Source organism: Acidovorax cavernicola, assembly GCF_003581445.1.
This window is the reverse complement of sequence record NZ_QXMN01000046.1, coordinates 1-50,265: the sequence shown is the minus strand read 5'-3', so window position 1 is coordinate 50,265 and position 50,265 is coordinate 1. Positions and strand designations below refer to the sequence as shown.

The 50,265-nt window shown below is 68.0% G+C and carries 42 protein-coding genes, 1 pseudogene and 1 riboswitch; of the genes and pseudogenes, 28 read left to right on the top strand and 15 right to left on the bottom strand.

Features of this window, described 5'->3' with window-relative positions:
* Positions 1-12: 12 nt before the first annotated feature.
* The 4 genes from D3H34_RS26215 to D3H34_RS26200 are packed head-to-tail and all read left to right on the top strand — an operon-like array spanning position 13 to position 3,014.
* Positions 13-987, top strand: a complete 975-nt coding sequence (locus D3H34_RS26215) for a KpsF/GutQ family sugar-phosphate isomerase (RefSeq protein WP_119557217.1) — start codon at positions 13-15, stop codon at positions 985-987.
* On the top strand, positions 987-1,535 hold the full coding sequence (locus D3H34_RS26210; protein WP_119557215.1) for a KdsC family phosphatase: 549 nt from the start codon (positions 987-989) through the stop codon (positions 1,533-1,535). The genes D3H34_RS26215 and D3H34_RS26210 overlap by 1 nt, the downstream gene beginning before the upstream one ends.
* The gene (gene lptC, locus D3H34_RS26205; RefSeq protein WP_167481279.1) at positions 1,532-2,182 is read left to right on the top strand and encodes an LPS export ABC transporter periplasmic protein LptC; all 651 of its coding nucleotides are present in this window, start codon (positions 1,532-1,534) and stop codon (positions 2,180-2,182) included. Before D3H34_RS26210 ends, lptC begins: the two co-directional genes overlap by 4 nt.
* A 46-nt stretch (positions 2,183-2,228) precedes the next feature.
* Positions 2,229-3,014, top strand: coding sequence for an SDR family oxidoreductase (locus D3H34_RS26200; protein ID WP_119557213.1), 786 nt, complete (start codon positions 2,229-2,231; stop codon positions 3,012-3,014).
* 95 nt (positions 3,015-3,109) lie between these two features.
* Here the strand turns inward: D3H34_RS26200 and rbp are convergent.
* Positions 3,110-3,412: pseudogene (rbp, locus tag D3H34_RS26195) on the bottom strand (RNA-binding regulator); the annotation flags it as partial.
* 259 nt (positions 3,413-3,671) lie between these two features.
* Positions 3,672-3,858: riboswitch (yybP-ykoY riboswitch) on the top strand.
* A gap of 9 nt (positions 3,859-3,867) precedes the next feature.
* Here rbp and D3H34_RS26190 point away from each other — a divergent pair.
* The 4 genes from D3H34_RS26190 (at position 3,868) to D3H34_RS26175 (ending at position 7,005) form a co-directional block, all read left to right on the top strand.
* Entirely contained in the window at positions 3,868-4,431 is a 564-nt protein-coding gene (locus D3H34_RS26190) for a TMEM165/GDT1 family protein (protein WP_119557211.1), read from the top strand.
* Positions 4,432-4,658: 227 nt separating this feature from the next.
* Positions 4,659-5,816 (top strand): homoserine O-succinyltransferase MetX, encoded by a 1,158-nt coding sequence (metX, locus tag D3H34_RS26185; protein ID WP_119557209.1) that lies wholly within the window; start codon positions 4,659-4,661, stop codon positions 5,814-5,816.
* Entirely contained in the window at positions 5,813-6,400 is a 588-nt protein-coding gene (gene metW / locus D3H34_RS26180) for a methionine biosynthesis protein MetW (RefSeq protein WP_119557207.1), read from the top strand. The genes metX and metW overlap by 4 nt, the downstream gene beginning before the upstream one ends.
* 17 nt (positions 6,401-6,417) lie before the next feature.
* Positions 6,418-7,005: an IMPACT family protein gene (locus D3H34_RS26175; RefSeq protein ID WP_119557205.1), complete on the top strand. Its 588-nt coding sequence runs from the start codon at positions 6,418-6,420 to the stop codon at positions 7,003-7,005.
* Here D3H34_RS26175 and D3H34_RS26170 read toward each other — a convergent pair.
* On the bottom strand, positions 6,950-7,882 hold the full coding sequence (locus D3H34_RS26170; protein WP_119557203.1) for an ion transporter: 933 nt from the start codon (positions 7,880-7,882) through the stop codon (positions 6,950-6,952). The genes D3H34_RS26175 and D3H34_RS26170 overlap by 56 nt on opposite strands.
* A gap of 112 nt (positions 7,883-7,994) precedes the next feature.
* Here D3H34_RS26170 and D3H34_RS26165 point away from each other — a divergent pair, with 112 nt between their 5' ends.
* Positions 7,995-8,495: a bactofilin family protein gene (locus D3H34_RS26165; RefSeq protein ID WP_056574949.1), complete on the top strand. Its 501-nt coding sequence runs from the start codon at positions 7,995-7,997 to the stop codon at positions 8,493-8,495.
* 33 nt (positions 8,496-8,528) lie between these two features.
* Here the strand turns inward: D3H34_RS26165 and D3H34_RS26160 are convergent, their stop codons facing one another.
* A complete protein-coding gene (locus D3H34_RS26160; RefSeq protein ID WP_119557227.1) occupies positions 8,529-9,311 on the bottom strand; it encodes a DUF72 domain-containing protein in 783 nt (260 codons plus the stop codon).
* Between the two features lie 90 nt (positions 9,312-9,401).
* On the opposite strand from D3H34_RS26160, the gene D3H34_RS26155 reads away from it, so the two are divergent.
* Both D3H34_RS26155 and D3H34_RS26150 read left to right on the top strand, forming a co-directional pair.
* The gene (locus tag D3H34_RS26155; RefSeq protein ID WP_119557201.1) at positions 9,402-10,913 is read left to right on the top strand and encodes a M20 family metallopeptidase; all 1,512 of its coding nucleotides are present in this window, start codon (positions 9,402-9,404) and stop codon (positions 10,911-10,913) included.
* Between the two features lie 73 nt (positions 10,914-10,986).
* Entirely contained in the window at positions 10,987-11,859 is an 873-nt protein-coding gene (locus D3H34_RS26150) for an alpha/beta hydrolase (RefSeq protein ID WP_119557199.1), read from the top strand.
* A 17-nt stretch (positions 11,860-11,876) separates the two neighbouring features.
* Here the strand turns inward: D3H34_RS26150 and D3H34_RS26145 are convergent, their stop codons facing one another.
* From D3H34_RS26145 to D3H34_RS26125, 5 genes are all read right to left on the bottom strand, one after another.
* Positions 11,877-13,055 carry an MFS transporter gene (locus D3H34_RS26145; RefSeq protein ID WP_119557197.1) on the bottom strand — a complete coding sequence of 393 codons (1,179 nt, stop codon included), beginning with the start codon at positions 13,053-13,055 and terminating at the stop codon, positions 11,877-11,879.
* A gap of 105 nt (positions 13,056-13,160) precedes the next feature.
* A complete protein-coding gene (locus tag D3H34_RS26140; RefSeq protein WP_119557195.1) occupies positions 13,161-13,625 on the bottom strand; it encodes a YidB family protein in 465 nt (154 codons plus the stop codon).
* A gap of 100 nt (positions 13,626-13,725) precedes the next feature.
* A complete protein-coding gene (locus D3H34_RS26135) occupies positions 13,726-15,081 on the bottom strand; it encodes a M20/M25/M40 family metallo-hydrolase (RefSeq protein ID WP_119557193.1) in 1,356 nt (451 codons plus the stop codon).
* A 104-nt stretch (positions 15,082-15,185) separates the two neighbouring features.
* A complete protein-coding gene (locus D3H34_RS26130; protein WP_119557191.1) occupies positions 15,186-15,917 on the bottom strand; it encodes a 16S rRNA (uracil(1498)-N(3))-methyltransferase in 732 nt (243 codons plus the stop codon).
* A 79-nt stretch (positions 15,918-15,996) separates the two neighbouring features.
* Complete coding sequence (locus tag D3H34_RS26125; protein WP_119557189.1) at positions 15,997-17,091, bottom strand: aminoglycoside phosphotransferase family protein; 1,095 nt, start codon at positions 17,089-17,091, stop codon at positions 15,997-15,999.
* A 133-nt stretch (positions 17,092-17,224) separates the two neighbouring features.
* Here D3H34_RS26125 and D3H34_RS26120 point away from each other — a divergent pair, with 133 nt between their 5' ends.
* The 3 genes from D3H34_RS26120 to rsmA are packed head-to-tail and all read left to right on the top strand — an operon-like array spanning position 17,225 to position 22,027.
* Entirely contained in the window at positions 17,225-19,819 is a 2,595-nt protein-coding gene (locus tag D3H34_RS26120; RefSeq protein ID WP_119557187.1) for an LPS-assembly protein LptD, read from the top strand.
* A 19-nt stretch (positions 19,820-19,838) separates the two neighbouring features.
* Positions 19,839-21,242 (top strand): peptidylprolyl isomerase, encoded by a 1,404-nt coding sequence (locus D3H34_RS26115; protein WP_119557185.1) that lies wholly within the window; start codon positions 19,839-19,841, stop codon positions 21,240-21,242.
* A 20-nt stretch (positions 21,243-21,262) separates the two neighbouring features.
* Positions 21,263-22,027, top strand: a complete 765-nt coding sequence (rsmA, locus tag D3H34_RS26110; protein ID WP_119557183.1) for a 16S rRNA (adenine(1518)-N(6)/adenine(1519)-N(6))-dimethyltransferase RsmA — start codon at positions 21,263-21,265, stop codon at positions 22,025-22,027.
* 374 nt (positions 22,028-22,401) lie between these two features.
* Here rsmA and D3H34_RS26105 read toward each other — a convergent pair whose 3' ends face one another.
* From D3H34_RS26105 to D3H34_RS26095, 3 genes are all read right to left on the bottom strand, one after another.
* Complete coding sequence (locus tag D3H34_RS26105) at positions 22,402-22,827, bottom strand: barstar family protein (protein WP_095747788.1); 426 nt, start codon at positions 22,825-22,827, stop codon at positions 22,402-22,404.
* Positions 22,828-22,877: 50 nt separating this feature from the next.
* Positions 22,878-23,291 (bottom strand): guanyl-specific ribonuclease, encoded by a 414-nt coding sequence (locus D3H34_RS26100; RefSeq protein WP_099794219.1) that lies wholly within the window; start codon positions 23,289-23,291, stop codon positions 22,878-22,880.
* Positions 23,292-23,471: 180 nt separating this feature from the next.
* The gene (locus tag D3H34_RS26095) at positions 23,472-25,820 is read right to left on the bottom strand and encodes an NADP-dependent malic enzyme (protein ID WP_119557181.1); all 2,349 of its coding nucleotides are present in this window, start codon (positions 25,818-25,820) and stop codon (positions 23,472-23,474) included.
* Positions 25,821-25,996: 176 nt separating this feature from the next.
* On the opposite strand from D3H34_RS26095, the gene D3H34_RS26090 reads away from it, so the two are divergent.
* The 14 genes from D3H34_RS26090 to D3H34_RS26025 all read left to right on the top strand — a co-directional run bounded on the left by D3H34_RS26090 (position 25,997) and on the right by D3H34_RS26025 (position 46,687).
* Positions 25,997-27,049: an SPFH domain-containing protein gene (locus tag D3H34_RS26090; protein ID WP_119557179.1), complete on the top strand. Its 1,053-nt coding sequence runs from the start codon at positions 25,997-25,999 to the stop codon at positions 27,047-27,049.
* A 153-nt stretch (positions 27,050-27,202) separates the two neighbouring features.
* Positions 27,203-28,684 (top strand): DUF4178 domain-containing protein, encoded by a 1,482-nt coding sequence (locus D3H34_RS26085; RefSeq protein ID WP_119557177.1) that lies wholly within the window; start codon positions 27,203-27,205, stop codon positions 28,682-28,684.
* A 63-nt stretch (positions 28,685-28,747) separates the two neighbouring features.
* The gene (locus D3H34_RS26080) at positions 28,748-28,966 is read left to right on the top strand and encodes a DUF350 domain-containing protein (protein WP_119557175.1); all 219 of its coding nucleotides are present in this window, start codon (positions 28,748-28,750) and stop codon (positions 28,964-28,966) included.
* On the top strand, positions 28,963-30,603 hold the full coding sequence (locus D3H34_RS26075; protein ID WP_205736812.1) for a polyamine aminopropyltransferase: 1,641 nt from the start codon (positions 28,963-28,965) through the stop codon (positions 30,601-30,603). Before D3H34_RS26080 ends, D3H34_RS26075 begins: the two co-directional genes overlap by 4 nt.
* Before the next feature lie 117 nt (positions 30,604-30,720).
* A complete protein-coding gene (locus tag D3H34_RS26070) occupies positions 30,721-32,334 on the top strand; it encodes an FAD-dependent oxidoreductase (protein WP_119557173.1) in 1,614 nt (537 codons plus the stop codon).
* Positions 32,331-33,449, top strand: a complete 1,119-nt coding sequence (locus D3H34_RS26065; protein ID WP_119557171.1) for a saccharopine dehydrogenase family protein — start codon at positions 32,331-32,333, stop codon at positions 33,447-33,449. Before D3H34_RS26070 ends, D3H34_RS26065 begins: the two co-directional genes overlap by 4 nt.
* Positions 33,446-33,823, top strand: a complete 378-nt coding sequence (locus D3H34_RS26060) for a DoxX-like family protein (RefSeq protein ID WP_119557169.1) — start codon at positions 33,446-33,448, stop codon at positions 33,821-33,823. Before D3H34_RS26065 ends, D3H34_RS26060 begins: the two co-directional genes overlap by 4 nt.
* On the top strand, positions 33,820-34,296 hold the full coding sequence (locus D3H34_RS26055; RefSeq protein WP_119557167.1) for a DUF2269 family protein: 477 nt from the start codon (positions 33,820-33,822) through the stop codon (positions 34,294-34,296). The genes D3H34_RS26060 and D3H34_RS26055 overlap by 4 nt, the downstream gene beginning before the upstream one ends.
* Before the next feature lie 129 nt (positions 34,297-34,425).
* Positions 34,426-40,443 carry an alpha-2-macroglobulin family protein gene (locus D3H34_RS26050; RefSeq protein ID WP_119557165.1) on the top strand — a complete coding sequence of 2,006 codons (6,018 nt, stop codon included), beginning with the start codon at positions 34,426-34,428 and terminating at the stop codon, positions 40,441-40,443.
* Between the two features lie 20 nt (positions 40,444-40,463).
* Positions 40,464-42,785, top strand: coding sequence for a penicillin-binding protein 1C (gene pbpC, locus D3H34_RS26045; protein ID WP_167481278.1), 2,322 nt, complete (start codon positions 40,464-40,466; stop codon positions 42,783-42,785).
* Between the two features lie 76 nt (positions 42,786-42,861).
* Positions 42,862-44,214, top strand: coding sequence for an esterase-like activity of phytase family protein (locus D3H34_RS26040; protein ID WP_119557162.1), 1,353 nt, complete (start codon positions 42,862-42,864; stop codon positions 44,212-44,214).
* Between the two features lie 162 nt (positions 44,215-44,376).
* Complete coding sequence (locus D3H34_RS26035) at positions 44,377-44,685, top strand: DUF3649 domain-containing protein (RefSeq protein WP_434057714.1); 309 nt, start codon at positions 44,377-44,379, stop codon at positions 44,683-44,685.
* Entirely contained in the window at positions 44,682-46,343 is a 1,662-nt protein-coding gene (locus D3H34_RS26030) for a PepSY-associated TM helix domain-containing protein (protein WP_119557160.1), read from the top strand. The genes D3H34_RS26035 and D3H34_RS26030 overlap by 4 nt, the downstream gene beginning before the upstream one ends.
* A complete protein-coding gene (locus D3H34_RS26025; protein WP_119557158.1) occupies positions 46,343-46,687 on the top strand; it encodes a DUF3325 domain-containing protein in 345 nt (114 codons plus the stop codon). The genes D3H34_RS26030 and D3H34_RS26025 overlap by 1 nt, the downstream gene beginning before the upstream one ends.
* 1 nt (position 46,688) lies before the next feature.
* On the opposite strand, the gene D3H34_RS26020 is transcribed toward D3H34_RS26025, so the two are convergent.
* From D3H34_RS26020 to D3H34_RS26005, 4 genes are read right to left on the bottom strand one after another with little or no spacing between them, the layout of a single operon-like run.
* Complete coding sequence (locus D3H34_RS26020) at positions 46,689-48,080, bottom strand: aminopeptidase P N-terminal domain-containing protein (protein WP_119557157.1); 1,392 nt, start codon at positions 48,078-48,080, stop codon at positions 46,689-46,691.
* 6 nt (positions 48,081-48,086) lie between these two features.
* Entirely contained in the window at positions 48,087-49,034 is a 948-nt protein-coding gene (locus D3H34_RS26015; protein WP_119557155.1) for a hypothetical protein, read from the bottom strand.
* Complete coding sequence (locus D3H34_RS26010) at positions 49,031-49,759, bottom strand: nucleotidyltransferase family protein (RefSeq protein WP_119557219.1); 729 nt, start codon at positions 49,757-49,759, stop codon at positions 49,031-49,033. Before D3H34_RS26010 ends, D3H34_RS26015 begins: the two co-directional genes overlap by 4 nt.
* A 14-nt stretch (positions 49,760-49,773) precedes the next feature.
* Entirely contained in the window at positions 49,774-50,163 is a 390-nt protein-coding gene (locus D3H34_RS26005; protein ID WP_119557153.1) for an S-adenosylmethionine decarboxylase family protein, read from the bottom strand.
* Between the last annotated feature and the right edge of the window lie 102 nt (positions 50,164-50,265).

Below are 50,265 nucleotides of genomic sequence, written 5' to 3'. Positions count from 1 at the left end.
GCCCCGACCCACGTGGTCGACCCCGAAGCCATCCTGGCCCGGGCACGCGTCACATTCGATATCGAAGCCGAAGCCGTCCTCGGCCTGAAGGCCCGCGTCGGTCCGAGTTTCGTCGAGGCCGTGCGCAAGATCCTCGAAGTGCGCGGCCGCGTGGTCGTGATGGGCATGGGCAAGAGCGGCCATGTCGGCCGCAAGATCGCCGCCACCCTCGCCTCCACCGGCACGCCCGCGATGTTCGTGCACCCGGCCGAAGCCAGCCACGGCGACCTTGGCATGATCAAGTCGGTCGACCTCGTGCTGGCCATCTCCAACAGCGGCGAAGTCGACGAACTCACCGTGCTGCTGCCGGTGGTCAAGCGCCAGGGCGTGCCCCTGATCGCCCTGACCGGCCGCGCCGATTCCACCCTTGCGCGGCATGCCGACATCGTGATCGATGCCGGCGTCGCCAAGGAAGCCTGTCCGCTGAACCTCGCCCCCACGGCGAGCACCACCGCCCAGATCGCCATGGGCGATGCGCTGGCCGTGGCGCTGCTCGACGCGCGCGGTTTCGGCTCTGAAGACTTCGCGCGCTCGCATCCCGGCGGCGCACTGGGCCGCAAGCTGCTCACGCACCTGAGCGACGTCATGCGCTCGGGCGACGAGGTGCCGTGCGTGCCGCCGACGGCCACCGTCAGCGAGCTGATGCGCGCGATGAGCATCAAGGGCTTCGGCGCCGCCGCGGTGGTCGAACCCGACGGCCGGGCGCTGGGCATCTTCACCGACGGCGACCTGCGCCGCCTGATCGAGGCGGGCGCCGACCTGCGCACGCCCAAGGCGGCCGACATCATGCACCGCGACCCGCGCACCATCCGCGTCGACGCGCTGGCGGTGGAAGCGGCCGAACTCATGGAGCAATGCGGCATCACCCGCCTGTTCGTGATCGACGGCGCGGGGGTGATCGTCGGCGCGGTGAACACCAACGACCTGATGCGCGCGAAGGTCATCTGATGCCGTTTGATTTCCAGGCCGAGACCTTGCTGGCCGCGCAGGACGTGCGCGTCGTCTTCTTCGACATCGACGGCGTGCTGACTGACGGCGGTGTGTACTTCACCGAGCACGGCGAAACGCTCAAGCGCTTCAGCATCCTCGACGGCTACGGTCTCAAGCTGCTGCGCAAGGCCGGCATCACGCCGGCGGTGATCACCGGGCGCGATTCCAAGCCGCTGCGCGTGCGCCTCGAAGCGCTGGGCATCGAACACGTGCGCTATGGCACCGAAGACAAGCTGCCCGCTGCCGAAGCCATGCTCGCGCAGCTCGGCTTCACCTGGGCGCAGGCCGCCGCCATCGGCGACGACTGGCCCGACCTGCCGGTGCTGACCCACGTCGGCTTCGCGGCGGCGCCCGCCAATGCGCACGCCGAGGTGCGTGCCGTGGCGCGCTACGTCACCACCGCGCGCGGCGGCGAAGGCGCGGCGCGCGAATTCTGCGACCTGCTGCTGACGGCCTGCGGCCAGTACCGTCCGTTGCTCGACGCGGCCCGGGGTCCCCGACCATGAGCCCGCAGCTGCGACGCGCCTGGAACCTCACGCGCGATGTGCTCGACCGCACCACCATCTACCTGCCGATCATCCTGATGGCGGGCGTGGCGCTCGGCACCTACTGGCTGGTGCGCAATGCGCCCAAGCTGCTGGAGCCCACCGTCAAGGCGGCGCCCACGCACGAGCCCGACTACTTCATGCGGGACTTCGTCATCAAGAACTTCCTGCCCAACGGCGACCTGCGCAGCGAACTGCACGGCGTCGAGGGGCGGCACTACCCGGACACCGACACCATCGAGGTCGATCAGGTGCGCATGCGCTCGATCTCGCCCGAGGGGCTGGTCACCCGTTCCTCGGCGAACCGGGGCTTGTCGAATTCCGACGGCAGCGAGATCCAGCTGTTCGGCAACGCGATCGTGATCCGCGACCCCGCCGTCAGCGCGAGCGGCAAGGCCACGCCACGGCTGGAGTTCCGGGGCGAGTTCCTGCACGCCTTCCTCGACACCGAGAAGGTGCAGTCGAACAAGCCGGTCACGCTCATCCGCGGCAGCGACCAGTTCACCGGCGATTCGCTCGACTACGACAACCTGAGCGGCGTGGCCAACCTCACAGGCCGCGTGCGCGGCGTGCTGGTGCCATCGGCCGCGGCGGGCAAGCCGCGCTGAGCGGCAGCAGCACAAGAAGACAAGCTTCCCGGGAGACGACCAACGCATGACCACCGCCGCACCGCTCGTCTTCATCACCGGCGCTTCCAGCGGCATCGGCCAGGCCCTGGCCGCGTCGTTCTACGACGCGGGCTACCGGTTGGCACTGGTCGCGCGGCGCACGGCGGAGATCGAAACGTGGGCGACGGGCCGCCAGCTGGACGCCAGCCGCTACCAGGTCTACGGCGCCGACGTGGCGGACACCGACAGCATCGTGGCCGCAGGCGCCGACTGCATGGCGCGCCAAGGTGTGCCTGACGTGGTGATCGCCAACGCCGGCATCAGCATCGGCATCGACACGGCCGAGCGCTCGGACCTCGACGTGCTGGCGCGCACCTTCGCCGTCAACAACGTGGGGCTGGCCGCCACCTTCCATCCCTTCGTGAAGGCCATGGTGATGCGCGGCAGCGGGCGGCTCGTGGGCATCGGCAGCGTGGCTTCCATCCGCGGGCTGCCGGGGCACGGTGCCTACTGCGCGAGCAAGGCGGGCGTGGTCGCGTACTGCGAGAGCCTGCGCGGGGAATTGCGCACCAGCGGCGTGAAGGTCGTCACGCTCTGCCCGGGCTACATCGACACGCCGCTGACGCAGGGCAACCGCTACGGCATGCCTTTTCTCATGCAGCCGGAAGACTTCGCGGCCCAGGCGCTGCGCGCCATCGAGGCCGGCACGAGCTACCGCGTGATCCCGTGGCAGATGGGCGTGGTCGCCAAGATCATGCGGCTGCTGCCCAATGCGGTGCTCGATCGCGCGGTGCAGGGCCGGGCACGCAAGAAGCGCAGCGGCGAAGCCTGAACGGTACGGCGCCAACACAGGCAAAGAAAAAGGCTCCCGAGGGAGCCTTTTCTGTGTGTGTGCCGCGAGGCACGCGAAGGAGTGAACAGGGTTCAGTAACCACCGTTGCCGCCGCCGTAGCCGCCACCACCGCTGCGGGGGGGACGTGCTTCCATGGGACGTGCTTCGTTGACGACGACGCTGCGGCCGCCCAGGGGCTGGCCGTTCATGCCGTTGATGGCTGCTTGTGCTTCCGCGTCACTGCCCATCTCGACAAAGCCGAAGCCCTTCGAGCGACCCGTGTCGCGCTCCATCATGACCTTGGCGCTGGTCACTGCGCCGAACTGGCCGAAGGCCTGCTCGAGATCACCGTCGCGCACCGAGTAAGGCAGGTTGCCGACGTAGAGTTTGTTGCCCATCAAGGGACTCCTATAAACACATCAAGAAAAGCGATGGAGTCCCGAAAGCATCACTCAAACGAGAGCCGCCGAGCCGCGCGAAACTGACCGATCACCGAATTGCTCCCGCCCAAAATCAAGAGGGATGCTCGTGCATTATGGGTGAAATATCAAAAAAGCAAGCAGGAATTTGCGTCTTGAGGTAGCACTCTCTCAAGGCCCGGAAAGTTAGCGCACGCCTACATTTTTGGGCTGGGGAAATTGACGATGCGGCTACAATTCGCCGGTCATTGGGGAGTAGCCGCCTTCCGCATACGAGAAGGGCCCGCGTCAACAGACTTGTCCTTGCCCCACGAGGATATGGCGCGTGCAGTGAACACACCTGGCGAGACCTTTGACCGCACAACTTCGGGAATATGGCCGAAGGTGTTGTGCGGTCAATTGCGTCCTTCGGCCCAAGGAACCCCACATCCATCATGGAAGCTTTTCTCGTTGCAACGGGCGTGGTCGCGCTCGCCGAAATGGGCGACAAGACCCAACTCCTGGCCCTCCTGCTGGCCGCGCGCTTCAGGAAACCCTGGCCGATCGTGATCGGCATCTTCGTCGCCACGGTCATCAACCACGCCCTGGCCGGCGCGGTCGGCAACTACATCACGCGCTGGCTCGGGCCCGAGGTGCTGCGCTGGATCCTGGGCGGCTCGTTCATCGCGATGGCCGTCTGGATGCTGATTCCCGACAAGCTCGATGAAGACGACGCCCCCGGCGTCTCGAAGTTCGGCGTCTTCGGCACCACCGTGATCGCCTTCTTCCTGGCCGAGATGGGCGACAAGACCCAGATCGCCACCGTCATGCTCGCCGCCCGCTTCACGCAGGACTACGCCTGGGTCGTGATCGGCACCACGCTGGGCATGATGCTGGCCAATGCGCCGGTCGTGTGGCTGGGCGACAAGATCGTGCGGCGTGTGCCGATCAAGCTCGTGCACGGCATCTCGGCGGCGATCTTCCTGGTGCTGGGCGTCGTGATGATCGTCGGCTGGTAGGACGAGAAAGAAGGCTCCCTTCCAGGAACACCGCGGAACCGGCTTTGCCGGGCCGCAGATGTTGCCCCCTTCCCAAGGGGGTTGGCGAAGCGACACGCAGTGCGCGCAGCCTGGGGGATATACTTTGCTTTGCGCCGATTTGCTTCAGCTTGCGGGCGCTTTATAAATTCTGCTAAAGACGGCTGCCGAACCCGGCTCGTTTTTGGCGAGGCCGGGTTTTTTCATTCATGTCGTCGTCACCTTTGGTCGTCACTCCGCAGTCGATGCAGTTCGCAGGCCCGCTGGCCCTGCGCAGCGGCGCATCGATCAGCGGCTACACACTCGCCTACGAAACCTACGGCACCCTCAATGCCGAGCGCAGCAACGCGGTGCTGGTGTGCCATGCGCTCAACGCCTCGCACCACGTCGCGGGCGTGTACGAGGGGCAAGCCCGCTCCGAGGGTTGGTGGGACAACATGGTGGGGCCGGGCAAGCCGTTGGACACCGACCGCTTCTTCGTGATCGGCGTCAACAACCTCGGCTCCTGCTTCGGCTCGACCGGGCCGATGCACGTCAACCCCGCCACGGGCCGCGTGTACGGCGCCGACTTCCCGGTCGTCACCGTCGAAGACTGGGTCGACGCCCAGGCGGCCTTGCTCGACGCGCTCGGCATCCAGACCCTCGCGGCCGTGATGGGCGGCAGCCTCGGCGGCATGCAGGCGCTGTCGTGGACGCTGCAATACCCCGACCGGGTGCGCCACGCCGTGGTGGTGGCCAGCGCGCCCAACCTCACGGCCGAGAACATCGCCTTCAACGAGGTCGCCCGCCGCGCCATCGTGACCGACCCCGACTTCCACGGCGGCCACTTCTACGAATACGGTGTGGTGCCCAAGCGCGGCCTGCGCATCGCACGCATGATCGGCCACATCACCTACCTGAGCGACGACGTGATGAACGCCAAGTTCGGGCGCATCCTGCGCAGCGCCGTGGAGGGCGAAGCGGCGGGGCTCGACTATCGCTATTCCACGCAGGACATCGAGTTCCAGATCGAAAGCTACCTGCGCTACCAGGGCGACAAGTTCAGTGAGTACTTCGACGCCAACACCTACCTGCTGATCACCCGCGCGCTCGACTACTTCGACCCCGCGCGCCACCACGGCGGCCAGCTCAGCACCGCGCTGGCACAGGCCACTGCCAAGTTCCTGCTCGTGAGCTTCAAGACCGACTGGCGCTTCTCGCCCGCGCGCAGCCGCGAGATCGTGAAGGCGCTGCTCGACAACCGCCGCAACGTGAGCTACGCCGAGATCGACGCGCCGCACGGCCACGACGCCTTCCTGCTCGACGACGTGCGCTACATGGGCGTGGTGCGTTCGTATTTCGAGCGCGTCGCCAAGGAATTCCAATGAGCGATATCGAACACCAACGACTGATCGCCGAGCTGGTACCGAAGGGCGCGCGCGTGCTCGACCTCGGCTGCGGCGACGGCGCCCTGCTCGACCTGCTGCAGCGCGAGCGCGGCTGCACCGGCTATGGCGTGGAGATCGCCGACGGCAACGTGCTGCAGTGCATCCGCCGCGGCGTCGACGTGATCCAGCTCAACCTCGACGAAGGCCTGGCGATGTTCGACGACGCCACTTTCGACGTGGTGCTGCAGATCGACACGCTGCAGCACCTGCGCAACGCCGAGGTCATGCTGCGCGAGACCGCGCGCGTGGGCCGCTTCGGCATCGTCGCTTTTCCCAACTTTGCGCACTGGCCCAACCGCCTGAGCGTGGCGCGCGGGCGCATGCCCGTGACGCGGCGCCTGCCCTACCAGTGGTACGACACGCCCAACATCCGCGTCGGCACCTACAAGGACTTCGAGGTGCTGGCCGGCAAGAACAACCTGCGCGTGCTCGACGCCTTCGGCCTGCAGAACGGGCGCGACGTGCGCTGGCTGCCCAACGCGCGCGCCAGCACGGCGGTCTTCAAGTTCGAGCGCGGCGGCTGAATGCCGCCTGCCTGGCCATGAGCTTCACGCTCGCGCAGCCGGTTCACAGCGAACTGCTCATCAAGAAAAGCCGCTTCATCGGCTGCGTGCAGCCGGTGCCTGACCGCGCCGCCGCGCTGGCGGTGGTCGCCTCGCTGCGCGCCGAACATCCTGCCGCCGCGCACGTGTGCTGGGCGTTGATGGCCGGTGGCCAGTCGGCTGCGAACGACGATGGCGAACCCGGTGGCACGGCCGGGCGCCCGATGCTCGAGGTGCTGCGCCACCAGCAGGTGGAAGGCGCGCTCGCCACCGTGGTGCGCTACTTCGGCGGCGTGAAGCTCGGCGCCGGCGGCCTCGTGCGGGCCTACACCGATGCCGTGGCGCAGGCCCTGCTCGGCGCCACGCTGGTGCCGCTCGTGCGGCAACGCAGCCTGCAGTGCGCCGTGCCCTACGCGCTCGAGGGGCTGGTGCGGCGCGAGCTGGCCGCCATCGGCGCGGTGCTGGAGGACGTGCAGCACGGCAGCGACGTGCACTTCGCCTTCGCGCTCCCGGCGCCCGAGGCCGACGCCTTCATCGCCCGCCTCGACGATGCTGCGCAAGGGCGCGTCGTCTGGCCGCAGGCGTGAGCCGCTTGGCCGGCGCCTTGCCCGGGATCGGCTCGGCCACCATCGCAAGCACGCCGCGCGAGGCCAGTGCGATCGGTTCCGCCAGGTCGTCGTCGACGCTGCGCCGCGTCATCTCGGCGGTCACGATGCCGGTGGGCACGGCCAGCACGCCCCAGCCCAGCAGCATCATCACCGAGGCGATCGCGCGGCCCAGGTCGGTCTTGGGCACGAGGTCGCCGAAGCCGACCGTGGCCATGGTCGAGATCGCCCAGTAGATCGCCACCGGGATGCTGGTGAAGCCATGTGTCGGGCCTTCGACCACATACATCAGCGTGCCCATCACCAGCACCACGAGCATCACGAAGCCCACGAACACCGTGATCTTGCGGCGACTGGACGCCACCGCCGACACCAGCGCGCGGTACTCCACCGAATAGCGCGAGAGCTTGAAGATGCGGAACACGCGCAAGAGGCGCAGGATGCGCACGTCGATCAGGTAGGCCGCTTCGGGCGCAAAGGCCACGAGAAAGGTCGGCAGCAGTGCGAGCAGGTCGATCACGCCATAGAAGCTCAGCGCGTAGCGCAGCGGCTTGTTCACGCAGCACAGCCGTGCGATGTACTCCAGCGTGAAGAGAATCGTGAACACCCATTCGAGCGCATTGAACAGCGGCCGCCACTGGTCGCGGATCGACTGCACGCTGTCCAGGATGACGACCAGCACGCTGGTCACGATCACCGCAATCAGTGCCAGGTCGAACCACAGGCCGGCGGGCGTGTCGGCCTCGAAGATTACGGTGAACAGTTTGCGCCGCCAGCCGTGCGCGGGTTTGTCGAACCGCGAGTCGGTGTCGGCGGGCGTGGACAGGGCTTCGAGGTTGGGGCGGATCAGGCGGCTCATGCGGGCATTGTCATGGGGCAGGCGACGTATTCAGTTACGCTTATTGCGCAATGAAGTGCGGCACGCCGCGAGTGCCTTCTTACGATAGTCGTCTTTCTTGAGGAGCTCCCCTTTGGCCACACAGTCCCCCTTTTTCGGCAAGCGCGATCGTGACACCGACTCGCTGACGTCCCGTCCCGCACCGCTGGTTGGTTCGGGCACCAATCTCTCGGGCACTCCCGTCAATCCCTCCTCGTTGACTGCGCAGGCCGGCCTGGCTCCGGTAGCCACGGCGCCCGCCAAGGAAGGCGGCAGCAAGCTCACCGTCGGCCCGAACATCAAGCTCAAGGGCGTCGAGATCACCGATTGCGACACGCTCGTGGTCGAAGGCCTGGTCGAAGCGACCATGGACTCGCGCCTGATGCAGATCGCCGAACAGGGTGAATTCAAGGGCTCGGCCGAGATCGACATCGCCGAGATCCGTGGCGTGTTCGACGGCAACCTCACCGTGCGCGAGAAGCTCGTCATCCACTCGACCGGCAAGGTCACCGGCAAGATCCGCTACGGCAAGATCGTGATCGAAGAAGGCGGCCAGCTGTCGGGCGAGATCAGCTTCGGCGCCAAGGCGTCGTAAGCCAGTCGACAAACCAGTCGCGGCGGGTCGCCCTCAGGCGGCCGGCGGCTTCCATCCCAGGCGCTCCAGCAAGGCACCGGCCGCGGCCGGTGCCTTTTCTTTGGCGCCGTTGATGAAGTACACGAACACGTCGCGCTGCTTCGCCGACGCGCCGGCCCAGCCCTGCGCACGTTCGGCCCAGGTGTCCAGCGCCTTCGGCCCGTAGCCCGTCTTGAGCTTCGCGTCGGCCATCATGAGCCGCGCATAGGCGACGTCGCCTTCGGGCTCCTCGAAGGACGGAAACTTGTCGGCATCGGTGAACACGGTCGACACCTTGTGCTTCTTCGCGAGCGCCTTGTAGGCCGGCACGATGAAGCTCTCGTGGCGCACGTCCATCACGTGACGCAGCACGCGGCTGCCCTCCTTCTTTGGCAGCAGTTCCAGAAACGCCTCGAAGTCTTCCGGATCGAACTGCTTGGTCGGCATGAACTGCCAGACGATCGGCCCGAGCTTGTCGCCCAGCTCGGCCACGCCGCTGTCGATGAAGCGCTGGATGGATTCGCCGGCCGTGGCCAGCACCTTGCGGTTGGTGGTGAAGCGCGAGGCCTTCATCGAGAAGATGAAATCGTCCGGCGTGTCGGCATGCCACTTGCGGAAGGTCTCGGGCTTGAAGGTGCTGTAGTAGGTGCCGTTGATCTCGATGGCGCTCACCTGCCGGCTGGCGTAGTTCAGCTCCTTGGCGTGCGCCAGGCCCTTGGGGTAGAAGTTGTCGCGCCAGGGCTCGTAGGTCCAGCCTCCGATGCCTGCCTTGATCCGCGTCGATGCAGCCTTGCTCACGATGCCCTCCGGGTTGAGATCGCCGCACTCTACGCGCGGACGCGCCAAGGCGCAAAATGCGTTTTTTCGTCTCCCGCGGAGAACCCACCGATGAACGCCCCCCTGCACCGTGAAATGCCCGCCGGCACGCTCGACGCGACGCGCGCCCTCTCTGATGTCACCGCCCAATGGGACCGCGACATCGTCAAGCAGCTCACCGACTACATCGCCATTCCGGCCAAGTCGCCCGGCTTCGACAAGGACTGGTCGGCCAACGGCTACCTCGAGACCGTGCTGCGCAACGCCGCCGCGTGGGTCGAGGCGCAGAAGGTCGAGGGCCTGAAGCTGGAGATCGTGCGCCTCGAAGGCCGCACACCGGTGCTGTTCTTCGAAGTGCCGGCCACCGGCACCGACATGGCCGAGACCGTGCTCATGTACGGCCACCTCGACAAGCAACCCGAATTCACCGGCTGGCGCAACGACCTCGGCCCGTGGACGCCCAAGTACGAGAACGGCCTGCTCTATGGCCGCGGCGGTGCCGACGACGGCTACGCGGTGTACGCCAGCGTCGCCGCGCTGCAGGCGCTCAAGGCGCAGGGCGTGGCGCATCCGCGCATCGTCGGCATCATCGAGACTTGCGAGGAAAGCGGCTCCTACGACCTGCTGCCGTATGTCGACGCGCTGCGCCCGCGCCTGGGCAAGGTCGAGCTGGTGATCTGCCTCGATTCGGGCGCCGGCAACTACGACCAGCTCTGGCTCACCACTTCGCTGCGCGGCATGGCCAGCGGCACGCTCAAGGTCGAGGTGCTGACCGAAGGCATCCACTCGGGCGATGCCTCGGGCCTCGTGCCCTCGAGCTTTCGCATCATGCGGCAGGTGCTCGACCGCCTGGAAGACAGCGCCACCGGCCGCCTGCTGCCGGCCAGCTTCCATTGCGAAGTGCCGGCCGACCGCCTTGCGCAGGCCAAGGCCACCGCCGCCATCCTCGGCGACGAGGTCTACAAGCGCTTCCCCTGGGCGCACTACGACTGCGGCGGCTCGACCATGTTCGCGCTGCCCACCACCACCGATCCGGTCGAGGCGCTGCTCAACCGCACCTGGAAGCCCACGCTGTCGGTCACCGGCGCCGAAGGTTTCCCGGCGCTGAAGGACGCGGGCAATGTGCTGCGCCCCTACACAGCCTTCAAGCTCTCGTTGCGCCTGCCGCCGCTGGTCGATGCGGCCGAGACGGTGCAGACGCTCAAGGCCCTGCTCGAAGACAACGCGCCCTACCAGGCCCGCGTCACCTTCGAGAGCCACGGCGGCGCCACCGGCTGGAACGCACCCACCATCACGCCGTGGTTCGAGGACGCGCTCAACAAGGCCTCGCGCGCGCACTTCGGCGCCTCGTGCGGCTACATCGGCCAGGGCGGCACGATCCCGCTGATGAACATGCTGAGCGCGGGCTTCCCGACGGCGCAGATGATGGTCTGCGGCGTGCTCGGCCCGAAGAGCAATGCGCACGGCCCCAACGAGTTCCTGCACGTGCCCTACGCCAAGAAGCTGACGGCCGCCGTGGCCGAGGTCATCGCCGCGCTGCCTGCCGCGCACCGCGCCGCGACGTCGGAGCCGGTGGCGGCTTGAGCGCCGCGCCGGGCCGCCCCAAGCAAGCTCGCTCCCGCTTGGCGGGAAGGCGCGCAGCGCCAAGGGTGCACCAATGAGCGACGCGTTGCCCCTGCCTCACCGCGTGGCGCTGTCCACGCCGGACGGCGAGACGCTGGCGCTGCGGCGGTTGCCCGCCGCCGGCGAACCCCGCGCCGTCGTGGTCGTGGTGCACGGGTTGGGCGAGCACGCAGGTCGCTATCACGGCCTTGCCAAGCAACTGCACGCCTGGGGCTTCGCAGTCTGGGCCCACGACCATCACGGGCACGGCGAATCCACCGGTGCGCGCGGCGGGCTGCCCAGCGAGCTGCGGCTGGTCGACGACCTGGCCCTGGTGATCGACGACGCGCGCCGCGAGAACCCCGGTGTGCCGCTGGTGCTGCTGGGCCACAGCCTGGGTGGCCTGGTCGCCGCGAGCCTGGTGGCGCGTGGCGTGCGGCCGGTCGATGCGCTGGTGCTGTCGTCGCCGGGGCTCGATCCGGGGCTCAACGGCGTTCAGAAGATGCTGCTGGCCGTGCTGCCGCGCATCGCACCGAACCTGCGCGTGGGCAACGGGCTCGACGACAACTATCTTTCGCACGACCCGGTGGTGGTGCAGGCCTACCGCGACGATCCGCTCACGCATGACCGCATCGGCAGCCGGCTGGCGCGCTTCCTCGCTTACGAAGGCGCCACGGTGCAGCAGCACGCGGCGCATTGGCCGGTGCCCACGCTGTTGATGTACGCGGGCGACGACCGGCTCGTGCGACCCGCCGCCAGCCGTGCCTTCGCGGCGGCCGCGGCGCTCGGCGGCCAGGTCGAGGCGAAGTGCTTCGACACGCTGTACCACGAGCTCTTCAACGAGTTGGATGCGGAGCCCGTGTTCGACATGCTGCAGCGCTGGCTCGACCGGAGGTTTCCAGTGGTCGCGTCGACGCTCGCGGCCTGAGGCCGCGAGAGCCGGGCTCAGGCCTTCGCCGCCAGCGCGCGCCGGCGTTGCGTCTGCGCCAACCAGAGCAGCGCCGCGCCGGTCAGCGCCACCGGCACCAGCGAACCGTAGTTCAGCAGCTGCCAGCCCTGTGTCGTCACCAGCACGCCCGAGGCGAACGAGGTCAGTGCCAGCGTCGCGAACACGCAGAAGTTGAGCGCGCCCTGGGCGCGGTCGCGCTCCTCGGCCGTGTAGGCCGTGAGCGAAAGCGTCGTGCTGCCGGTGAACAGGAAATTCCAGCCCACGCCCAGCAGGAACAGCGCCACCAGGAAGTGGTGCAGTTCCACGCCCGACAGCGCCACGACGATGCAGCCGAGGTTGAGCGCCAGTCCCACGCCCATCACCGGCAGCGCACCGAAGCGGCGGATCAGGTGGCCGGTGAAGAAGCCCGGCGCGAACATGCCGATCACGTGCCATTCGAGCACCAGCGCCGCGTCGGAAAACGGCAGGCTGCAGATCTGCATCGCGATAGGGGTCGCGGCCATCAGCAGGTTCATCACGCCGTAGCCCAGCGCGCCCGAGGCGGCCGCCACGATGAACACGGGCTGGCGCATGATTTCGCCCAGCGGCCTGCCGCCGGCACCTTCCTTGCGCGTCGGCGAGGGAGGGAAATCGATGAAGCGCATGACGGCCATCGAGAGCAGCGCCACCGCCGCCAGCGCGATGTAGGCGCCGGCGAACGGCACCGGGAGGGCGTCGCGCGTGAAGGTCGCCAGATTCGGCCCCGCCACGGCGCCGATCAGGCCCCCGGCCATCACCATCGACACGGCCTTCTCGCGCCAGGCCGGCTGCGCCAGCTCGGCCGCCGCGAAACGGTAGAGCCCGGCGTTGGCGTTGTAGTAGCCGGCGACCAGCGTCGCGAAGCACAGCAGCCAGAAGTTCTTCGAGAACGCCGCATAGGCGCACAGCAGCGCCGAGCCGACTGCCACCGCCAGCCCGATCTGGAACGAGCCGCGGCGGCCGAAGCGCTGCTGGGTGCGGGCCACCAGCCCCGTGCTCAGCGCGCCACCCACCACATAGCCCATCACCGGCAGCGTGGCCATCCAGCCCTGCGGCGCGATGCCCAGGCCCACGAGGCCGTTGATGGCGATGAAGGTGACGTTGTTGGTCAGGAGCAGGCCCTGGCAGATGGCCAGGAGCCACAGATTGCGATTCATGGGGCGCGGTTCTACGCGATTGGGCGACGAAGGCAAGGCGCCGGCCAAAAAAAAGCGCCCTCGCGGGCGCCGGAATTCTGAAAATGAAAATTCGCCAGTGGCAGGTCAGGTCGGCTTGTTGCCTTGCAACAGGCCGCTGAGCGAGCTCAGCAGGTCGTCCTGGTTGCCGATGCCCTGCTCGGGGACCTTGCCCTGCGGCGTGAGCTGGTTGATGAGGGCCGGCAGCATGGTGACCAGCATCGGCAGCAGCGTTTGTGCGTTGATGCCGAGTTTGGAGGCGATGGCGGCGATCGTGTCGCCACCCAATGCGTTCTGCAGTTGATCGCCCGACACCGGCTTGTTCTCGCCGTTGCCGATCCACGAGCCGATCACGTCGCCCATGCCCGCCTGCTCGAATTTCGAGACCATGCCGCCGAGGCCGCCCTGCCCGCCGTTGTTGGCAAGCAGGCCGCCCAGGGCGCCAGCGAGGCTTCCGAGATCTCCCAATCCCCCGAGGCCACCGCCTTGCGGTTGCTGCTGTTGCGCAGCGCCTCCAAGCACCTGACCGAGAACCGAATCGAGCAACCCCATGACCATTCCTTGGTGTGTGACAGAAACGCTCACATTTTCCAATGTGGCGACCCGCTCGCCGAAAGTGGCGCGGCCACTTTCGAACTCGCAACGTGACAAATTACTTGCTGCGTGCCGTGCGTTTCGGCAAGAGCGCGGGGCTCACGCCCTGCACACCGACCAGCCCGAGCACGGTGACGAGCGAATTCTGCGCGCCTTTCCATGCATCTGTCACGTCGATCGACTCGGCCAGCGAGTGGAATCCGCCCGACTTGCCGCCGCCGCCGATGATGATGGCCGGAATGCCCAGCGAGATGGGCACGTTCGCATCCGTGCTGCCGCCGCGCAGCAGGGTCTTGTGGCCGAAGGCGGCGTTCGAGCGCGTGGCGGCCTCGACGATCACCGAGTCGGGCGGCGTGCGGCCGCCCGGGCGGTCGCCGATGAGCTTGGTGCTCACGCTCAGGCTGCTCACGTTCCAGCGCTTGTTCTCTTCCGCCACCGCCTCGTCGAGGGTCGCGAGGATCTTCTTCTCGGTCTCGAGCAGCGAGGCCATGTCGTCCGAGCGGATGTCGATGGCCATGCGGGCATCGGGGGCGATGGTGTTCACCGAGGTGCCGCCGCCCACGGTGCCGACGGTGAAGGTGGTCTTGGGAAAGGTGGGCGTGCGCACCTCGGCGATCTTGGCGATGGCGCGGCCCATGCCGTGGATCGCGCTGGGCACCTGCCCGAAGGCGCCGAAGCTGTGGCCGCCGGGCCCCTTGAAGCTCACTTCGTAGCGGTGGCTCGCGGTGCCGAGCACCAGCACGTGGCCGTCGGGCGAGGGCTCGAGGCCGACCATGCCGTCGATGTCGAGGTGGTCGCGGAAGATCGCCTTCATGCCGCGCAGGTTGCCCAGCTCTTCCTCGCCGACGTTGGCGACGATCATCAGGTCGCCCACGGTCTGGATCTTGTTGTCGTTGAGCACCTTGAGCCACGACAGCAGCACCGACAGGCCGCGCGTGTCGTCGCCGATGCCGGGCGCGAAGAGCTTGCCGTCGCGCTCCTTCACCTTGACGTCGGTGCCGGCCGGAAAGACGGTGTCCAGGTGCGCCGAGATGAGGAGCTTGGGGCCGTTGCCCGTGCCCTTGCGCAGGCCGATCACGTTGCCTTCGGCGTCGATCTTGGCGTCGGGCAGGCCCAGGGCCTTCAACCGGGTCAGGAAGGCTTCGGCGCGCTTCTGTTCCTTGAAGGGCGGCGCCTCGATCTCGGTCAGCGTCTTCAGTTCTTCGACCGTGCGTTCGTGGTCGGCCTTGACCGATTCCAGCAGCTTGCGGATCGCGGGCGAGGCCATGAGCTGGGTGTAGGCCTGGTCGACCGCGGGGCTGACCTGCGCCGGTGTCGGTGCGACGGCCTGGTTCTGCGCGTGGACGGCGGGCATGGCGCACAGCGCGGCCAGGACGAGAGGAGCAAGACGAAACGCGCGGGGTGAACGAGGCATGGGGGAGCGGTCCTTCCGGAAGGCGGATTGAACAAGGCAAACGAAGCGGCCATTGTTCCCCAGGCGCCCGATGCGCGCCTCGCGGAAAACACCCCCCGAACCGCTCAGGTGCCGATGAGCGACACGAGGGCTGCGAGCGCCGCTGTTTCCGCGCGCAGCACCCGCGCGCCGAGCGTGACTGGCGCGAAGCCGCGCGCGATGGCATCGCTTTCTTCGGTCGCGCTGAGGCCGCCTTCGGGGCCGCTCAGCACGAGGGCCGGCTGCGTGGTCGGCGTGCTCGCAGCGACGGCGGCGACGGCGCGCGTGCCGTCGGCCAGACTCAATATGAGGCGCGTCGCTGCCATGTCCGCAGCGGCGGTGCTGCTCAGCCAGCCTGCGAAAGACTGCACCGGATGGATCACCGGCACCCGGTTTCGCCCGCATTGCTCGCAGGCCGCGACGGCGATGGCTTCCCAGTGCGCCCGTTTCTTCTCGGCGCGTTCGCCCGACAGCCGCAGCACGCCGTGCGCCGTGGCCAGCGGCTGGATGCTGGTCACGCCGAGTTCGGTGGCTTTCTCGACCAGCCAGTCCATGCGTTCGTTGGCCGGCATGCCGACCGCGAGGTGCACGGCGCGGGCGGCTTCGCGCTCCACCAGCGTGTGGGCGCCGACCGTCACTGCCACGTCGCTGCGGCCCATGCGCTCGACTGTCGCGGCGTACTCGCCGCCTGCACCGTCGAACAGGGTGAGGGCGTCGCCGGGCTGCATGCGCAGCACCTGCACATGGCGCGCGGCACCCGGCGGCAGCGCCAGGCTGGCGCCAGCGGTCAGCGGCACGGAGCAGTGAAAACGGGGCATGCTATGAAATCAGGAGCTGAGGGCGCCCGTGGCGCGGGCGCTACAGCGATTTTCTTTTTCGGCTTTTTTCAGTTTCTCTTCAGACTCGACCGTAGGCGAAGCCGGTGACCGCCGTGGTGCCCTCGACCTCGTCGATCACGCGCAGCAACGGCTTCAGCTCGATGTAGCGGCTGGCGGTGGCGCGGATGTAGGCGATGAAGCGTGGCGTGTCGGCCAGGTAGCGCGGCTTGCCGTCGCGCAGCGTGAGCCGCGCGAAGATGCCTGCGACCTTGAGGTGGCGCTGCAGACCCATCCATTCGACCGCACGGTAGAAGGCGCCGAAGTCCTCGTCCACCGGCAGGCCGGCCTTGCGCGCGGCGGTCCAGTAGCGCACGGTGATGTCGAGCACGAACTCCTCGTCCCAGCTCAGGAAGGCGTCGCGCATCAGGCTGGCGATGTCGTAGGGGATCGGGCCATAGACGGCGTCCTGGAAGTCGAGCACGCCCAGCGGCGCGCCTTCGCCGCCGATCATCAGGTTGCGCGGCATGAAGTCGCGGTGCACGTACACGCTCGGGGACGCGAGGTTGTTCTCGACGATCAGCGCGAAGACGCGGTCCAGGCGTTCCTTCAACTGACCCTCGACGGCCACGCCGCGGTGGCGGCCGATGTACCACTCGGGAAAGAGCGCCAGTTCGCGCTCGAGCAGCGCCCGGTCGTAGGGGGGCAGCACGCCGGGTTTGGAAGCCAGCTGCCAGCGGATCAGCGCGTCGATGGCTTCGTCATAGAGCGGGCGGCAGGTGTCCGTGCGGGCCGGGTCGATCACGTCGAGCATGGTCTGTCGGCCCAGGTCGTCCAGCAGCAGGAAACCGTGGTCGCGGTCCCATTCGAGCACCTGCGGCGCACAGACGCCGGCCTCGGCCATCAGCTGCGCGACCTGCACGAAGGGGGCGCAGTTTTCCTTGTCCGGCGGCGCGTCCATCACGATCCGCGTGCGGCCGTCGGTGGTGTCGAGCCTGAAGTAGCGGCGGAAGCTGGCGTCGGCCGAGGCCAGCCGGACGGTGTCCGGGCGCAGCTGCCTGGCCCCGGCAATGCCGGCCAGCCAGCCCCGGAACGCTTCGGCCCGCTGCGGATCTGTCCAGACAATGGCCTGGTCGGGGTGTGGGGTCGTGGGAGCCGGGGTCGAAGGTGCTGTCATGGATAATCAATTCTACAAATCCGCCTGGCGCGGCACCCCTTCCCAAGGCCGATCCGGCCGGGCGGGGTGGCTGCCGGTCCCCGCAACCCGCCGGCCTGCCGCGCCGTCCCCGACGATCTTTCGTTCCGAATCGATGCCTACGACCCCACGCGCCGCCTCGCGACGTCTGAGCCCGCCGCTGCCACTGGCCGTGCTGTCGCTGGCGTTGCTGCACGCGCACGGCGCGTCCGCCCAGCAGCCTGGCAGCCTCGAGGGCCCGCTCACGCTGAAGCGCACGCCGCTGCTCACCGAGACGCTGACGCCCGCGCAACGCAGCCAGCTGCCCAGCCTCGTCACCGGCGACCGCATTTCCGGCCGCCCCGACCTCGAGACCGTGGTCGAGGGCAATGCCACGCTGCGCCGCGGCCCGCTCGCCATCACCGCCGACCGCCTGGAGTACTACCAGCCCGACGACCGCGCCAAGGCCACGGGCAACGTGCGGGTCAACCAGGCCGGCAACGTGTACGAAGGCCCCGAACTGGAACTCAAGCTCGAGACCTTCGAGGGCTTCTTCAACAACGTGCGCTACCGCTTCCTCTCGACCGGTGGCCACGGCGAGGCCGAGCGCATCGACTTTGTCGACTCGAATGTCTCGATCGCGCGGCGCGCCAGCTACACCACCTGCCGCCGCGAAGACTTCCCCGGCTGGATGCCGGCCTGGCTGCTGACGGCCGCCACGCTGACCACCGACACCGAGGAAAACGAGGGCGTGGCCATCGACGCGCGGATGAGCTTCATGGGCATCACCACGCCGCCGATCCCGCGCGTGACCTTCCCGCTGTCCAACGAGCGCAAGAGCGGCCTGCTGCCGCCCACCATCGGGCTGGACAACACGAACGGTTTCGAGGTCTCGCAGCCCTACTACTGGAACATCGCGCCCAACCGCGACGCCACCTTCACGCCCACGCTGATGAGCAAGCGCGGGCTCAACCTGGCCAACGAATTCCGCTACCTCGAGAAGGACTACAGCGGCAGCATTCGCCTGGACCTGATGGGCAGCGACCGCCTCGTGGGCCAGCGCTACAACGAGGCGCGTGCCGAGCAGCTGCAGAAGCTGAACAACGGCGAGATCGCGCTCAAAGACCTGAACTTCGGCAAGCAGCCCGACAGCAGCAAGCGCTGGGGCCTGTGGCTGAACCATCACCACGACTTCGACGCCAAGGCGCTGGGGCTCGACTCGCTGTCCGCCAACATCAACATCAACCGCGTCAGCGACAACGACTACTGGCGCGACTTCACGCGCACGCCGACGCTGGCACAGCGCCAGCTGCCGAGCGAAGGCTCGCTGAACTGGTCCAAGGGCGATTGGAGCGGTGCCGTGCGCGCCCTGCGCTACCAGACGCTGCAATACAACCTGTCGCCGGTCGTGCCGTCGTACGACCGCGTGCCGCAGATCACGGCCAACTACGCCAAGTACGACTGGCACGGCTTCGACGTCTCGCTGAACACCGACTACTCGCGTTTTCGCGTCAACAGCATCCTGGCGGGTCAGCCCGGGTTCGACCTCGTGCAGCAGTCCCAGCCTGATGGCGACCGCGTGTTCGCGCAGGCGGCGATCAGCCGGCCGTTCCTCACGCCGAGCTCCTTCGTCATTCCCAAGCTGCAGCTGCACGCGACTTCGTACAACTATTACCTGCCGCAGTCGTCCATTCCGAAGGTGTCGGTCAACGGCATCGACTACGTGAACGGGATGCCGTACAACCCGAGCCAGCTGTACTTCTTCCCGACCTCGTCGAACCGCGTCGTGCCGACCTTCAGCCTGGACAGCGGCCTGATCTTCGAGCGCGACGCCAATTACTTCGGCCGTGCCTTCCGCCAGACGCTGGAGCCGCGTGCGTACTACGTCTACACGCCGTACCGCAACCAGAGCATGCTGCCGAACTACGATTCGGCTGCCAACGACTTCAGCTTCGCGACCATCTACACCGAGAACGCCTTCTCGGGCAGCGACCGCATCTCGGACACCAACGCACTCACGCTGGGTGTCACGTCCCGCCTGATCGACCCCGGCACCGGTGTGGAAGCCGTGCGCTTCGGCATCGCGCAACGCTTCCGCTTCGCCGACCAGAAGGTCACGCTGCCGGGCGTCGCACCGGTCACCGACCGCACCAGCGACCTGCTGCTGGGCGCGCAGATCAACTGGACGCCCAAGTGGAGCCTGGACACGCTGCTCCAGTACAACCCCGATTCGCGCCGGTCCACGCGCAGCGCCATCAGCGCGCGCTACAACCCGGGGCCGTACCGCAACCTCAGCGCCGCCTTCCGCTACCAGGCGCCGAGCACGCCTACGGCCACCGACGGCAACAAGTCGATCGACTTCGGCTGGCAATGGCCGATCAACGACCTGTGGGGCGACAAGGGCAACAAGGACCTCGGTCCGGGTAAGGGCGAAGGTGGCGGGCGCTGGTACGCCGTGGGCCGTCTCAACTACAGCCTGCAGGACAAGAAGCTCACGGACGGCGTGCTCGGTGTCGAGTACGACGGCTGCTGCTGGATCGGCCGCGTGGTGCTGCAGCGCATCACCACGGGCCAGGTGACGGCCAACACCCGCATCATGTTCCAGCTCGAATTCGTCGGTTTCTCCAGCATCGGATCGAGCCCGATGCAGGCCTTGCGGCAGAACGTGCAGCGCTACCAGCCGCTGCGTCAACCGACCGAGGCTCCGAGCCGCTTCACCAATTACGACTGAACGACGACCGATTCACGCCATGAAACACATCCGTTCCCTCATCACCCTGGGTTGCCTTGCGGCCATCGCCGCAACGGCCGGCGCACAGGGCTTTCGTTCCGGCAGCGGCATCACGGACATCATGCGCGCCGGTCCCCGGATCGTGCCGCCGGTGGCCCGTCCGGCCGGTCCCGCGGCGGCGCCGGTGCAGCGCGCGGCCGAATACATCGTGGCGCTGGTCAACTCCGAGCCCATCACCAACACCGAGGTGCAATCGCGCGTCACGCGCCTGATCCGCGAGAACCCGGACGCCGAGCGCGTGCCGCGCGCCGAGCTCACGCGCCTCGTGCTGGAGCGCCTGATCACCGAGCGTGCACAGCTGCAGCTCGCGAAGGAAAACGGCATCAAGGTCGACGACGTGGCGATCGACCAGGCCGAGCAGACCGTGGCGCGCCAGAACGAGATCAGTCTCACCGAACTGCGCAGCCGCGTGGCGGCCGAGGGCATCTCGCCGCGCGAATTCCGCAACGACCTGCGCGACCAGTTGCTGCTCACCCGCCTGCGCGATCGCGAGGTTGAGTCGAAGGTCAAGATCAGCGACACCGAGGCGGACGAGTACCTGCGCGATCAGCGCGACAGCGCCGTCAAGAACAACGCCCTGCTGAACCTCAACATCGCCCAGCTGCTGGTGGCCGTGCCCGAGAACGCCACCGACGCGCAGGTCGCTTCGGCGAAGCAGAAGGCCGATGCGCTCGCGCAACGTGCGCGCGGCGGCGAAGACTTCGCCAAGCTGGTGCGCGAGAACTCCGACTCGCCCGACCGTGCCAACGGCGGCGCGCTCGGCCTGCGCAGTGCCGACCGCTACCCGCCGGTGTTCGTCGAGGCCACGCAATCGACCGCGGTGAACGGCATCGCCGGGCCCGTGCGCTCGGGCGCCGGCTTCCACGTGCTCAAGGTGCTGACCAAGGCACAGGTGGGGGCGTCGGATGCATCGATCACCCAGACCCAGGTGCGCCACATCCTGCTGATGAACGACCCCAAGCGCACGACCGCGCAGGCGGTGGCGCAGCTGCAGGAATTCAAGCGCCGCGTGCAAGGCGGCACCGCCGACTTCGCCGGCCTGGCGCGCGACAACTCGCAGGACGCCAGTGCCAAGGAAGGCGGCGATCTCGGCTGGGCGCGCCCCGGCCAGTTCGTGCCTGAGTTCGAGGAAGCCATGGACCGGCTCGCGCCGGGCCAGGTCAGCGACCCCGTGGTGTCGCGCTTCGGTGTCCACCTGATCCAGGTGATTGGTCGTCGCGAAGCCAAGCTGAGCCAGTCCGAGCAGCGCGAAGCCGCGCGTGCCGCGCTGCGTGAACAGCGCGTCGAAGAAGCCTTCACCACCTGGGTGCAGGAAGTGCGCGCGCGCGCCTACGTCGAATACCGCGAGACGCCGCAGTCCTGATGGCCGCGTTCTAGGCCGCGATGGCACAACACATTGCAAGAAAGCGGTTCGGACAGCACTTCCTGTCCGACGGCGGGATCATCGATGCGATCGTGCAGGCGATTTCGCCGCAGCCCGGCGATGCGATGGTCGAGATCGGACCGGGGCTGGCGGCGCTCACGCAGCCGCTGGTCGAGCGGCTCGGCCGCCTCAAGGTCATCGAGCTCGATCGCGACCTGGCCAAGCGGCTGAGGGAGCATCCGCAGCTCGACGTCATCGAGTCCGACGTGCTCAAGGTCGACTTTGCCGCGCTGGCGGCCCAGGCACCGACGCCGCTGCGCGTGGTCGGCAACCTGCCCTACAACATTTCCACGCCGATCCTGTTCCACCTGCTGGGCTTCGCCCACCTGATCGCCGACCAGCACTTCATGCTGCAAAAGGAAGTGATCGATCGCATGGTGGCCCGCCCCGCCACCTCGGACTACAGCCGCCTGAGCGTGATGCTGCAGTGGCGCTACGACATGGAAGACGTGCTGTTCGTCCCGCCCGAGAGCTTCGATCCGCCGCCGCGCGTGGACAGCGCCGTGGTGCGGATGGTGCCGCTCGCGCAGCCGCCCGCGGTCGATGCGGCGCGGCTCGGCGAGATCGTGCAGGTGGCCTTCAGCCAGCGCCGCAAGATCCTGCGGCACACGCTGGGCAAGTGGCTCGGGGAGCACGGCTTCACTGGCGAGTTCGACATCCAGCGCCGCGCCGAGGAGGTGCCGGTGGCCGAATACGTCGCCCTGGCCCAAGCCGTCCCCCCATGAAAAAAGCCCGTCATTGACGGGCTTTTTTCATTTCGCGAGACACCGCGGAACCGGCTCTGCCGGGCCGCAGGTGTCGCCCCCGGAAGGGGGTTGGCGAAGCGACACGAAGTGCGCGCAGCCTGGGGGCGAGCCTAGTTATGCGGCGGCCAGCCAGTAGCCCGCGTTGAAGGGGCTGCTCATGCGCAGCGCCAGGGGCGACACGTCGACGAGCTTGTCGGTCGGCATTTTTTCGCCGGCCGGCTCGGTGCTGGCAGGGGTGGCCGCAGCAGCGGTTGCCGCCGTGGCGGTGGTGTTGATTTCGATGCCATCGAGGGTTTCAGCGGTTGGCTGAGCCTCGTTCGCCCGTTCTGCTTGGCTGGTAGATGCAGAACGGGCTACAGAAAAGAATAGAAGCAGCGGAACGGGACCTTGCGATCGCCCCAGTAGTCCGATGCGTCGCGGAAGATGTCGAGCAGCTGCTCGCGTGCTTCCTTGTCGAACTTGGCGTTGGCCGGGATCTGTTCGAGCACGATGACGAAGCCAGGCTGCGGGCCCGATTTGTGCAACGGGTCGGTCATGCAGTCGTACAGCGCGTCGAAGTTCTTGCCGAAATGCGCCGGGAAGGTGAACTGCTGGGCAATCAGGTCGAGCACGTCCTGCTTGGTCTGGGCGTTGCCCAGGTTGGCGTACAGGAAGTGCTGGCCGGCCGCGTTGGCGGCATCCTGCAGGTCGTTCACGCGGAACGCGCGGATCGATTGCACGATGTTCGGGCGTACGGCTCGAAGGGATAAGGTCATATCCGCTGGTCTTTCCATAGTCATCATCATCTCGTCGGGGCGCTTCGAGGCGCCGCTCAGGTCGTTTTCATCGCTCATGGCGCAATCCGTCTGAAACTCGCATAGTGGTCCGCCGTGTACCAGCAGGCCTCGGGCGCCGTGCGCTGCTCGCCACCGCAAACGATCCGCCGGGCACCACGGTTGCGCGCGCCGGGCGTCGGCACCGTGTATTCGCGGTAGTGCCCGCGGCGTGCCGCTGGCAGGATGCGTTCGCGATTGCCGAATACCGTGCCGTCCTTGTCGTACCGAAAGGGGCCACCGTCGAGGATGGCCTGGTAGGTTCGCTGGCCCTGGACCGGCAGATCGGTCAGGGCAATCGATGCCTCGGAGGACGTTTTCTCGGCGCCGAACCATCCGCGGGCCTCGGCCCCCGTCGTCAGTGCCACCAACATCAAGCTGGTGAGCGCAAACTTAGTGACAGAGGACGTGATCGAGGCGTAAGCCGCCATGGGGCACCACAAGAAAAGAGCGGGGGGTTCGAATTGCGCTCAACCTCGGGGTTAACCCGCAAATTCAAGCCCGCGAGTGTGCACCACGCTGGCGAAAATAGCAAGCGACTGCCCAAAGTTTGAGCAGTCGCGGGGGAAAGATGGCTCGCCTTAAGTTGGCGGCCACTCTCGCCAAATGGCCTATCTCTCGGCGTTTGCGTCGGCCACTGTCAAGGCTGTCATGTTCACGATGCGGCGAACAGTCGCGCTCGCCGTGAGAATATGCACAGGTTTGGCCGCGCCGAGCAGAACCGGGCCGATGGCGATGTTGCCGCCGGCCGCGGTCTTGAGCAGGTTGTAAGAAATGTTGGCGGCGTCGATGTTGGGGAATACCAGCAGGTTGGCATCGCCCGCGAGCGCGCTGTGCGGCATGACGACCGCGCGCTGCTTGCTGTCGAGTGCCACGTCGCCGTGCATTTCGCCGTCCACTTCGAGCCAGGGCGCCTGCACGCGCAGCAGGTCGAGCGTCTTGCGCATCTTGATGGCGCTGGGCTCGTTGCTGCTGCCGAAATTGGAGTGCGACAGCAGCGCAGCCTTCGGCTTGAGGCCGAAACGCATCATTTCCTCGGCCGCCATGGTCGTGATCTCGGCCAGTTCCTCGGGCGTCGGGTCGTAGTTGACGTGCGTGTCGACCAGGAACACCTGGCGGTCGGGCAGCAGCAGGCCGTTCATGCAGGCGTACACGGGCACGTCCTGCGGCGTGCTGGCGCAACCGCCGGGGCGCTTGCCGATCACCTGGTCGATGTAGTGCAGATGGATCAGCGTGGTGCCCCAGGTGCCGCAGATCATGCCGTCGACCTCGCCCTTGTGAAGCAGCATGGCGCCGATCAGCGTGAGGCGGCGGCGCATCTCGATCTTGGCGGTCTGCACCGTCTGGCCCTTGCGCTCGGTCATGCGGTGGTAGGTCTGCCAGAAATCGCGGTAGCGGTGGTCCTGCTCGACGTTGACGATATCGTAGTCGAGCTCTTCCTTCAGGCGCAGGCCGAACTTCTCGATGCGCTGGGCGATGATGGCCGGACGGCCGATCAGCGTCGGGCGCGCCAGGCCTTCGTCCACCACGATCTGGGCGGCGCGCAGCACGCGCTCTTCTTCACCTTCGCAGTAGGCCACGCGCTTCTTCGGCGCGCGCTTGGCGGCGTCGAAGATCGGCTTCATGGTGGTGCCCGACGCATAGACGAAGCTCTGCAGCTTGTCGCGGTAGGCGTCCATGTCCTTGATGGGGCGCAGCGCCACACCGCTTTCCTCGGCCGCCTTGGCCACGGCCGGCGCGATCTTCATCATCAGGCGCGGGTCGAAGGGCTTGGGGATCAGGTATTCGGGGCCAAAGCTCAGCTTTTCACCGGCATAGGCGGCAGCCACGCGTTCGCTCTGTTCGGCCTGTGCCAGCTCGGCGATGGCGTGGACCGCAGCGAGCTCCATTTCGTCGGTGATCGTGGTGGCGCCCGAATCGAGCGCGCCGCGGAAGATGTACGGGAAGCACAGGACGTTGTTGACCTGGTTCGGGTAGTCGGTGCGACCCGTGGCCATGATGATGTCGTCGCGCACCGCGTGCGCGTCTTCCGGCGCGATCTCGGGGTTCGGGTTGGCCAGGGCGAAGATCACCGGGCGCTTGGCCATCTTGGCGACCATGGCGGGCTTGAGCACACCGCCGGCCGACAGGCCCAGGAACACGTCGGCGCCTTCGATCACCTCGCCGAGCGTGCGCGCGTCGGTCTTCTGCATGAACTGGCGCTTGTCGTCGTCCATCAGCTCGGTACGGCCTTCGTAGACCACGCCGGCCAGGTCGGTGACGAACACGTTTTCGCGCTTCACGCCGACCTTGAGCAGCAGGTTCAGGCAGGCCAGCGCTGCGGCGCCGGCGCCCGAGGCGACCAGTTTCACCTCGGCGATGTTCTTGCCGGCCACCTTCAGGCCGTTGACCATGGCCGCGGCCACGGTGATGGCCGTGCCGTGCTGGTCGTCGTGGAACACCGGGATCTTCATGCGCTTGCGCAGCTCGCGCTCGACGTAGAAGCAGTCCGGGGCCTTGATGTCTTCCAGGTTGATGGCGCCGAAGGTGGGCTCCAGCGAGGCGATGATGTCCACCAGCTTGGCCGGGTCCTTCTCGTCGATCTCGATGTCGAACACGTCCACGCCGGCGAATTTCTTGAAGAGAACGCCCTTGCCTTCCATCACCGGCTTGGAGGCCAGCGGGCCGATGTCGCCCAGGCCCAGCACGGCGGTGCCGTTGCTGATGACGGCCACGAGGTTGCCGCGCGAGGTGTACTTGAACGCGGCGGCCGGGTCCTTGACGATTTCCTCGCAGGGCGCGGCCACGCCGGGCGAGTAGGCCAGCGACAGGTCGCGCTGGTTGACCATCTGCTTGGTCGCCGCGATGGCGATCTTGCCGGGAACGGGAAACTCGTGGTACTCGAGGGCGGCACGGCGCAGCAGGGCGCGCTTGTCTTCCGGGGAAGGGGTCGAAGGGGACGATGCGGTCGAATCGGACATGTGCCGTTGCTCCTGGTGGCGCTTCTTCTGGGGGCGCCGATTGTAGACCTCGGTGAATGGCGCACTACGCCGCTTGGCCAGTGGCAGGCATGACCAAAAGCACGGGGCACCGTCAAGGCCCTGTGGCAATATGCGCGGCTGGGACACAAACCGACAACATCTCGAGAGGAACGACCATGGCCCTGATGGATTTCATCAAGAAACAGTTCATCGACATCATCCAGTGGACCGAGTCCGGCGATGGCACGCTGGCCTGGCGCTTCCCGATGGCCGAGATGGAAATCCAGAACGGCGCCTCGCTCACCGTGCGCGAGTCGCAGATGGCCGTGTTCGTCAACGAAGGCCAGGTGGCCGACGTGTTCGGCCCGGGCATGTACAAGCTCACGACGCAGACGCTGCCCGTGCTCACGTACCTGAAGAACTGGGACAAGCTCTTCGAATCCCCCTTCAAGAGCGACGTCTATTTCTTCAGCACCCGCCAGCAGGTCGACCAGAAGTGGGGCACGCCCCAGCCGATCACGATCCGCGACAAGGACTTCGGCGCCGTGCGCCTGCGCGCCTTCGGCAATTACAGCTTCCGCATCGGCGACCCGAAGCTGTTCCACACCGAAATCTCCGGCACACGCGACATCTACAGCGTGGCCGACCTCGACGGCCAGCTGCGCGGGCTGGTGCTGCAGAACATCAGCAACGCCATTGCCTCCAGCGGCCTGCCCTTCCTCGACCTGGCGGCCAACCAGATCCAGTTTGCGCAGGCGCTGGCCGCCCAGCTGGTGCCCGAGTTCGAGAAGATCGGCATCAAGCTCGAGAACATCACGGTCCAGAACGTCTCGCTGCCCGAAGAACTGCAGAAGATCCTCGACCAGAAGATCGGCATGGGCATGGTCGGTAACGACATGGGCAAGTTCATGCAATACCAGACGGCGCAGGCCATCCCCAAGTTCGCCGAAGGCGCAGCGGGTGGCGGCAGCGGCATCGCGGGTGACGCGATGGGTCTGGGCGCCGGCGTGGCGCTGGGCCAGGTGCTGGCGCAGAACCTTGCACAGGGCCTGAGCCCGAACGCGGCGGCCCAGGCCGCGGCGACGACGCAGCAACCTGCCGTGGCCGTGGTGAGCGCCGCCGACGTGATGACCACGCTCGAGAAGCTTGGCGAACTCAAGACCAAGGGCATCCTCACGCAGGAAGAGTTCGACGCCAAGAAGGCCGAACTGCTGAAAAAGCTGGTCTAACCCCAGTGTTGGTCTAACCCCCAGGCTTCGCGCACTTCGTGTCGCTTCTCCTCCCCCCTTGCAGGGGGCAACACCTACGGCCCGGCGAAGCCGGTTCCGTGGTGTTTCCCGCAGCTGCATCCGTGGTTATTGCCTTTGATTTCCTGAGCTGTCATGGCTGAGGAAACCGGCAACCAACGCTACTACCGCGCGCCCTGCCCCGGCTGCGGCGCGCCGGTCGAATTCCGCTCGGCGCAATCGACGCACGCGGTCTGTCCCTACTGCCAGAGCACCGTCGTGCGCCAGGGCGAGACGCTCGCGCGCACCGGCAAGATGGCCGAGCTGTTCGACGATTTCAGTCCGCTGCAGCTTTTTGCCTCGGGCCGCATCCAGGACAAGCCTTTCACGCTGATCGGCCGGCTGCAATACACCTACCCCGGCGGGCGCTGGACCGAGTGGATCGCCGCGCTGGATGGTGATCGCACCGGCGTCCTCAGCGAGGACAACGGCGCGTACGTCTTCGCGCTGCCCTTCGACCTGCAGCGCACCGCGCCGCCGCCAGTCGACCTGCGCGTAGGCGCCACCACCGCGTTCGCCGGCCAGAGCTACACCGTCGCGTCCAACGAGCAGGTGGCGCTGACCTCCGCGCAGGGCGAACTGCCGCACCTGCCCGAGCTCGGCAAGCCGTTCGCGATGGTCGAGCTGCGCAACGACAAGGGGCTGGTGCTCAGCATCGACTACGGCACCGCCAAGCCCAGCGCCTACCTCGGCCGTTCGGTGCAGCTGGACGACCTGCAGCTCACCGGCCTGCGCGCGGAATCCGCGAAGGACGAAAAGGGGCGCGGCTTCAATTGCCCGAACTGCGGCTCGCCCGTCACGGTCAACCTGGCCGACAGCAAGAGCATCACCTGCGGCTCGTGCCACAGCATCATCGACCTGTCGCAAGGCATCGGCGGCGAGCTGAAGCACGCCGAGCAGGACGAGCCGGTGCGCCCGCTCATCGCGCTGGGCACCGTGGGCCAGCTGCAGGGCGCGCAGTGGCAGGTCGTGGGCTTCCAGCACCGCATGGGTCAGGAGCCCGGCGACGACGAGCAGTTCGGCTGGGACGAGTACCTGCTGTACAACAAGAAGCGTGGCTTCAGCTTCCTGGTCGATGCCGAGGACGGCTGGAGCATGGTCAAGCCGACCACCGGCGCGCCCGTGATGGCCGAGAACGGCAGCACCGCCACTTACCTCAACAAACGCTACCAGCAGCAGTACGCCTACAACGCCGAGACCACCTACGTGGCGGGCGAGTTCTACTGGCAGGTCGAGCGCGGGCAGAAGACCTTCAACCGGGACTTCGCCAGCGGCGGTGCGCTGCTTTCCATGGAGCGCTCGGCCAACGAACTGACCTGGTCCTCGGGCAGCAAGATCGACAGTGGCGTGGTGGCCACAGCCTTCAAGCTCGACGCCAAGAAGGACATGTTCGAGCGCTCCGACGCGCTGCCGGTGAGCGCCGCCTCGGGCATGGGCTGCGGCACGATCATCATCGTCATCGTGATCATCATCTTCGTCATGCTCATGCTGAGCACCTGCAGCAGCGGTTCCTCGAGCGGCTATCGCAGCTCGGGCGGTTCGTACGGCGGCTACTCGAGCGGCGGCGGCCACAAATGACGAAGATCGCGCGCAGGCGCTTCTCTCGCACTTCTCTCTTTATTGCTACGACTGGAGGTCCCCATGGGAATTGAATGGCTGAAACCGGGCGTGGTCCTCGGATCGCTCGTGTATGCGCTGATCGGCGTGGTGGTCTTCTGGGTCTGCTTTTTGATCATCGACAAGATCACCCCCTATGACCTGTGGGGCGAGATCGTCGAGAAGCAGAACATGGCGCTCGCTTTGGTCGTGGCCGCCATGAGCCTCGGCATCAGCGTCATCGTGGCCGCTGCAATCCATTGAGCGACGCGGCCCTGCCCGCGCGCACCCCGCAGGTGCGGGGGCCGCAACCCGTCGAAATCGCGCTGCTCGCCAGCGTGTTCGTGGTCGCCGCGTGCGGCCTGGTCTATGAACTGAGCGCGGCCGCGCTGAGCTCCTACCTGCTCGGCGACTCGGTGCTGCAGTTCAGCACCATCATCGGCACCTACCTGTTCGCCATGGGCGTGGGCTCATGGCTCTCGCGCTACTTCGATCGGCAGCTGCCGGCGCACTTCCTTCGCATCGAACTGCTCGTCGCGCTGATCGGCGGCGCGCTGCCGGCGATCCTGTTCCTGGCCAACGCTTACGTACCGGGCGCGTTCCGGCTGCTGCTCTATGGGCTCGTGATCGTGGTCGGCACGCTGGTCGGGCTCGAGATTCCGCTCGTGATGCGCATCCTCAAGCGCAACATCGTGCTCAAGGACCTCGTGTCGCAGGTGCTGACCTTCGACTACCTGGGCGCGCTCGCGGTGTCGGTCGCGTTCCCCCTGATCCTCGTGCCGCAGCTCGGCATGATCCGTACCGGCCTGCTGTTCGGCGTGATGAACGCCGCGGTGGCCGTGTGGGCGCTGTGGCTCTTCCGTCATGAGCTGCGCCGCGCCGGCGCGCATGCGGTGGCCTGCTTTCTCACGCTGGCCGTGCTCATCGGCGCCTTCTGGGGCGCCGACCACATCACCACGCTGGCGGAAGACAAGTTCTACCAGGACCACATCGTCTTCAGCGCCAGTTCGCCCTACCAGCGCATCGTGGTCACGCGCGGCGCGCTGGGCCATCGGCTGTTCCTCAACGGCAACCTGCAGTTCGCCGAGCGCGACGAGTACCGCTACCACGAGGCGCTGGTGCATCCCGTGATGGCCGCGCACGGCGCGCCCAAGAAAGTCGCCGTGCTCGGCGGCGGTGATGGCATGGCGGTGCGCGAGATCCTCAAGTACCCCTCGGTCGAATCGATCACGCTGGTGGAGCTCGATCCGAACATGACCCAGCTTTTCACGACGCACGAGACGCTGGCCGCGCTCAACGGACACGCGCTCTCGTCGCCGAAGGTGAAGGTGGTCAATACCGATGCGTTCAAGTGGCTGCAGGAGGGCGGTTCGAGCGCCGCCGGGCCGCCCCAAGGCGCGAGCGCCCCCTCGGGGGGCAGCGAACCACGCGCAGCGGGGAGCGTGGGGGCCGACGAAACTTTCGACGTCATCGTGGTCGACTTTCCGGACCCCACCAACTTCGCCATCGGCAAGCTCTACACCAACAGCTTCTACGCCCTGCTCGACCGGCGCCTGTCGGCCAGCGGCTACGCGGTGATCCAGACCACCTCGCCGCTTGTGGCGCGCAAGAGCTACTGGACTGTCGCCACCACCATCGAGTCGGTCGGCCTGAAGGCCACGCCGTACCACGCGCACGTGCCGAGCTTCGGCGAATGGGGCTACATCATCGCGAGCCGCCGGCCCTACCGACTGCCTGACGCACTGCCGGGCGGCATGCGCTTCCTGACCGCTTCGACGCTGCCGCTGATGTTCGACTTTCCGCTCGACATGGCGCGCGTGCCGACCGAAGTGAATCGCCTGTCGAACCAGACCTTGGTCACCACCTACGAACAGGAGTGGGGCAAGGTCATGGCTCACTGATATGGCTCGCCCCCAGGCTGCGCGCACTTCGTGTCGCTTCGCCAACCCCCTGCCGGGGGCAACACCTGCGGCCCGGCAAAGCCGGTTCCGCGGTGTTCCTCGAAGGATGCGGGTGCCATGAGGCGTCGTGGTTTTCTTGGGGCCGCTGCGGGTGCGGCGGGCGCCCTGGCGCTGGCCGGCTGCGAGGCACCGCCACAGCCCATCGAAGGCGGCTTTACCGGCGTCGATGTTGCACGCGGCCACGCGATGCGCGATGGCGCGCTCAGGTCACAGGCGCCGGCGAGCGTCAGGCGCACACGTGTGGTCATCGCGGGCGGTGGCGTCGCCGGTCTTGCGGCTGCGCGCGCGCTGCGCCTGGCAGGCATCGACGACTTCGCGCTGCTCGAACTGGAAGACACCGCCGGCGGCAACGCGCGCGGCGGCTCGGTGGGCGGCATCGCCTGCCCGCTCGGCGCGCACTACCTGCCCACGCCCGGCGACGACGCGCACGAGGTGCAGGACCTGCTCGAAGAACTTGGTCTGCGCCGCCGCGTGGCCGGCCGCTGGACCTACGACGAGCGTCACCTCTGCCACAGCCCGCAGGAGCGCTTGTTCTTCCGCGGCGAGTGGCAGGACGGGCTGCTGCCCGTGCATGACGTGGGCGATGGCACGCTCGCGCAGTACCGCCGCTTCGCGCAGCGCATCGACGCGCTGCAGCACGCCGCGCACTTCGCCATTCCCACGCTGCGCTTCGCCGTCACGCCCGAACTGCTCGCGCTCGACGCCGTGCCCTTCGCGGGCTGGCTCGACCGCGAAGGCTTCGACGACGCGCACCTGCGCTGGTACCTCGACTACTGCTGCCGCGACGACTACGGCGCCGGCATCGCGCAGGTGTCGGCCTGGGCCGGCATCCACTACTTTGCGAGCCGGCACGGCTTCCATGCGCCCGGCGATGCGAGCGGCAGTGTCAATGACAGCAACCCCGATCGCGACGGCGTGCTCACCTGGCCCGAAGGCAACGGCTGGCTCACGAAGCAGCTGGCCGCGCCGCTGGGCGAGCGCCTGCACACCGGCCAGGTCGTCACCCGCATCGCCGAAGGGCGCGGCGGTGTCGAGGTCGATGCGTGGGATGCCGCCTCGAAATCGCTGGTGCGCTGGCAGGCCGAGCGCTGCATCGTCGCGCTGCCCGTCTTCATCGCCGCGCGCGTGGTCGAGAACCCGCCGCCGCTCTTGACCAGCGCCGCCGCGCACGTGCGCTACGCCCCCTGGCTGGTCGCCAACGTGCAACTGCGCGGTCCACTGGCCGACCGCGTCGGTGCCGCGCCGAGCTGGGACAACGTGATCTACGGCACGCGCGGCCTCGGGTACGTCGATGCGCGCCACCAGACGCTCGACCCCACGCCGCGCGGCACCGTGCTCAGCTGGTATCGCCCGCTGGGCCCGAGCAGCTACGACACGGGCGATGGCCGGCAACTGCTGCTCGAGCGCCCGTGGACCGCCTGGCGCGACGAGCTGCTGGCCGAGCTGTCGGTGCCGCACCCCGACCTGCCCGCGCTCGCCACGCGCATCGAGATCACGCGCTACGGACACGCCATGTCGATCCCGCGGCCGGGGCTGCTCGCGCAGATCGGCGCGCACGGCGACCGCGTGGCCGCGGGCCGGCTGTCGTTCGCGCATGCGGACTGGTCGGGCTATTCGATCTTCGAGGAAGCCTTCACGCGCGGCCACATCGCAGGGGCGAGCCTCGCATGAAGACGCTGGTGCTCGGCGGCTACGGCAATTTCGGCGCACGCATCAGCCGCGCGCTGTCGCAGGACGCGAACATCGAACTGTGGGTCGGCGGGCGCGACCTCGAACGGGCCACGGCCTTCGCGCATTCGCTGGGGGGTGGCGCGCGCGGTGTTCGCGTCGACGCGCAGTCGCCCGATCTCGCGCAAGGCCTCGGATTCCTGGGGGTCGACCTGGTCATCCACACCGCAGGCCCGTTCCAGGGCCAGGACTACCGCGTGCCGCAGGCTGTGGCCGCCGCCGGCGCGCACTACATCGACCTGGCCGACGGCCGCCGTTTCGTCTGCGACTTTCCCGCCGCGATGGACACCGCCTTCCGCACGGCGGGCCGCACCGCCGTGACCGGTGCCAGCACGGTGCCGGCACTGTCGTCGGCGGTGATCGATCACCTCGCCGACGGCTGGCAGGCCCTCCGCAGCATCGACATCTGCATCGCCCCCGCACAGGGCGCGCCGCGCGGCGAAGCCACGCTCGCGGGCGTGCTCGCCTACTGCGGCGCGCCGATCCGCGTCTGGCAGGACGGCGCGTGGACCGAGCAACCCGGCTGGGCCCGTCCCGCGAAGGTGCAGTTCGCACGCATGAAGCCGCGCCGCGGTGCGCTGTGCGACATCCCCGATCTCGAACTCTTTCCCGCGCGCTACGCCGGCGTGCAGTCGGTCATGTTCCGCGCCGCGCTCGAAGTCGGCCTGACCCAGCAGGCCTTCGCCTTCCTGGCCTTCCTGCGTCGCACAGGCCTGCTGCGCGCGCCGCAGAAGCTGGCGCCGCTGTTGCATGCGACGGGTGGCGTGTTCGACGCGTTCGGCACCGCGCTGGGTGGCATGGTGGTGCGTGTCGAGGGCACCGATGCGCACGGTGCCGTTGCGCGCCGTGCCTGGCACATCGCCGCTGACGACAACCACGGCCCCGAGATTCCCTGCATGGCCGCCATCCTGCTGGCCCGCCGGCTGGCGCGCGGCGATGCGTTGCCAGCGGGCGCGCATGCCTGCGCGGGCCTGCTCACGCTGTCCGAGTTCGACCCCGAGTTCGTGCGCTGGGGCATGGTGACGGACGTGGTCGACGAGGCGCCGTCCACGCCATGACACGCCCTGCCGACGACGATCGTCTGCTTCGCTTCAGCCTCGTCGCCGTCTGGCTGTTCACCGCCTTCGCCAGCATCGTCGAACTCGACGGCCAGAGCCGCCGCGTGCTGGCCGAAGCTGGCATCGCTTCGCCGCCCTGGTTGGTGCAGTCGTTGATCGTCGGTGGCGCGGTGGCTGATCTTGCGATCGGCCTGGCCCTGTGGCTGCGGCCCGGGCGCACCGTCTACCTCGCCGCCTTCGCCCTGATGCTCGCCATGACGCTCGTGGCGACGGTGCTGCAGCCGAGTCTGTGGCTGCATCCGCTCGGTCCGCTGCTCAAGAACCTGCCCATCGCCGCGCTGCTCTGGCATCTGTACCGGCGCGCCACGCCATGAACACCTATCTCGTCCTCAAGTGGTTGCACATCGTCTCCAGCGTGCTGATGGTCGGCACGGGGCTGGGGTCGGCGTTCTACATGTTCTTTGCCAACCGCAGCGGCAGCGTGCCGGCGCAGGCGGTGGTGAGCCGGCTGGTGGTGCGGGCCGACTGGTGGTTCACCACGCCCACCGTCATCCTGCAGCCGGTCACCGGTTTCGCGCTGGCCCACATGGCGGGCTGGCCGCTGTCGACGCCGTGGCTCGCGCTGTCGCTGGGGCTCTTTGCGCTCGCGGGCCTGTGCTGGCTGCCGGTGGTGTGGCTGCAGATCCGCATGGCGGCGCTTGCGGCGCAGGCGCACCGCGACGCGATGCCGCTGCCGGCGCTGTATCTGCGCTACCAGCGCTGGTGGGAACTGCTCGGCTATCCGGCCTTCGTGGCGATGGCCGTCGTGTTCTGGCTGATGGTGAACAAGCCCCAGCTTTCGTTCTGACGGATGGATTGAATCGGGCTGCGGCGCGGGCCTGTGCGGTTTTCACGCAGACTTCACACACAGCGCCAAGGGTTCACAGATCGCGGACAGACTGCAACGCGCTCACAAGAAACACAAGGGGGAGCCTCCATGCTTCAAGTCGCCAATCGAAAACTCGCGTCGTTCAGCGACGTGCTCTTCACCGGGCTGGGCCGCGCGCTCGGCTTCCTGCGTCCGCTGGCACGCGGGCTCATCGGTTCCTGGCGACCCCCGGGGTGGTTGCGCATCGTGGGCGCATTTCTTCTTTTCGGATTGCAGTGGCTGCAGCAGCGGCTGACCTGGGTGGTGGTGCTCGCGCTGCTGGCGGTGGCCGGCTGGTTCGCCAGCCCGCATGTGCTGAAGTGGTGGCACGGCCTCACGCCCGATCGCGTCGAGCCCGTCGTTTCCACCGCGCAGATCGTGGCACCGCCCCGCACGCAGATCGAGAACGACAAGGGGCCGAACCCGCTCGTCATCAACTTCTCGGCTTCGGTTGCGCCGATTGCGCGCATCGGCCAGGAGGCGACCGGCGTTTCCATCGAACCCGCCATTGCCGGGCGCTGGACGTGGAGCAGCCAGAAGAAGCTCGAATTCCTGCCCGCACAGGACTGGCCGGTGGGCCAGCTCTACAAGGTGCAGCTCGCGCAGGAAGCGCTGGCGCCGCACATCGAGATCGAAAAGCGCAAGTACGACTTCATCTCGCCCGAGTTCAACGCACGCATCGCGGGCGCGGAGTTCTATCAGGACCCGGTGCAGGCCAATGTGCGCCGCGCCCTCTTCCAGGTGCGCTTCTCGCACCCTGTGAACACCGCCGAGTTCGAGAAGCGCCTGGTGCTGACCTATGACCAGGCCTGCAGCACCTCCTTCTTCAGCGTGGGCAAGTGCGCGAGCGAGAAGTTCACCGTCAGCTACGACAAGCTGCGCCTCACCGCCACGCTGCAATCGGAGCCCCTGCCCATCCCCGAGAAGACGCGCCCCGTGGTGCTCAGCCTCACCTCCGGTGCGGTCGCGCAGAAGGGCGGCCCGGGCCTGCGCAACGACCTCTCGCGCGCGGTCGACATCCCCGGGCTCTTCAGCCTCGACATCTCCAGCGTCGACCCGACCATCGTGACGGGCGAGAACGGCGAGCCGGAACATGTGATGCACATCAGCGCCTCGATGCCTGTGCACGAGCGCGAGATGGCGCGGGTGGTGCAAGCGTGGCTGCTGCCCGTCACCGAAGAAGCGAAGGGCGACCCGGAGGACAAGTTCGACTGGTCCGCCGACCCGTCCAAGGTCACCGACGCCGTGTTGCGCCGCGCGAAGAAGATCAACCTGCAGCCCATCGCCAGCGAGCGCGAAGTGACCGAGATGGTCAGCTTCCGCCTGCCGCAGGCCGAAGGCGGCCGCTACCTGCTGGTGCGCGTGGCCAAGGGCCTGAAGACGCCCGGTGGCTACCAGCTCGGCGCGGCGCGCCAGGACGTGAAGCTGCTCAAGACCTTCGCGCCCGAGCTCACCATCATGAGCCAGGGTTCGCTGCTCGCGTTGTCGGGCGAGCGCAAGCTGCCGATCCTGGTGCGCGACCTGCCCGGCATCCGCCTGGAAATCGGCCGCCTGCTGCCGCAGCAGCTGCAGCACCTGGTCACGCAGAGCAACGGCGACTTCGCGCATCCGCAGTTCAACAACGGCCTGCAGTCGGACAACCTCGTCGATCGCTTCGAGAAGGAAATCCCGCTCAGCATTCCCGCCGGCAAGGCGCACTACGAAACCGTCGACTTCGCGCAGTACCTGCGCAGCGACGTGGCCGACCGCCGCGGCGTGTTCCTGCTCAAGGTGCAGGGCTACGACCCCAAGGCCAAGAAGAAGGCCGAAGGCGATGCCGCACAGGCACAGCCCGAAGAAGAGCAACAGGAAGAACCGCAGTACGAGAGCGAAGGCGACCCCGAGAGCGGCAACCCCGAAGACCAGAAGGACCAGCGCCTGGTGCTCGTCACCGACCTGGGCATCGTCGCCAAGAAGTCGCTCGACGGCACGCGCGACGTGTTCGTGCAGAGCATCGCCAACGGCCAGCCCGTGGCCAATGCACTGGTCGAGGTCTGGGGGCGCAACGGCATGATCGTCGCGTCGCAGACCACTGATGCAACCGGCGCCGCCAAGCTGCCCAACCTCGCCGGCTACCAGCGCGAAAAGGCGCCCGTGGTCCTGGTGGTGCGCAAGGACGGCGACCTGAGCTTCCTGCCCTTCAACCGCAGCGACCGCACGCTGGACATCTCGCGCTTCGACGTCGGCGGCCTGCGTGCGGCCGGCGTGCCGAACCAGATGACGGCCTATGTGTTCAGCGACCGCGGCATCTACCGCCCGGGCGACACCATGCACATCGCGATGATGGTCAAGGCCGGCAACTGGGGCACGTCGCTGCGCGACCTGCCGCTCGAAGCCGAGGTCATCGATGCGCGCGGCCTGAGCGTGCGCCGCGAGAAGCTCAAGCTCGGCCCCGGTGGCGCGGCGGAAATCGCCCACACCACGCAGGACACCTCGCCCACCGGCAACTACACCGTCAACCTCTACCTGCCGCGCGAATCCTCGCCCGGCAACCCCGAGGTGCAGGGCCTGCTGATCGGCAGCACCACGGTGAAGGTGCAGGAGTTCCTGCCCGACCGCACCAAGGTCGTCGCCAAGCTCAGCAGCGAAGTGGCCGAAGGCTGGGTCAAGCCCAAGGACCTGAAGGCGCTCATCGACGTGCAGAACCTCTTCGGCACGCCCGCGCCCGACCGCAAGGTGGAAGGCACGCTCACGCTGAGCCCGGCCTTCCCCGTGTTCCGCGCGTTTGCCGACTACGCCTTCTTCGATCCGCAGCGCGCCACCGACAAGCAGGTCGACGACCTGGGCAGCGTGCAGACCAGCGCCGAGGGCAAGGCCGAGTTCGACCTGCGCCTGTCGCGCTTCGATGCCGCCACCTACCAGGTGCACGTGCTCGCCAAGGCCTTCGAGCCCGAGGGCGGGCGCAGCGTCTCGGCCGAGACGCAGACGCTGGTGAGCGACATGCCCTATCTCGTGGGCGTGAAGGTCGACGGCGACACCAGCTACGTGAGCAAGGGCGCCGCGCGCAACGCCACCGTGATCGCCATCGACCCGCAGGCGAAGAAGACGGCCGTGGCCGACCTGAAGATCGAGCGCGTGGAGCGCAAGGTGCTGTCGGTGCTCGTGAAGCAGGACAACGGCCTGTACCGCTACGAATCGCGCAAGAAGGAAATCGTGATCGACGAGAAGCCGCTGGCCATCGTCACGGCCGGCAACACCATGGCACTGAACACCTCCGCGCCCGGCAACTTCGCCTACGTGGTGCGCAATGCGGGCGGGCTGGAGCTCAACCGCGTGGAGTACAGCGTGGCGGGCAATGCCAACGTCTCGCGCTCGCTGGACCGCAACGCCGAGCTCCAGCTCACGCTCGACCGCAAGGACTACGAGCCGGGCCAGGAGATCGAGGTGAGCATCCGCGCGCCGTACGTGGGCGCGGGCCTCATCACCATCGAGCGTGACAAGGTCTACGCCCACGCTTGGTTCAAGACCGACAAGACCGCCTCGGTGCAGAAGATCACGTTGCCCAAGGACTTCGAGGGCACGGGCTACATCAACGTGCACTTCGTGCGCGACCCGGCCTCGGACGAGGTCTACATGAGCCCGCTGTCGTACGGCGTCATCCCCTTCGCCACCAGCCTGGCCAAGCGCACCGCCAACCTGCAGCTCACCAGCAGCGAACTGGTGAAGCCGGGGCAGATCGTGAAGATGAAGCTCACCAGCGACAAGCCCACGCGCGCCGTACTGTTCGCGGTGGACGAAGGCATCCTGCAGGTGGCGCGCTACAAGACGCCCGATCCGCTCAAGCACTTCTTCCAGAAGCGCGCGCTCGAAGTCGGCACGCTGCAGACGCTCGACCTGATCCTGCCGGAGTTCAAGAAGCTCATGCAGGGCGCAGCCCCCGGCGGCGACGGCGAAGGCGAACTCGGCAAGCACCTGAACCCGTTCAAGCGCAAGCGCGACAAGCCGGTGGCCTACTGGTCGGGGCTGGTCGACGTGAACGGCAGCCGCGAGTTCAGCTACACCGTGCCCGAGAGCTTCAACGGCAGCCTGCGCGTGATGGCCGTGGCCGTGAACGACGAGACCACCGCCGCCAAGAGCACCCGGACCGTGGTGCGCGGCGACATGGTGATCCTGCCGAATGCACCGCTCGCGATGGCGCCCGGCGACACCGTCGAAGTGGGCGTGGGCCTGGCGAACAACATCGTCGGCTCGGGCAAGGAAGCACCCATCGCGCTCACGCTCACCGCCTCGGGCGGGCTCGAGGTGGTGGGCGATGCGACGCAGACGCTCAAGGTCAACGAACGCGGCGAAGCGAGCACCAAATTCAACGTGCGCGCCAAGCCGGGCGAGCAGGCGGTGCTGGGGTCTTCGGCGCTGGTGTTCACCTCGGCGCACAAGACCTTCAGCGCGCGGCTGTCGACCGAAGTGAGCGTGCGGCCCGCATCGCCCTTCGTCACGCTGGTGCAGGCCGGCAGCTTCCAGCGTGCGGGCGAGCTGAGCAGCAAGGCCGACCTGTACCCGAACTTCCGCAAGAGCGACGTGGCGGTGTCGGCCGCGCCGTGGGCCTTCGCCACCGGCCTCATGCAGTACCTGGAGGCCTACCCGCACGGCTGCACCGAGCAGATCACGAGCCAGACCTTCCCGGCCGTGCTGCTGTCGAGCCGCCCCGAGCTGGTGAAGGAAATGGCACGCGGCCGCACGCCCGATCAGGGCCCGCTGCCCGAGGCGCGCAAGACCTTCGAGCGCTACCTCGTGCAGCTGCGCGCGCGGCAGACAGCCGACGGCGGCTTCTCGCTGTGGCCTGGCGCCGGCACCGATGCCTTCGCCACGCTGTATGCGGTGCATCTGCTGATCGAAGCCAAGGACCACAAGCTGCCCGTGCCGCAGGACCTGCTGCAGAAGGCCAACACCTACCTGCAAGGCTGGCTGGGCAGCAGCAACACCTCGCTCGATGGCTGGCGCCAGCGCACGCAGGCGGCCTACCTGCTGACCCGCCAGGGCATCATCGCGCCGGCCGCACTGGCCAACCTGCGCGAAGCCTGGCGCACGCAGCAGACACGGCAGACGCAGGGCTGGAGCGACGACCTGGGCGCCGTCTACCTCGCCGCGAGCTACCAGCTCGTGAAGCAGGAGCAGGTGGCGAGCGAGCTGCTCAACCCGGAGTGGTCCGACCTGCTCGCGCGCACCGAGAAGAAACAGCGCCGCAATGTCTGGGGCGCCTACTACGACCCGCTGGTGCACGACAGCATGACGCTGCACCTGGTCGGCCGTCACTTCCCGGCGCGCCTGAAGGCGCTGAAGCCCGAGGTGTGGGAAGGCATGGGCGCGATGGTGCGCGACGGTTGGTACAACAGCCTGTCGTCGGCCTCGATGCTGCTTGCGGTCGATGCCTACTTCGAAGCGGTGGGGCAGAACGTCGAAGGCAAGCTGACGGCGCAGACCGTCAATGCGCAGGGCCAGGCCGCGGCGCTCGCGCTGGGTGCGGTGAACCCGATCACGCGTGCCGCGGTGCCTGCCGGGACGGCCAAGCTCAAGCTGTCGAACGACAGCGACTTCAACCTGTACTACAGCTGGGCCGAGCAAGGCTTTGAACGCAACGTGCCTGCCACACCGGTGAACCAGGGCCTCGAAATCTTCCATGAAGTGCTCGACGCCAAGGGCAATCCGATCACCAAGGCCAAGCTCGGCGAAGAGGTCACGGTGCGGGTGCGCGTGCGCAGCCTGGAGCGCGCGCAGATCAACGACGTGGCGCTGGTCGACCTGCTGCCCGGCGGCCTGGAGCCGGTGCTGCAGGCGGTGGGCGACGACGAGGAAGCCAATGCCGATGCGCCAATCTGGAAGAAGCGCCTCGGTGGCAGTGGCTCGTGGAAGGTGCAGTACGCCGACATCCGCGAAGACCGCGTGGTCTTCTATGGCGCGGTCGGCAAGGACCTGCTCGAAGTGACCTACAAGGCGCGCGCGACCAACGTGGGCGACTTCGTGGTGCCGGCCGCGTACGGCGAGGCGATGTACGACCGGCGCGTGTTCTCGCGCTCGGCCGGTGCGCGCTTCCAGGTCGTCGCGAACTGACGCAGGGCAGCGAGGCCGTCATGCGCTTCAGCGTGAAGTTGGGAAGGCTTCGCAAGCCCGCACTGTGGGCGCTGGGGGTTGCCTTCCTGCTTGCGCTGCTGCGCTGGTGGCCCCACGCCCCGCTCAGCGAAACCGTCGGCAGCTCGCGCGCCGTGTATGCGCAGGGCGGCGAGCTGCTGCGCCTCACGCTCGCGGGCGACGAGCAGTACCGCCTCTGGGTGCCGCTGGACCGCATCTCGCCCACGCTGGTCGATGCCGTGCTGCTGTACGAAGACCGCCGCTTCTACGCCCACCCCGGCGTCAACCCCGCCGCGCTGGTGCGCAGCGCGTGGCGCATTGCGAGCGGCGAACGCCGGCAGGGCGGCTCCACGCTCACGATGCAGCTCGCGCGGCGCGTCTACGGCATCGACAGCCGCACACCCATGGGCAAGATCGCGCAGATCGGCGCGGCGCTCTGGCTGGAGGCGCGCTTCGGCAAGCGCGAGATCCTCGAGGCGTACCTCAACACCGCCCCTTACGGTGGCAACATCGAAGGCGTGCAGGCTGCGAGCCTCATCTACTTCCGCAAGGATGCCGCCAAGCTCAGCCTGCCCGAAGCGCTGACGCTCGCGGTGATTCCGCAGAACCCCGTCAAGCGCATTGCCGAGCGCGGCCGCAATGCCGAGCTGCAAGCGGCGCGCGAACGGTTGTGGGCCCTGTGGGCCGAGCGCGATCCGACGGCGAAGCAGCACGCGCCCGACGCGCAGCTCGCGCTCTCGGCGCAGTCGCGCGGCAGCCTCCCCTTTCTCGCGCCACACGCCACTGACATGCTGCTGGCGCAAGAGCGCGGCGTGCAAGAGGTGCGCACCACCATCGACCTGCGCATGCAGGCCACGCTCGAACGCGTGATGGGCCAGTACCTGCGCACGCACGCCGACGTGGGCATGACCAACGCGAGCGCGCTGCTGCTCGACGCCTCGACCATGCAGGTGCGCGCGCTGATCGGCTCGGCCGACTGGCACAACGACGCCATCGCGGGCCAGGTCAACGGCACGCAGGCCAAGCGCTCGCCGGGCTCCACGCTCAAGCCCTTCATCTACGCGCTAGCGCTCGACCAGGGGCTGCTGCATCCGAAGACCATGCTGAAGGACGCGCCGACCTCCTTCGGCCCCTATACGCCCGAGAACTTCGACCATCGTTTTGCCGGCCCGCTGCCCGCGCAGGAGGCGCTGATCCGCAGCCGCAACATCCCCGCGGTGGCCGTGGCCGCGAAGCTGTCGAAGCCGGGGCTCTACGACTTCATGCGACTCGCCGGCGTGCAGAAGCTGCAGAGCGAATCGCACTACGGCCTGGCGCTGGTGCTCGGCGGTGGTGAGGTCACGCCTGAGGAACTTGCCAGCCTCTACGCCACGCTGGCCAACGGCGGCATCTCGCAGCCGCTGCGCTACACGCAGCCCGCGCCCGACGAGCGGCCGACACAGCCGCTGCGCCTGCTGAGCGAAGAAGCCTCGTTCATCACGCTCGACATGCTGCGCCACACGCCACGCCCCGACACCACCTTGCCCGCGCGCCCCGCCATCGCATGGAAGACGGGCACGTCGTGGGGCTTTCGCGACGCATGGACCGCCGGCGTCTTCGGCCGCCATGTGCTCGTGGTGTGGGTCGGCAACTTCGACGGCACGAGCAACCCCGCGCTGGTGGGCGTGGATGCAGCGGCGCCCTTGTTCCTGCGCATGGTCGATGCGCTGCGTGCCGAGCGGCTCGACCCTGGCGAGGTCGCGACGCGGCAGCCGCCCGACCTGCGGCAGGTCGAGGTGTGCACGGCGACAGGCGGGCTGCCCGATGCGCTTTGCCCGGTGCGCACCACCACCTGGTTCATCGCCGGCAAGTCGCCGATCCAGGTCAGCAACCTGCACCGCGCCGTGTGGGTCGACGAGACGACGGGCAAGGTGGTGTGCGGCCCGCAGCCCAACGCGCGCCAGCAGGTGGTCGAGCAATGGGGCAGCGACATGCGCCGGCTGTTCCGCCAGGCCGGCCTGCCGCGCGCGAGCCTGCCGTCCGATGGCTGCGAGAAAGGCGAGGCTTCGGAGACCGCGCCGCTCATCACCTCGCCCCTGCGCGGCGTGCGGCACACGCTGCGCGTGAAGAAGCCGGAGCCGCTGGTGCTGCGCGCCGAAGCGGCGGCGGGCACGCAGACGATCTACTGGTTCGCCGACGACGCATTGATCGGCCGCGCCGCGCCCGGCGAAGGCATCACCTGGATGCCCGACATGGCGGAGACGGGACGGCGTTACGTGCTGCGCGCGGTGGACGATCAAGGGCGCGCGGAGTCGCGCGAGGTGACGGTCGACATCGCACCCTGAGCCCGGTGGATGTCATGGGGACGTCACGCGAAATCGGCATGGTCTCGCGTTTCGACTGAAACCTTTCTTCTTGCCCATGACGCGTCTCGCTTCCCTCTCTTTCATCGCCCTTGCCGCTGCGCTCGCCTGCGGCAGCGCGGCCGCCCAGACCGCCTTCCCCGCCACGCTCGCCGGCCACGCCGTGCTGCCCGCGCAGAGCTTCGTTGCCGCGCCCAAGGATGCGCCGGCCGACCTGCAGGCCAGCGGCAAGTTCACGACGGGCAAGCGCGTCGAGGCGCTGGGCACGGTCGAGGGGCTGTCGGGCGGGCGCGGCACCGGCGTGTCGGTGCCCTTCAAGGGCCAGCCGCTGCAGGGACACTCGGGTATCAAGAAGATGGACGACGGCACCTTCTGGATCCTCACCGACAACGGCGCCGGCGCGAAGGCCAACTCGCCCGACTTCATGCTCTACCTGAACCACTACAAGGTGGACTTCAAGAGCGGCAAGTTCAACCGCCTGAACACGATCTTCCTGCACGACCCGGACAAGAAGGTGCCGTTTCGCATCGTCCACGAAGGCACGAAGCAGCGCTATCTGACGGGGTCGGACTTCGACCCCGAGAGCTTCCAGTTCGCCGGCGGCGCGCTGTGGATCGGCGAAGAGTTCGGCCCCTTCCTCATCAAGGCCGACCTCAAGGGCAAGGTGCTCGCGGTGTTCGACACGCAGGTGGACGGCAAGGCCGTGCGCTCGCCCGATCATCCGGCCGTGACCACGCCGGGCGCACCGGGTGGCGCGGTCGATTTCCAGATCAAGCGTTCCAAGGGCTTCGAGGGCATGGCTTCGTCGAAGGACGGCAGCAAGCTCTATGCGCTGCTCGAAGGCCCAGTGTGGAACGCCGAGACGAAGGACTACGAGAAGCTCGACGGCAAGGAAGCGCTGCGCGTCCTGGAGTTCGACGTGGCCTCCGAGAAATGGACGGGCCGCCACTGGAAGTATGTGCTGGAGGCCAACGGCCACGCCATCGGCGACTTCAACATGATCGACGGCACCACCGGCCTCATCATCGAGCGCGACAACGGCGAAGGCACGAGCGACAAGGCCTGCCCCGAAGGCCAGAAGCGCACCGACTGCTTCCACGACATCGCGAAGTTCAAGCGCGTCTACAAGGTCGAGCTGAGCGATGCGAACGTGGGCGGCGCGGCGCGCAAGATCGGCTACATCGACCTGCTGAACATCGCCGACCCGAACAAGCTGGCGCGCAAGCCGCTGAACGACGGCGTGCTCAAGTTCCCGTTCTTCACGATCGAGAACGTCGACGTGGTCGATGCCACGCACATCGTGGTCGGCAACGACAACAACCTGCCCTTCTCGTCCAGCCGCGAGCCCAACAAGGCCGACGACAACGAGCTGGTGCTGCTCGAAGCCGGCGCGTTGCTGCAGGCGAAGTAAGGCGTCGGAACAAGGCGTCCGTCGCGTTTCAAGGCCCCGCTCGCGGGATGGGCGGCGAGCGAGAAACCCTAGAAGATGAGTATGATTCTCATTCTCCAGGTTTTCCCTCCCCCTCTGTCCCATGAATTTCCGAACGACCTCGCACGTCGTCCGGCGCCCGTCGTGAGCGCCGGCGTCCGCTACCGGATGGGCGTGGCGTCGCGGGCCGTCGCCGCCATCGCGGGCGGCTACGGCGTCGCCGCGCTGTCGGCCGCCGTGCTCGCGCTCGGCCTGCCCGCCCTCTTCGACATGGCGCGCAGCGAAGCCGCGCTGACCGGCACGCTGGCCTCCTTCCTCGTCTACGCCGTGGCCGTGATGTGGGTCTTCGCGGCGCGCTCGGCGTGGCGCGCCTGGATCGGCCTGGCCATCGCGGCGGCGCTGCAGGGCCTGCTGTTGCTGCTGTGGACCCAGGGCGGCGGAGGTGCCGCATGAAGGAAGGATTCCGCCAGTCGATGGCCTGGCTGCACACCTGGTCGGGCCTCTTGGTCGGCTGGGTGCTCTTCATGGTGTTCGCGGCCGGCACGGCCTCGTACTTCAAGGACGAGATCACCTTCTGGATGAAGCCGGAGTTGCACGCCGTGTCGCACGGCACCGTGGCCCAGCCGGTCGCGGCCGAGAACGCGGTGGCCTACCTGGAGCGCAACGCGGGCAATGCGGCGCGCTGGTTCATCACGCTGCCGACCGCGCGCGAGCCGGCGGTCAGCCTCCTGTGGCTCAAGCCACCGCCGCCGGCCGGTTCACCGCCTGTGGAGCGGCGCCGCAGCTTCGATCGCGCCACGCTCGACCCGGCCACGGGCCAGGCGATCACCGCGCCGCGCGAGACGCGCGGCGGCGAGTTCTTCTACCGCCTGCATTTCGACCTGCACTACATGCCCGCGCTGTGGGCGCGCTGGATCGTCGGCTTCTGCGCGATGTTCATGCTGGTGGCGATCGTCAGCGGCATCGTCACGCACAAGCGCATCTTCAAGGACTTCTTCACCTTCCGCCCGAAGAAGGGCCAGCGCAGCTGGCTCGACGCGCACAACGTCACCGCGGTGCTGGCGCTGCCGTACCACGCCATGATCACCTACACCGGGCTGGTCACGCTGATGTTCATGTACATGCCGTGGGGCCCGCAGGTGGCCTACAAGGCGCATGGCGGCACCGACACCTTCTTCGCCGAAGCCTTCCCGGGCGGCGTGCGCACGCAGATCAAGGCCTCGGGCACGAAGGCCGCACTCGCGCCGCTCGCGCCCATGGTGGCGCAGGCCACGGCCCACTGGGACGGCGCGCCCGTCGGCCGCATCGTGGTGCACCAGCCCAACGACGCCAACGCCGTGGTCTCGCTCACGCGGGCCGAGGGCCGGCACCTGTCGTACGACCAGCCCACGATGCAGTTCAACGGCACGACCGGCGCACTCATCGGCACCTTCGGCGATGTGCCGAAGGCCGCGGCCGAGACGCGCGGCGTGCTCTACGGCCTGCACATCGGCCGCTTCGCCGATCCGCTGCTGCGTGCGCTGTTCTTCGTCTCGGGCCTCGCGGGCTGCCTGATGGTCGCGACCGGCCTGCTGCTGTGGGCCGTGAAGGAGCGTCAGAAATACGCCAAGACCCTCAAGCAGGGAGGCCGCATCGGCTTCGGGCTGCGGCTGGTCGACGGGCTGAACCTCGGCGCGATCGCGGGCCTGCCCGTGGCCATGGCCGCGTTCTTCTGGGCCAACCGCCTGCTGCCGGTCGAGGTGGCCAGTCGCAACGACGTCGAGATCCGCTGGTTCTTCATCGTCTGGGGCGCCGCCGCCGTGCTCGGCCTGCTGCGTCCGACCCTGCGCATGTGGCAGGCGCAGCTCGCGCTCGGCGCGCTGTTGTTCGCGCTGCTGCCGGTGCTGAATGCGCTGACCGGGCCCGCGCCGCTGACCACCAGCCTGCGCGCGGGCCCGAGTGCAGTGGCGGGCTTCGACCTCGTGGCCATCGCGCTCGGCCTGGGGCTCGCGGGTGCGACCTGGCTGGTGGAGCGCAAGCGCCGCAAGGCTGTGGCCGCGCCCAAGAAGGCCGTCAAGCCGCCGCCACCGGCAGAGCTCGCAGCCTCGGCTGCTGCAGGACAAGGATCTTGATGCTGCTGGGATTGGTGTTCGCGGCCTCGCTGGCCGGCTTCTGCGCGCTGAGCCTGGCGATGGACCGCCATTGCGAGGACGTCTACGGCCGCGGCCGCACACCCGGTGCCTGGCGCCGCTGGCTGCAGCTGGGCGGCACGGCGCTGCTGGTCCTGTCGCTCGTCGCGAGCCTGGAGGCCGCGGGCGCTTCGGTGGGATGGGTGCTCTGGCTGGGGGCGCTCACCGCGGGCGCGCTGGCGACGGTCGGGCTGCTGAGTGGGGTGCCGCAGCGCTTTCCCCGCATCGCCGCGGGCGCGGCGGTGCTGGCGATCGGACAGGCGCTGTTCTGCGCGCTGCCCGCCTGACTCACCCCCGCATCAGCGCCTCGATCTCGTCCGCCTTCACCGGCACGCCGCGCGAAATCAGCTCACAGCCCGTGGCGGTGACGATCGCGTCGTCCTCGATGCGGATGCCGATGTGGTGGAACTGCTCGGGCACGCCCTCGCCGGGGCGCACGTAGATGCCGGGTTCCAGCGTCAGCACCATGCCCGGGTGCAGGATGCGGCTGGGGCGGTTCTTGATGACCTCGTTCGACAGCGGGTCCTTGCGCTCGCTGACTTCGCCGACCTGCGTGGGCTCGACGTAGCTGCCGCAGTCGTGCACGTCCATGCCCAGCCAGTGGCCGGTGCGGTGCATGTAGAACTGGAAGTAGGCGCGCGAGTCGATCACGTCGTCGACGCTGCCGACCTTGTTGCCGTCGAGCAGGCCCAGGTCGAGCATGCCCTGCGCCAGCACCTTCACGGCGGCGTCGTGCGGGTCGTTGAAGCGGTTGCCGGCCTTGGTGGCGGCGGCCGAGGCGTCCTGGCTGGCCAGCACGAGGTCGTACAGCGCGCGCTGCGGGCCGCTGAATTTGCCGTCGGCCGGGAAGGTGCGCGTGATGTCGCTGGCGTAGCCGTCGAGCTCGCAGCCGGCGTCGATCAGCACCAGTTCGCCCTTGCGCACGGGCGCGGCGTCGGCGCGGTAGTGCAGCACGCAGGCATTGGCGCCGGCGGCCACGATGGAGCCGTAGGCCGGGTACTGCGAGCCGCCCAGGCGGAACTCGTGCAGCAACTCGGCGTCGAGGTGGTACTCGCGCACGTCCTTGCCTTCGCGCAGCATGCGGGCCGACAGCTGCATCGCGCGGATGTGGGCGCGGGCGCTGATCTGCGCGGCGCGGCGCATGATGTCCTGCTCGTGCGCGTCCTTGACCAGGCGCATCTCGTCGAGCGGGCCGCACAGGTCGCGCTGCTCCTCGGGGCACAGCGCGCCGTAGCGAACGCGCGCGCGCACCGACTGCAGCCAGCCGTCGATGCGGGTTTCCAGGCCCTTGTGGGTGGCGAAGGGGAACCACACGGTCGAGCGGTTTTCCAGCAGCTTCGGCAGCCTGGCGTCGAGGTCGGTGACCGAGAAGGCCTCGTCCACGCCCAGCGCGGCCGGGGCGGCGTCGGGGCCGAGGCGGTAGCCGTCCCAGATCTCGCGCTCCAGGTCTTTCGGCGCGCAGAACAGCGTGGCACGGCCGTCGCCCGCCAGCACCAGCCAGGCGTTGGGCTCGGTGAAGCCGGTCAGGTAGTAGAAGTAGCTGTCGTGCCGGAACAGGAAGTCGCTGTCGCGGTTGCGCTGGCGCTCGGGCGCGGTCGGGACGATGGCGATGCCGTCCTTGCCGAGTTGCGAAGCGAGGCGCGCGCGGCGCTCGGCGTAGATCGTGGCGTCATTGAGCATGGGGTTTCACTTTCGATACGGTGCAAGTCCGGGGTCCGCGGGTACCAGATGCCGCCATGGGAACACATCCTGCGCAAAGTGGCTGACGTACCCGCCGATCGTTGACTGGATGACCATGAATTGCAGCCCCGGTCGCACACCCTGCAGGTGCTGCAGCTGGGCCAGGTCGAGGCAGGTGTTGCGCAGCCTCAGCACGCGCAGCTGCGCGCCGATGGGGCCTTGCAGCAAGGCTTCGTAGTCTTCGAAGGCCGTGATGCTGTCGGCTGCCCGGTCGGCCGGCCACACCATCTGCTGCTCGGTGGATTCGGCGAAGTCCAGCAGCGTGAGGCCCGGCAGGTTCTGCGCCACGGCGAGGTTCCGGATGAACTGCTGGGTGTCGAAATGGGCGCCGATGCTCAGGCAGCTCAGTTGCGGCAGCGGCACGGCGAAGAAGTCGGCGTTCGGCGGGTTCGGCACCGTGAGTTCGCTCAGGTGCGGCGTCTTGCGCACCCAGCGCGCGATGTCGCCGCCTTCTTCGAGGATGGCGTCGCTCCTGCAGACGAGCGACTGGTTGTGGTCTTCAGGCTGCGTCGGCTTGACGAACAGCGAGCGCAGGCGGGGAAACGTGACTGGGCTGTCGAGCAGCGGCGTGAACATCCATTCGCGCGTGCCGTTGGCCCCGCTGTCGGTGCCGCTGAACGACAGCGAGGTGATGCAGTCGGCCACGTCCTGCCGGCTCAGGCAGGCGAGCGTTTCGTCGAAGGCGTCGCCCCAGGTTTCGCCGAAGTATTCGACATGCCAGCCCTGGCGCATGGGCGCGAGGCTCAGGCGCGTGAAGTCGCTGTCGTACAGCGGCACGGTCAGCGGGTCTTCGGGCGCGCCGTCGTTGCGTTCGGCGGCCGCTTCCAGGGCCAGGTCGTGCAGGCGCTGCGGCAGCAGGCGCAGGGCGTCGGGCAGCGGCGCGAGCGTCGTCATGCGGCCGGCGCCGGAGACACGCCGGCATTGAGTTGCTGCAGGCGCTGCGGCGTGCCGACGTCGGTCCAGGCGCCGGTGTAGAGCTCGGCGCTCACCTGCCGGTCGTTCATCGCTGCGCGCAGCATGGGCGCCAACGGCGCCTTGACGCCGGCCGGGTTGCCGGCGGGAAGGTCGCAGTACGGCGGCGCGAAGAACGCGGCGCGGTACAGGGCGATGGTCGAGAAGGTGCAGGTCTGGGCCGCCTGGTTCAGCGCGAGCCCCTCGGCCGAGAGGCCGAAGTCGCCCTTGAGGTTGTGCGCCGGGTTCGGCACCAGCCATAGGTGGGCGAGCTTGCCGCTGGCGAGAAAGCGCTCGACGGCGGCTTGGGTGAAGCGGAAGTCGGGCGCGAACACGTCGCCCGCCGCTACCCAGAACACATCACCCAGGAGCGGCAGCGCGCGCACGATGCCCCCGGCGGTTTCGAGCGCGCCGCCGAAGTCGCGGCCTTCGTCGGAATACGAAATGGACAGCGTGCCATGCCCTTCCAGCGAAGGGCGCGCGCCGAACCGGGCGGCGACCTGCGCGCCGAGCCAGTCGGTGTTGACCACCAGCTCGGTGAAGCCGCCATCGGCCAGCGCTTCCATCGGCCACTGCATCAGCGGCTTGCCGCGCACTTCGAGCAGGGGCTTGGGCGTGGCATCAGTCAGCGGCCGCATGCGTTCGCCGCGGCCGGCGGCCAGGATCATCGCGCGCACGGCCATCACCGCACCGACCCGGCCACACGGCCTCGCTGCAATTGATTGCGCTCGCTGTGCAAGGGCTGGAACAGCGACACCAGGCATTCCATCAGCGCATGCGCCTTGGCCGAGTGGTCGGCGCCGAAGTTGCACACGTACACGTCGAGCGTCACGCCGCGCTGCTCGGGCCAGGTGTGGATGCACAGGTGCGACTCGGCCAGCAGCAGCGTGGCCGTCACGCCGCCCGGCCCCTGCGGCGTGGCCGGGAACCCATGGACCAACTTGCCCACGGCCTGCAGCCCCGCGGCGGCCACGGCCTTGGCGCAGACCTCGCCGAGCGCGCGCCCGTCGGTCAGCCATTGAAGACCGCATTGGCAGTCGTGAAGATCGGCGGTGAGGTGCAGCCCTTGCATGGGGGGCAACTCTAGCAGCCGCACCCGGGGCACAAGAGAGCATCGGCCGGGTGTTGGCCCTGTATCAAGGCCGGATGCGGCTCGCCCGGTAAAATCTCGGGT

Coding starts and splice junctions, on each gene's coding strand:
- D3H34_RS26170 (WP_119557203.1), bottom strand. CDS start 7,882: ATGAGCCGCCTGATCCGCCCCAACCTCGAAGCCCTGTCCACGCCCGCC.
- D3H34_RS26105 (WP_095747788.1), bottom strand. CDS start 22,827: ATGACTATGGAAAGACCAGCGGATATGACCTTATCCCTTCGAGCCGTA.
- D3H34_RS26090 (WP_119557179.1), top strand. CDS start 25,997: ATGGCCCTGATGGATTTCATCAAGAAACAGTTCATCGACATCATCCAG.
- D3H34_RS26155 (WP_119557201.1), top strand. CDS start 9,402: ATGAACGCCCCCCTGCACCGTGAAATGCCCGCCGGCACGCTCGACGCG.
- D3H34_RS26115 (WP_119557185.1), top strand. CDS start 19,839: ATGAAACACATCCGTTCCCTCATCACCCTGGGTTGCCTTGCGGCCATC.
- metX (WP_119557209.1), top strand. CDS start 4,659: ATGTCGTCGTCACCTTTGGTCGTCACTCCGCAGTCGATGCAGTTCGCA.
- D3H34_RS26190 (WP_119557211.1), top strand. CDS start 3,868: ATGGAAGCTTTTCTCGTTGCAACGGGCGTGGTCGCGCTCGCCGAAATG.
- D3H34_RS26050 (WP_119557165.1), top strand. CDS start 34,426: ATGCTTCAAGTCGCCAATCGAAAACTCGCGTCGTTCAGCGACGTGCTC.
- D3H34_RS26100 (WP_099794219.1), bottom strand. CDS start 23,291: ATGGCGGCTTACGCCTCGATCACGTCCTCTGTCACTAAGTTTGCGCTC.
- D3H34_RS26040 (WP_119557162.1), top strand. CDS start 42,862: ATGACGCGTCTCGCTTCCCTCTCTTTCATCGCCCTTGCCGCTGCGCTC.
- D3H34_RS26020 (WP_119557157.1), bottom strand. CDS start 48,080: ATGCTCAATGACGCCACGATCTACGCCGAGCGCCGCGCGCGCCTCGCT.
- D3H34_RS26150 (WP_119557199.1), top strand. CDS start 10,987: ATGAGCGACGCGTTGCCCCTGCCTCACCGCGTGGCGCTGTCCACGCCG.
- D3H34_RS26030 (WP_119557160.1), top strand. CDS start 44,682: ATGAAGGAAGGATTCCGCCAGTCGATGGCCTGGCTGCACACCTGGTCG.
- D3H34_RS26125 (WP_119557189.1), bottom strand. CDS start 17,091: ATGACAGCACCTTCGACCCCGGCTCCCACGACCCCACACCCCGACCAG.
- metW (WP_119557207.1), top strand. CDS start 5,813: ATGAGCGATATCGAACACCAACGACTGATCGCCGAGCTGGTACCGAAG.
- D3H34_RS26025 (WP_119557158.1), top strand. CDS start 46,343: ATGCTGCTGGGATTGGTGTTCGCGGCCTCGCTGGCCGGCTTCTGCGCG.
- D3H34_RS26200 (WP_119557213.1), top strand. CDS start 2,229: ATGACCACCGCCGCACCGCTCGTCTTCATCACCGGCGCTTCCAGCGGC.
- rsmA (WP_119557183.1), top strand. CDS start 21,263: ATGGCACAACACATTGCAAGAAAGCGGTTCGGACAGCACTTCCTGTCC.
- D3H34_RS26095 (WP_119557181.1), bottom strand. CDS start 25,820: ATGTCCGATTCGACCGCATCGTCCCCTTCGACCCCTTCCCCGGAAGAC.
- lptC (WP_167481279.1), top strand. CDS start 1,532: ATGAGCCCGCAGCTGCGACGCGCCTGGAACCTCACGCGCGATGTGCTC.
- D3H34_RS26065 (WP_119557171.1), top strand. CDS start 32,331: ATGAAGACGCTGGTGCTCGGCGGCTACGGCAATTTCGGCGCACGCATC.
- D3H34_RS26080 (WP_119557175.1), top strand. CDS start 28,748: ATGGGAATTGAATGGCTGAAACCGGGCGTGGTCCTCGGATCGCTCGTG.
- pbpC (WP_167481278.1), top strand. CDS start 40,464: ATGCGCTTCAGCGTGAAGTTGGGAAGGCTTCGCAAGCCCGCACTGTGG.
- D3H34_RS26145 (WP_119557197.1), bottom strand. CDS start 13,055: ATGAATCGCAATCTGTGGCTCCTGGCCATCTGCCAGGGCCTGCTCCTG.
- D3H34_RS26130 (WP_119557191.1), bottom strand. CDS start 15,917: ATGCCCCGTTTTCACTGCTCCGTGCCGCTGACCGCTGGCGCCAGCCTG.
- D3H34_RS26175 (WP_119557205.1), top strand. CDS start 6,418: ATGAGCTTCACGCTCGCGCAGCCGGTTCACAGCGAACTGCTCATCAAG.
- D3H34_RS26120 (WP_119557187.1), top strand. CDS start 17,225: ATGCCTACGACCCCACGCGCCGCCTCGCGACGTCTGAGCCCGCCGCTG.
- D3H34_RS26140 (WP_119557195.1), bottom strand. CDS start 13,625: ATGGGGTTGCTCGATTCGGTTCTCGGTCAGGTGCTTGGAGGCGCTGCG.
- D3H34_RS26210 (WP_119557215.1), top strand. CDS start 987: ATGCCGTTTGATTTCCAGGCCGAGACCTTGCTGGCCGCGCAGGACGTG.
- D3H34_RS26085 (WP_119557177.1), top strand. CDS start 27,203: ATGGCTGAGGAAACCGGCAACCAACGCTACTACCGCGCGCCCTGCCCC.
- D3H34_RS26135 (WP_119557193.1), bottom strand. CDS start 15,081: ATGCCTCGTTCACCCCGCGCGTTTCGTCTTGCTCCTCTCGTCCTGGCC.
- D3H34_RS26015 (WP_119557155.1), bottom strand. CDS start 49,034: ATGACGACGCTCGCGCCGCTGCCCGACGCCCTGCGCCTGCTGCCGCAG.
- D3H34_RS26005 (WP_119557153.1), bottom strand. CDS start 50,163: ATGCAAGGGCTGCACCTCACCGCCGATCTTCACGACTGCCAATGCGGT.
- D3H34_RS26060 (WP_119557169.1), top strand. CDS start 33,446: ATGACACGCCCTGCCGACGACGATCGTCTGCTTCGCTTCAGCCTCGTC.
- D3H34_RS26055 (WP_119557167.1), top strand. CDS start 33,820: ATGAACACCTATCTCGTCCTCAAGTGGTTGCACATCGTCTCCAGCGTG.
- D3H34_RS26010 (WP_119557219.1), bottom strand. CDS start 49,759: ATGATCCTGGCCGCCGGCCGCGGCGAACGCATGCGGCCGCTGACTGAT.
- D3H34_RS26070 (WP_119557173.1), top strand. CDS start 30,721: ATGAGGCGTCGTGGTTTTCTTGGGGCCGCTGCGGGTGCGGCGGGCGCC.